Consider the following 48,951-nt stretch of genomic DNA (forward strand, 5'->3'; position numbering starts at 1 on the left):
CAAGATTTCGGGTGCTCAGTGGAATCAGCAAAATGTTGCTCAAGTTTTGAAACATCGGTGCGCTTATCTCAATGGCTATTTCTATTCCCCTAAGTATTTTTGCTCAGTGCCTAATTGAGATGCTCCCCGCAACTCTCTATTCGGTTTGATTTACTGACTTAAGTGAATATAGCTATAGGAAATGACGTAGCCATTTCTTAACTTGGTATAAGCGGGAAAGCACTAGGACAGAACTCACTAAAAACCATAAAAAACACCACTATGACCTTCACATCGACCCACTCAACTTACGACCCCACCCTATTCGCAGGGGTAGCAAAATATTACAGCCAATATCGTCCGCGCTATAACAATGAACTCTATCAATTACTGATTGAAGAATTTCAATTGGATGGCACTGGACGTTTGCTCGATCTTGCGACTGGCACTGGCTTAATTGCGATCGCCCTCAGCAATCAATTTACAGAAGTAATTGGACTCGATCCCGATCCTGAAATGCTGCGAGAAGCGCAACAGGAAGTCGAACTCGCCAATATTCACAATATCCAATGGATTAATTCGCAAGCAGAAAATCTCTCCGCGCAATTGGGAGAATTTCGCCTGATCACCATTGGTCGCGCCTATCATTGGTTTGACAAGCCCAAAGTATTACAACTCGCCAGCGATCGCCTAATTCAAGGTGGTGGTATTGCTATTACCTATAGCCATCAAGATATTTGGCATAGTACGGAATCTTGGAAGATCGCAGTTTTAGAAGTGGTCAAAAAATATCTCGGTGCAAAGCGTCGTGTTGGCAATGGCACAATTGAGAACCTTGATGCCACCTATGCAGAACTGCCAAGATTACTGGAACAATCAGGTTTCACGACACCATTACTCAAGACGATCATTATCGATAAGACTTGGACAATCGATAGCTGGGTGGGATACCTCTACTCCACTGCATTCTGTCGTCCTGACTACTTTGGCGATCGCCTAAATGCCTTCGAGCAAGAGATGCGCGAGACATTAGCCACTCTCTTCCCATCAGGTGAATTTACCGAGCAAATTCCCTTTGATGTTTACATTGCCCATAAAAATTACAGCGCTTCGCGCTCAAACCCAGACAAAGGAAATCCTTGAAAGACTTGTTTTACAAGTCTTTCAAGGATTTCCTTGTAGTTCGTTTGATCGGTAATTGCTGAAAGCACCAAAATGGGCGGTGATTTGCGTCATCTATCCTATCTCTCTATCTCTAAAGTTAAACGAAAGCAAAATTACTATGTTGAAATCCTTTACGCGCTCTTTCCCGAAATTGAACTTTTTCAAAAGTACTCTCAAAGGTACTTTCAAAAGTACTTTCAAAAATACTATGCGCTTTGCTAGCGGCTTAACCTTAAGCTTCGCTGTTGTATCTTGCGCTCCCACATCAACTGTCACTTCCCCTAGCCCTAATGTTAGCAATTCAGCCACAGTAGCTACTACACCGTCCCAAACCATAGTTTTAAGAATAGGACATCAGAAATTCGATCCTTTAACTTTAGTTAAAAACAAGGGGGGTTTAGAGAAACGACTCAAGCCTCTGGGCGTAACCGAAATTAAATGGATAGAATTTCCATCTGGTCCCCCAATGCTCGAAGCTTTGAACGCCAAGAGCATTGATATTGCGAGAACTGGTGATGCCCCGCCTGTCATTTCCCAAGCCGCAGGTTCATCGCTGGTCTATATCGGCGGAAGTGCCCCTAAAGATAGTAGTTCCGCACTATTAGTAAAAGAAGATTCGCCAATTCAAGCGATCGCCGATCTCAAGGGCAAAAAAGTTGCTTTTGCTAAGGGTTCCAGCGCTAATTATCTGATTGTCAAAATCTTAGAATCAGGTGGTGTGAATTGGGATGACATTACCCCAGTCTACCTCGCGCCTGCCGATGCCAGAGCCGCCTTTGAGCAAGGCAATGTCGATGCTTGGGTGATTTGGGATCCTTTCTATGCCCTGACTCAAGATAAGAGCAAAGTACGAGTGATTCGCGATAGTAAAGGTTTAGTCGCCAATCGTGATTTCTATCTATCCTCAAAAAACTTTGCCGATAAAAACCCAAAAATCATTGAGGCAATTCGCGAAGAGACTCAAGAAGTAGCGGCTTGGGCAAAGAAAAATCCTGAGGATGTGGCTGATTTCTTAGCTCCATTACTAAAGATCGATAAGTCAGTCCTAGTCACCGTCAGCAAGCGCCGCGACTATGGCTTTGAGACGATTACCCCTGAGATGGTTGCCGAACAACAGGCGATCGCCGATTCCTTCTTTAAGCTGAAATTAATCCCTAAAGAAATTAAGGTCTCCGAAGTAATTTGGCAAGCCCCTAAATAAGCCAGACAAATAATGAATTGCCGCGCAAAGCGCGGCAATTCATTATTTACAGCAATTTTCGATCAAAAGAACCACAAGAAACTTTTTGAAAGTGTTGCAAAGCAACACTTTCAAAAAGTTTCTTGGTTTGGATTTGGGCGCAAAGCGCTGTAGGATTAATTTTTGCTCACGATCACTGAATCACCTTGGATTTTTGCCTTATAGGTTCCCAATGGGCTACTCGCTGGTCCCTTAAGTACCTTTCCATTGGCACTGAACTTTGCACCATGACAAGGACATTTGAATTGCTTCTTATCGCCATCCCAATCGACCGTACAGCCTTGGTGAGTACAGGTAGGATCGACAGCTAACAGCTTTTGAGGATTATCGGGTGAACGAATTACAGCAATAGAGCCAATGGATGTATTGTCCTGATAAAGTTGACCTGCATTGTCCAGATCGGCGATCGTACCCGCGACCACAGCCCCATCAGACTGCCCAAAAGCTTCATCAACCTTGAACAGAGAAGAACAAGCAGCGATCGCAACAGGTAAATAACTAGCTAAAGTCCCAACTCCAAAAAGCATCAAAAATTTACGACGCTCCATAACCTATCCTCTAAAGTTTTACCTACGGACGATACTAACGAGTATAAACGATGTCTAAGTTACTGGACATAAGTAGCTAGGCATAACTAAAAACCAGAACCAGAGAGCGTACCGCCCGCTGCGCGGGCGGTACGCTCTTTTGTGTTTTAAGTTTACTTATGCCTAGCTACTTATATCTACTTATATATAGCTACAGTCACTTGACTTAGGACAAATCAAACCCCAAGAATTGACTGGCGGCGCTTCGCGCCGCCAGTCAATTCTTGGGGTTTATGTCCTAATACACTTGGCAACAGCTATAGCATCGCGATAAGACGAAGGGCAAAATCCTATATTGATAAATTGCTCTAAAATTGGATTGATATAGAGCAATATTAAGATAACTCAGTGAAACTTCACATCCTGTATTTTTGCTACAAAGTCATCAATTTCATTCTAACAAATCGTCTTTTTATCTCTTTTATAATCATTTCGGCTTTCGTTTTTGGAACAGATTTCTTATTTACAACTCAATGGAATCGGCTCCAAGAATTTTCCCCAACAACGATCGGTATTGACTTTGCTCCAGAAGTCTGGTTATCACTTCTGAGCTTGGTTTTGGGAACTCTGATTATCGTCATCTCCATCGCCTCCCAAAATCTTCCTAAACTGGTTGATTTGTACATGCAAGATTGGCAAAGCCTATTTTATGTGTGGTTTTTGGTGTTAGCAGGAACCCATGCAGTTTTAGCCAAAGTCCGCGTCGAAGAAGATCGCTCCTTTCTTGCCAGTGCAGTTTTGAATGACTGCCTATTTCTCCCCTTAGCGATCGTTTTAGTATTTCCCTATATCTATTACATTCTCCGTTGCACCAAGCCCGTCACCGTCATCGAACGTATTTTCTCTAGTCATCTACAACAGATTAACCTACTTCCCAATCCCTATGTTTCCATCCTTCTCAACAATCCCCAGTTTAAAAGTGCTTACCAGTCTCGGCTATTTGCATCTCTCAATCAGTTAGACAATCTATTAAGCTATGTGACTCTCAAGGAAGCGCAGGCTCAGATCATCGAACAGATTACGGAACTTGTCGATCGCTATATTATTTTAAAACCGCACATCAATCCCCAATTCTTTCTAATGGGGCAAGAAGTACGCACCGATATTTCCTTTCGTACCACTATTGAGTTTGAAGAACTAGAGCGATCGCGCATATTTTACGAGCAAAAGTGCTTTCGACTGCTCAACAATGCCTATACGCAATTCATCGAAAAGCATGAATTTGATTTAGCTTCCCTATGCGTCTCCGAAATTTATCGAGTGGGAATTACCGCCATATCCATAGGGGACGATCATTTGATCGATACCACGATCGTCCGTTTTAATACCATATTGCGAATTGCATTAAAGCATGGAACTCGCAATAATGAAGCCCGTAACCTCTATAATTTTGCTTTTCATTATGGGAACTTTATCTCAAATCTAGTCCATTCTCAGAAAATCGAACAGGCAAAGCTAAGTTTCCATTACCTGCGACTTTATGGGACGGAAATTTTTAAGTATGGCAAAACTAGCCCCGTCATGTACTTCATTGTCGATGTATTTGCGGCCGAAATGAAAAAGATCCTCATGCTCGCCCATGAGTTAAATTTGGATACAGCCCTGCAAAGCGAGTTGCTCTTTGAGATGCTACAGGTTGATAGCCTTCCCAATTTCATGAAAGATGACCTCGACAAAGGACAATTTGTGGATAATGGTGTCCGAACCCTACAAATTGGGCTAGCCCTTTTTTATCTGAAAAACGATCGCCCTGAATTTGTCGAACGAATTATTAACGATATTATTGACGATTTAGAATATTGGGGTAAAGAGTCATTTTGTCGCTTGATCGAGATGACTTGCAAGCATTTGCAGCTATTTAATCATCACTTCTGGGAGGATACCGATCGGGGCAACCTGAATATCTACTACACGCCATACAAAGATTATATCGATCAATTTCAAGCCCTCCTCATATCACGAATTCGTCTTTATGCTGATAACAGCCTCGAACTAGATCACCAAAGAGAAGAGCTATCAGCAAAAGAGCTAGAAAGAATTTTAGGACGTTTTCACGAACAAATGCTCCGCTATTTACATCGTTTTTCACCTGAGAAATAGGTATAGCAACGTAAAGTTTGCTTAGCCCCAAAGATGATTTGCAGCGCTTCGCGCTGCAAATCATCTTTGGGGTTTACGTTGCTATAGTCCTGAGAAGGAAAGAATTTATGCCAATTCCCAAAATGGCGTTGCCATTTTGGGAATTGGTAAGTAGCTAAGAGTAAACTTAAAAACTAGAAGAGCGTACCGCCCGCGTAGCGGGCAGTACGCTCTTCTAGTTTTGGGTTTTAATTATGCTTAAAGGTAGTGAGGCATTTTTATCCGCCTTAGCACCTAAAATATGAGAAAACCATTTAATGCTCCAAATCGCGAAAAGTAAGGTAATTTAAGCAAATAGAATAATCGCGCAGACTTGCTAAAAATTTCATGATATTGCCCTTTTGTCTTAATTTCACTGAGCGTTTAGATTAAATGCAATACCACTAAATGTCTAAAGGTAGTTTGAAAGAAACTGATCGCAGACTCTTTAGACTCTGCGGATAGCGACCATTTGCAGACTTTGTTTACAACGTTTGAGATAAAAATCATGGCTAAATCTATATCCGAAACATCTTCTACTCCTTCGAGCCAATGGTGGCGTGGATTGATCATGGTACTTCTAGCGACCTTGTTTTTATCAATCCAAAATGTCTTAGTTAGAATCGTCCAATATAACGGGAAGTATCCATTAAAAATTCTCGGTGGACTAATTCCTTCTAATGTATATGTCGATGCCGATCCCGCCAATCCCCTACAAGTACCGTTACTAGTACTATTGGTGCGAATCGCCTTTGTTGTTCCCCTGCTGTGGACTGTGCTGCCAGTACTTAGACCAGGCTCAGAAGAACAAGCCCTATCCGTCCTGAGGGGTTACAATCCCAAATTACTCATGAAGGTAATCGCGGCTGGGTTGTTGCTATTTTTATCTCAAACAGGGACATATTTAGCGGTCTCAATTGTTGGTCCCGCAACCGCTTTAACAGTATTTTTTATCTATCCCGTAGTCACTACTTTGTTAGCATGGCGATTATTTGGCGATCGCCCATCATGGAAACAATGGCTAGCCATTGGTTTAATTATTAGCGGTTGCACATGGGTTCTATTTAGCACGGTTCCGGGGGCTGCATTTAAAAGCGATATTGTGGGGCTGATCTCCGCTGCCTTTGCGGGGATCGTTTTTGCATTGGAGGGAGTCATCGCCCAATCTTGTTTTAATAAAATCAACCCTGCGACCTTTACAGGGCTAATTTTTACCGTCGAATTTGTAATTTTGCTGATTGTATGTGTTGCTTTTATTCACATCAATCTGAGCCAAGGGCTAATTATTATGGGCTTATTGCTCTGTTTCTCAACCCTATTTGGATATTTGTTTAATAATTTTGGAATTAAAGCTATAGGTGCGGCTTCAACGGCAATTATTGGCTCTAGTGGACCTGCCGTTACAGCGATTCTATCAGTATTAATTCTTAATGACAAAATACCATCTTGGATTGCAATCTTTTTAGTTACTATTGGTGTTGTCTTAATGAATTTAGAAAAAATCAACAAGAAACCAATTGCCAATGTAGTCTCTGCCGCCCAAGAACAAGATTAATAGGCTATCTAAATTCCAGAAATAACTAGAAATAACCAGAAATAATTTGACATAAGAAATAATTTGACATAAGACCAGACATACATAGCCAGCTTAAATGGCACAGAATTGCTATAGCAATCTAAATAGTTTGCGGAAGCGCACCCCAAAGGGGTGCGCTTCCGCAAACAAATCTACAAATGATTTAGGTTAGCTAACAAGGAGTGTTGCGGCGCTTTGCGCCACAACACTCTTGTGGTTTTTTGTTTTTGTCATAACATAACTGGCTACTGCTATATTTAGCAATGTCAAAATGTCATATTGTTTGCTTGTAAATTGCGATCTATCCTAATAATACCAAAACTAAAAATGGCTAAGCCATTTTTGGTTTTGATATTATTAGATTTGTTTTTTAATGCAAGCAAATCTGACAACACTTGCTTGCATTCACATAACAAGTTCAGAAATGGCTACGCCATTTCTGAACTTGAAAATCCTGACGAAGTTTAGTTTTTAATACACAAAAATGTTGTCATACTTGCTTGCATTGGTATAAGCGTATATGTATAAAAGTTTTAGCAACCTAATTTCGATTGTATTAACCTGCCTGTCTGTATCACCTTTATTTGTTACCGAAGCGAGCCCCGAAAGGGGAACTAATGCGATGGATTTACCGCAATTAGAACGAGCTTCACGATTAGTAAAAGAAGCCATCACCCTCGATGATAATCAACCAGAAAAAGCGATCGCATTACTCAAACAAGCCTTACAAATATATTCTCAAGTCAATAAAAGTGTGGATGAATTTGTTCTTGAGGAATTAGGAGGTTTATACCTTCAGATCGGACAATACCAAAGAGCGATCGATGCCTACGAAAAAATTGTAAATTTAAGTAGACAAAACAAGTATCGCTTCCTAGAACAAAAAGCATTAAACGAATTGGGCTATGCCTACATGCTTAGTGATAATTGTCTAAAAGCAATAGAAATTTATCAGCAGGCTTTAGCCATCGATAATCCCGAATTGAGTCCCATTGAGAATAATTTCAAATCTCTTAGTGATATAGGAACTTGCTACGAGCATCTGGGACAATATCAAAAAGCACTGGAATTCCATCAGCAAGCCTTAGCGATCGCTAAAATCAATAATGGAAGCAATAATGGAAGTATTAATGAAAGTATTAATGGAAATCTTGATATCAAAAATTCCCTAATCGGTATGGCTGAAGCCTATACGGGTTTAGGAGAATATCCAAAAGCCAAGGAATTCTTTAACTTAGCACTTGCTAGCAAAGATCGCTTTACCGATGGCAATGATCGAGCAAAGATTGGACTAGGAAATGTTTACAAAAAATTAGGAAAGGTCGAATCAGCCATTGATTTGTATCAACAAGCATTCGATATTGCCAGACAAAACAATATCAAGGAAGGAGAAATAAATGCTCTCAATCTCTTAGGAAAGACCTACCTCGAACTAGGGCAGTATCAAAAAGCGGTTGAATCATTCCTTAAAACAGTGGAAATCGTGAAGCGAACTCACCATTACAGAGGCTTCTTAACCGCATTGAATGGGCTCGGTAAAGCCTACGAAAAGTTAGGTCAATATAACCTCTCAAGAGCATATTTTCAAGCATCCTTAGCCTTTAAAATGCAAAGTAGCGATCGCGATTAATGTTGATTACCTTTTTCTTAATTTTTTAGCCAACCCAAACCCACACCAATTAAGAGAAACAATCCCATCGCTAGGCGATACCAGACAAAAAGCCAAGTACTATGCTTTTCTAAGTATTTCAACAATAAAAAGATTGCTAAAAATGCGGAAATACTAGCGGAAGTCAGTCCTAATAGGAGAATAGCCCAACCATGCAAATCTAATCCAGCTTTAGCGAGCGTCGCCATTTCCACAGCCCCAGCCAGAATAATCGTGGGTAATCCTAATAAGAAAGAGAACTTTGCCGCCGTTTCTCGTTCCATTTTTAAAAAGAGTGCGGCTGTAATAGTCGAGCCCGATCGCGATACCCCTGGAATCAGGGCAAAAACCTGTGCAATTCCGACAAAAACACCATCGATTAGGGTTAACTGCTCAAAATTACGCTTGCGGCTTCCCCACTTTTCGGCAGCTGCAAGTAATAGAGACATCACGATTGAGGCAATCCCAATGGTGACTAACGTCCGCAAAGGCGAGTTGCAAGTATCGAGAGTTTTCTTTAACAAAAGTCCGACGATCGCGATCGGAATTGTCCCTGCAATCAGTCCTAATAGCAACCGAAAAGATTTAGACATGTAGTCTTTACGAAGGAGCGCCCGATAGGAACTCCCCAACAAGCGTGTAATATCTTGCCAAAAATAGGTGAGGACTGCTGTTAAACTTGCTAACTGCATCGCCGCCGAAAAAGCAGATCCAGGATCGGGTAAACCTAAAAAACTCGGAACTATGCGTAAATGGGCAGTACTACTAATTGGTAATAGTTCGGTAATACCTTGCACGATCCCAAGAATCACAATACCCAACCAATTGATATTCACAAAGTCGAGATTAACTGCACTACCATCGTTACAAACCGCAGCAGACAGCAAAAATGAATGCATCATAAAAAATAATTACTCCTCAAATTATACCAATTCACGAAAGTGTGACAACACTTTTGTGAATTAAACACCAAACCCAGTAAGGTTTTGAGATTCCCAAAATGGCGTTGCCATTTTGGGAATTGGAATTAGTCCTCACGGTGGAGGCTAACAATTAACTAAGTAGCTAAGCATGAAACTTAAAACTTAGAAGAGAGTACCACCTGCGTAGCAGGCGGCACTCTCTTTGGTTTTGTTTTTTAATTATGCTGAACTACTTAATGTTTTATCTATGCTATGGCAACGTAAGGTTTGCTTTTACCAAAGCTCAAAATGGCGTAGCCAGATATTTTGAGCTTTAAAAACCATTACTGGGTTTGTTTTTTAACGTCAGTTCAGGTTAAGCTGGCAAACCTTAAAATCCCAAAAGTAAAAGCCTTGCTACGCAAGGCTTTTACTTTTGGGATTTGAGAAAGGGTTGTCACACTTTCGTGAATCGATGTTAAAACTTACTTTGATTAGCGATCGCCCTTAATTAATAACAACTGCACAAGCTGAAGAGCAGCATAAATCGCTGTCGCCACATAGGTCCAAGCGGCAGCATTAAGAACACTACGAGCGCCCCGATTTTCATTGCCTTGGAGGATGCCTAGTTCGTCAATAAGTTTTAAGGCACGACTGGAAGCATCAAACTCAACGGGCAAAGTAACGATGTGAAATAGAATCGCTCCAGCAAATAGCGCGATCCCCACATTGATAAATATCACACTGAGACTACCTAAGGAGGTGAGGAATAGCCCTGCCATTACCATCAAGGGACCAAAGTTTGCGCCAATATTGGCGACTGGAACAAGTGACGCGCGGATGTTCATAAACTGATAACCACGGACATCCTGCAAAACGTGACCGCATTCATGGGCAGCGATCGCCGCCGCCGCAAGCGACGATGATGCGTACACAGACTCGGATAATCGAACCGCCTTGGCGGAAGGATCGTAATGATCGGTTAGTTCTCCATCTATTCGCTCGACGGTCACATTATGAATATCCATACGTTGCAAGATGGTTTTAGCAACCTGTGCACCTGTCATTCCTAAGCTTGATTGGATATCGGCATACTTCTCATAGGTTGATTTGACCCGTTGTTGAGCCCAAAACATCAAGATCATCCCTGGAATGAGGATCAAATAAGATGGGTGAAAGAACATTTACTTTTCTCCTTCAGAAATTTCTATATCTCTATATTCAATTATGCCTCTTATAAACTTGGTGATGACTCGGCAATTAATGCTTAGGCGGTAGTGAAAACACTACCAACCCCATCGGCTATGCACGCCCCTGAAAAAACGACCATGACAAAAAGAAATTGCTGATAAATATAGCCAGTAAGGCTGTAACCACAGCCGTAGTTGTAGATTCGCCTACTCCCTTTGCCCCACCCGTGGTGGTTAAGCCCCATGTTGTGCCGATCGCCGCGATGATAACGCCGAAAATACTTGATTTGATTAAAGCGGCGATCAAATCCCAAGGTTTGAGGAGATTCTGAACGGAATTGAGAAACATATTGTAGGGAATTGCATACATCGATTGAGATAGCAATAAGCCCCCTGCCATTCCCATCAAAAATCCTAAAATTGTGAGGATCGGCAGCATGAGCAAGCAGGCGATCGCACGAGGAGTTGCCAGATAGTCAATGGGATTTGTCCGCAGTAAATGTAATGCGTCAATTTGCTCGGTTACTTGCATCGTGCCAATTTCTGCGGCAAAAGCCGAACCCACACGTCCAGCAATGATGACGGCTGTCAATACAGGAATTAGCTCGCGGGCTAAGGCGATCGCCAAAATGCCACCGATCGCCTGTTGTGCGCCAAAGTTAATAAACTCTCTCGCGACTTGAATCGTAAATACGGCTCCTACAAAGGCTGCTGTAATCAAGGTTATGAGTAGCGACTCTGTACCCACCATCGACATCTGCTCGATCGTATTGCGCCAATGGAAACGTCGATAGATCAAAATATGGGTGACAATTTGTCCAATCAGTAAACAACTTTGTCCGAGTTTAGTTAGCCAACTGCCAAAATTTCCCATTTTTAAAATTTCCCATGCCACGGCTGACAGGTGGTAAACAATTTTTGTTGTGTTTATCCTAACCCCCAGCGCAATTATCAGCAAAGAAAAAGCGGATAAAAAATGTTCCTCGAAAGTTATCTAGCTTCGACTTCGCTCAGCTATAGCTACAGTCACTTGAATTAGGACAAATCAAACCGCAAGAATTGACTGGCGGCGCGAAGCGCCGCCAGTCAATTCTTGCGGTTTATGTCCTAGTCCATTTGGCGATAGCTATAACACCAATTCACTGAAGTGTTGTCTCACTTCAGTGAATTAAAACCAAACCCAGTAAGGGTTTTCAAAGCACAAAATGGCTAAGCCATTTTGTGTTTTGGTATTACTTAGGAAATAGATGGAGCGTCCAGTTACAGGGTTGTTGCAAATCACCGAAGCGACCATTTGCCCAGTACCAAAGGGCGAGGCGAGTCCGAAAAAATCCGATTACCAAAAAATGACCTTGGGGAATGGCAACACCATATTTACGCCCATCGGTGGGCGTAATCTGCCAAGGGGTATCGTTGCCCTTAACCAGCAATTGCGAGCGATGGTAGATCTTCTGATATTGCAGCGGTAAGGCAAATATGGCGTAAACATGATGCTCACCACGCCAAGGTTCAGCCAAAATCTTAATGGGATGAAATTGCAAACTATCGGATTTACTGAGGCTATCTGTCATAGCTGAACATTGCTGGGACTGGGCTGATGGGTCTATCTGAGAAGAGGTTGTCTGGGGAGACAAGGCGATGACTGTAATTGCCGAGATACTGACTAGGGCTAAGGCTATAACCGCTATGCATAGGAATTTATTTTGAGCCGACCAGTTTTTCATTCACAGGTGTCAAGGCGAGTTAATAGTAGGGCGATCGCGTCAATGTATTGCTTCAATTCCTTTGACGGAAGATTGCTGTTATTAATGATGATACTGAAAATAACTTCGCGATAGTGCGGCGGACTAGCATAGCCAGATAGGGCAACAGATCCTGTCAATCCGCCAGTCTTGGCTTGAATTATGCCCTGTGCATCAGTATTTTTAAATCGATTAGTTAGACTACCATCAACACCCGCGATCGCTAAGGATTTACGAAAATGACGATCGCTAGCCATACTTTGTAAAAGCTGCACGATCGTTTTGGGGGTGGTCAAATTCTGACGCGATAGCCCCGAACCATCGACTAATAGGGCATTATCAGAGGGGACATTGATCGATTGTAAATACTTGTTAACGGCGAGCAAACCGCCCAATACACTGTCATCGGGAAGGACTTCATGGAAGCGATCGCCCAAAGCACGGAGCAAGAGTTCAGCGTAAAGATTGTTACTATTTTTGTTGGTGATACTGATTAATTCCGAAAGCGGCGGCGACAAAGCGATCGCCAAATCTTGGATCGGGGGAAGCTTTTGAGCTTTGTTACTATTTTTGTTACTACTGTCTGAAGAGATGGTAATGCCCTGCGCGAGCAGTTCTTGGCGTAAAAGCGCTAATAGATTGGCTTCAGGATCGGGAATTGCCACACCACCAAGCTCAGGTTCAGATTTTTCGGGTACTTGTCCTGTGATGATCACCACTTTTTGATCATAGGGGCGAATCACTTGTAAGGTAGATGGCTCATCGGCTCCGACAGTGATTGATTGATTATCTACCCGCCAGTCGGTTGCGAAGTTGGGCTCTTCCCATGCAAATATTGCAGGCTTGCCGATTGAAGAAGGACTAACTATCCAATTGAGCGCATTTTCATTAATGGTAAATGGTGAAGCCTTCGCTCCATAATATTCCTGTAAATCTCCCCATTCCCAACTATCGCCAATCTCTGCCCCCTTGCGGGCTGTCAAAGTCCAGATTCCGCCATTGATCTGCTTTACCCCTTTATTCTTGAGTTGTGTGACTAGGGATTTGAGTCCTGTCGCCGATTGCAAACTCGGATCACCTGAAGCAACTAACCACAGTCCATGATCGATTTCACCCCTATCATTAGGCAGATTGCGAGACATTAATCGAGTCGCAAAGCGGTAGTCAGCCCCCAAAGTTTTGATAGCAGTCGCCGTCACAAATAATTTGGTATTGGAAGCAGGCATAAAATAGCGATCGCTATCTAGACTTGCCAATGTTTGCGATTTAGTCCCATTAGTTTGGATAAAAACACCAACGCGTGAGTGATTTAATTTAGGGGATTGGGCAATTTTTTCCACCTCTTTTTGCATCTGTGCAGGACATAGGCGATCGCTTTGAGCTTGAACGGGAATTACTACAATTAAGGAGGATAAAATCAGTGCAATCTCGGCAAATAGACTGTTTTTCATTAAGAAATAGAATGAAATTGAGAGAGCTAACAGACTAGCACAAAAGATAAATAGAGCCTCTATCCTGATATTGATAGCAGCTATCAATATCAGGATAGAAAACCCAAAATATTGTTGCCGCGCTCCGCGCGGCAACAATATTTTGGGTTTTAATTTTGTCCTAACAAGACTGGCGGCAGCTATAACTTGAAAACCCTTATATCAAACCTCCAAAGATGAGTGGCGGCGCAAAGCGCCGCCACTCATCTTTGGAGGTTTGATTAGCTTAAAACCCATAGATAAATAGTCTGTTCTTGATCGCCTATTTTGATTTTTTCCATTTGACTAGCAGGTAAATCTCCCAAATCATATTCATAGGAAATCACCTTTGTCCCTGCTTTTAGTTTGGATAAAATTTCATTACGGACGCGGAGATTTGCCTCTGGCAAAAGGTATAGCGTAACCACCGTGACATCCCGCAAATCCGCCTTAAAAAAATCTTGTTGAATAAATTTAATCCGATCGCGAATTGTCGGTGTTTTGGCGATCGCTGATTTTAATTCCCGATCAGATTCGCGGATTAGTTCGGGATCAATCTCAATACCGATCGCTTTAGCCCCAAACATCTGCGCCGCAGCGATCGCAATTCTGCCATCGCCACTGCCCAGATCGTACACAACATCGGTTTCTTTGACATTTGCCATCTGGAGCATTTTCTGCACTGCTGCCATCGGTGTTTGTAGATAGGGAGCATCGGGAAGGCGCTCAGGCTCGGATTCCTTAGTGACAGTACTAGCAACAGTTAGAGGTGCAACGGTCTCTAGTTGGCTAGGAGAAGATGGAGGACTATTCACCAAAAAAGTATTGCAAGCCAATAAGGTCGAGCAGGTAATCACAGCCATGAGAATAAACCGCATCAAGGTAGCCATAGCTGCTTTATTCAAACCCTAATTGTTGCAAGACTGCCATCTGCGCCTCTGGCTGTTGACTATAGGCAAAGCCCCAAGGCATCTGCATCGGTAATAGGGGCAAAATCTCATCTAGGGTATAGGGGCTGCCATAGAGCACCACGGCCTGTAATTTATTGTCTAGGAGCATTAACTTGACTAGATTTTGAATTTTTTGAAGCAGATTTGTATTCCCTCGGAATGGATTGCCGCGACTAAAGATTTGGATAAATATTTGTGAAAATTGATCGTATTTCAAATTTTCTAACATCAATCCATCCGCAATAATGCGCTGATAGCCGTTGTGGTTGGGCAATCGTACCGCAGGCGATCGCCTATGCAGGAATTCTTCACAGGTCAGGGGATCGTCAACAACAATCAGATTGAGATAGTTTGCATCTAGCCGCTCTTGAGCGCTACTTGATGCCAAGGTGGAGATAGAGGAATAAACATTAATGGACTTGGTGGCAATTTGAGCGGCAATATCGAGATGCTCAGGATTGCCGAGTTTTTGCAGATTTTGCGGAGTCCCAGCAATCTTTTGTTTTGCTTGCCAAATCCTTTGGACTGAAGCGCGAATTTGCGCTTGCGAGATTTCTTGGTTTTCTACCGCCGCACAAATGGCATGGATTGTGGCGATCGGATCGACGGGCATTAGTAATATATCTACACCCGCTTTGACGGCTTTAACGGCAATCTCCTCAGGGCTACCTAAATTAGAGACTCCTGACATAATCAGAGCATCCGTAGTAATAATTCCCTCAAAGCCAAGTTCATTGCGTAAAATCCCCGTGATAATCCGATGGGAAAGGGTCGCAATATTTTGAGGATCCAATTCTGGGACAAAAATATGGGCGCTCATAATCGCATCAACTCCCGCCGCGATCGCATTGATAAAGGGCGGAAATTCGACATTATCAAATCTCTGGCGATCGTGAGGAACTACGGGGGTCTGTAAATGGGAATCTACCGAAGTGTCCCCATGTCCTGGAAAGTGCTTGGCCGTGATCAAGACAGGATATTGCTTTGCTCCAGAAATAAATCCTCGCGTCGCCCCCATGACCTCACCCACGGTAATCCCAAAAGCCCGTACGTTAATCACAGGATTTTCGGGATTATTGTTAACATCGACAATCGGCGCGAGCATCCAGTTAATCCCGATCGCCAAAGCCTCCTCTGCCGTAATTTTCCCCATATCCTCGGCATATTTCATCGACACCGCTTGCAAAGCCATCGGGGGTGGGAACCATGTTGCACCGCTAAAGCGCTGTCCTACTCCCTCTTCAATATCTGCGGCGATTAGCAAAGGTATCTTTGCCATAGACTGCAATTGGCGGGTTCTCAGGGCAACTTCGGGGGCGCTGCCACCTAACAAAATAACTCCCCCCACCCCATATTGTCCGATCAGAGTTTGAAGTTTGGCATTGGATAATTCCCATTCTGGGTACTGGATCTGGTGGTCGTATAGCATTCCACAGGTACGCACCACCACCATTTGAGAAACTTGCTCAATGAGGCTCAGGCTATCAATATCGGGCAAGTCGATCAATGACATAATTTACTAGATTTACTAACTAGATTTACTAACTAGATTTACTAAAGAGTAGTATTTCGCAGGAGAAAGCCAGAAGATCACTCTTCACAAGGAAGATTTTAACAAGGTAGGGCTTAAAACTCTAGCGCAAAATCTTTCCTTGTCATTGGTTGAGGTACTTCTAATCCTTCGCCACCAATATATTTTAAAGGTTTGCCCTCAACGGACAAATAGACCTTAGCATCAGGCTCTAGACTAGTCGCAGTGTATAAAACCTGAATGATCCTTCCTTGCATTGATGCCGAACCGCCACCTTTCGTAAAGTCTTTGGAAAAATTAATCCGAATTTCCTTATTTTTGGTAACGGCACTCAATACTTGGGTATTGGCAGGAATAGCACTGTATAGATTGGATTCGGGTGGATTCTCGGAAATCAAGGTTTTAATTACAGAGGCGATCGCTTCGTCATTACTTTTGGCTTTAACAGCGATCGGTACGGCAACCAGCTTATTCTTGCTTGATTCAATCCAATAAACTGCCAATTGTCCATCAACGGCTCGAGTCGCTGTCGGGGACTGGCTGACTTGATTGATGGAGCTGGGCGCAGATGATTGGGGATTTGGTTGATTGTTCAGAGTAGAGTTAACCAAAATTGCCGCACCAGAGCCCCCCACAACAGCCGCCGCTACTAAACCTAACCAAGTATTTTTACTTAAAGTTGGAATTTTCATGATTTCGCTCCTCGACTTTGACTATTTGCATCATACTCTTGACGCAAACAAACGGGAATTAGCTCCTTAATATCTCCATAATACCAATTCACTGAAGTGAGCCAACACTCCAGTGAATTAAAAAACAAACCCAGTAATACCAATTCACGAAAGTGTAGCCACACTTTTGGGGATTGGTATAAGGTTTTCAATTTAAGAAATGGCTACGCCATTTCTTAAATTTGTATAAGGGTTTGAGATTCCCAAAATGGCGTTGCCATTTTGGGAATTGGTATAGCTTTGGGAAGCTTCACGCGCCCAAACCTCTGCTGCTTTGGGACTTACGCCAAAAAATGTGATGTAACGACAATTCATAAATTACCTTGAAGAGCATTGCGCTTTATTAAGTAAATGAACTAAATAAAACATAAACTCCAAGAATTGACTGGCGGCGCTTCGCGCCGCCAGTCAATTCTTTTTGTCTTACAGCGCTTCGCGCCCAAACCCAAACCAAGGAAATTTTTGAAAGCGTTGCTTCGCAACGCTTTCAAAAATTTCCCTGTGGTTCGTTGGAGCGATAATTGCTGTAAGTCAAGGGACTATAGCTATAAAACTCAGAGGCTAAACCTGTAGCTCCTGCGCTACAGGTTTTAGGATTTTATAGCTGTCGCCACCTGATTCTTTATTTGTAATCGGTTAAGGGTTCTGGCAATTTCCTCAACGCGAATAGGCTTGCTAATGTGATCGTTCATACCAACAGCCAAACAATTTTGAATATCTTCTGGCATGACATTGGCAGTCATGGCAACGATCTGTGGTTGGAGAGAAATATTGCCATCCTGTCGAATTAACCTAGTTGCCGTTAATCCATCCATCTCAGGCATCTGCATATCCATAAATAGAAGATCGTAGTTTTGTTGATATACCATTTCTAAGGCTTCCACTCCATTATTGGCGATATCGGCAATATATCCAAATCTTTTTAAATAGAGAGAAGCGATTTTTTGGTTTACTTCGTTATCTTCCACAATGAGAATTTTGAGAGGAAATAGCTCAGCCATGCAACTCAGATTTTGGTTGGCGGCATCCAAAGCAATATTTGCCGTAGCGATCGCCTCAGAGTTCATATTCGGCAAATCAATCGTAAAGTAGAAAATTGCCCCTGATGTCTCTGGAGTAGTTGCGCATTGCCAGCCGATCGGTGGTTCCCCTGCGATCGAGCCCTTACTATCAACCCAAATTTTCCCTCCCATAAACTTGACCAGATATTTGCAAATAGCTAGCCCCAAACCAGTACCGCCATATTTGCGACTAATTGAAGCATCAGCTTGGGAAAATGGCTGAAATAATCGACTCAGGCGATCGCTAGATATACCAATACCAGTGTCTCTGATCGAAAATAGTATTTGGTTTGAGGATTGCGGGGATCTGAGCCCTTTGACCAATAGCTCAACTTCACCTTTTTGTGTAAATTTGATTGCATTACCAATTAAGTTAATCAAAATTTGATGCACTCGCGCTTGGTCACCGACGATCATAGCGGGAACATCAGTAGCGATCGCATACTTTAATATATTCGCTTGGTTAGCAGCTTCCGTACTCAATATATTAAAAGCTGATTTCACAGCATCCTTAAGTAAAAAAGGACGCTCCTCCAATTCTAGTTTTCCCGCTTCAATTTTAGAGAAATCAAGAATGTCGTTGATTACAGCAAGCAGAATATTGCCGCTATCTTGAATGGTTTGGACGTAATCGAGCTGATCCTCAGTGAGTGGGGTAGAAGCAAGCAATTCCGCCATGCCAATCACCCCATTCATGGGAGTACGGATTTCATGGCTCATATTGGCAAGGAAGTCACTTTTGGCTTTCGTCAAGGCTTCCGCAGCTTCCTTCGCCTCCGCCAGCGCGATTTCTGCCTGTTTCCGTTCCGTAATATCTCTTGCAACCTGAATCACCTTATCCTCAGCGATGGGAGAAATGATCGCAGAGAACCAGACATCTCTTCCATTTATTGCTAAGGGATAATCAAAACTAATAATCTGCTGGGTGGATAGGGAATGATCAATAGCCTCAACAATAGTTTTAGCGACCGAGGGAGGCAGTTCTTCATAGATTGATTGCCTGAGTATTGCTTCGGGATTTCCCAGTAAATTATTACCATTAGTTGGCACAATTTTCAGACATTTACCTTCGGAATTGCGGATTAGCACCACATCTTTCATGGCAGCAAATAGAGCATTCTGCTCTGAATAGGCTTCCTGTAACTTTGTCTGTTCCTCTTTCAAGACAATCTCAGCCTGTTTGCGTTGCGTAATTTCCTTAATATAGCCATGCCAGAGAATGCTGCCATCGGGTTCCCTTTGCGGTGTAGCATTTCCCGCTACCCAGATTGTCCGACCATCGTCGAAGCGCACTCGATATTCACATCCCCACACGGTGAGATTTTGCGCAGAGTTGATGACGCTTTGTCTAACATAATCTAAATCTTCAGGGTGAATGCGATCAAAAACCTTAGCAGCATCTTGACTCACCTCTTGGGGTGAGAGATCGTAGATATCGCGAATCCCATGACTTGCATAGGGAAAATGGGAACTACCATCGGTTCTCAAATGATATTGATAGATAAATCCTGGGACATTATAGGAAATTTGTTCTAATCGTTGTTCTGAATCTACTTCCGATGTAATATCTCTAACAATCACTAAGGCTTCGCGATCATTAATTGCCGAGATGCGGACTTCTTCGGAGGCAAGTTTGCCAAACTTAATCAACTGCTGTCTGTAGACTTGCAGTTGATTGGTGGCGATCGCTCTTTCGATCGCTTGCAACTGCCGTTCTAGGCATTCGGGCGATAATAATTCCGATAGGTGCTGCCCGATTACTACAAACTGATTTGCATCAATGGAAGGGGAAATCATACTGTCCAGACAGGAACCATCACGACCGACCCGCAGCAACAAATCTGGTATTGCCTCAAGAATAGCCCGTTGTCTCGCCTCGCTCTCTTGCAAAGCCGATTCGATTTGATTGCGCGTCGAGATATCTGCATTGCGGATTGCCATTCCTAATTGAGTGGCAATATTTTTGACGAGGCTAATTTCTTGGGTTTGCCAATGCCTTGGGCGATCGCATTGATGCAAGATTAACAATCCAAATAAATTTGGGGATGATGGCGATCTAGTCGTGATGGGCATGACCAAGTTAGCCCTCACCTGCATCTCCGATAACCAGTCGGCATACTCAGGCTCTAGGGTCAGAGCCTGAGTATCTTCAGTATCTTCAATGGTGCTAAAGGCTCCCATGAGATGGGCTTCTACATGTTTGCGCCAGATAAGGCGATCGCTAGTTACACTTCCCCCCTTGCCAAAATTTTCAAGAATTGATGACCAAGCTAAGTCCACAGACTCAGCAATGACTGCGCCATCCTCCTGCGGTAAGAATTGATAGATTAATACGCGATCGCATCCCAAGATATCCCTAGTTTTCCGAACAGCAATGTTTGACATTTCCACTAAATTAATGGATTCATGTAATTGCCAAGAAAGTTCAGTAAGGCTATCTAGAGCTTCTCCGAAGCAAATGTCCACATTATTACCTAGAGACATACAAAAGTCTTTAAAAGTTATGTCATTTTTAAGATTTAGATCGGCATAAATCCATATAAATGTAGTTGTCCAATACCAGATATTCCTTACATCTTAGACATTTTACAGTGCTTTACTTAGTAATAGGTATTACTAAGGTATACATTTATAAAAACGCAAAGGAAAGATGAGTGGCGGCGCTTCGCGCCGCCACTCATCTTTCCTTTGGGCTATATGTGCTAGCTAAAACTTATACCAAAACATGAAATGGCTACGCCATTTTGTGTTTTGGTATTACTGGGTTTGGTTTTCAATTTCCGAAAGTGTAGCCACACTTTCGGAAATTGGTATTATTAAGAATATTCCTTAACGCTTGTGATGAATCGCTTAACCCTATCTAGATCCTTGTCCCCTGCGGAAAGTTCTACCCCACTCGATACATCTAAGCCTTGGGGAGATGTAAGCGCGATCGCTTCAGCCACATTTTCAGGTGAAAGCCCACCCGCTAACCACCAATCACAAGGCGGACAAAAATCGCGGAGCATTTGCCAATCGATCGCTTTGCCCGTCCCTCCTGCTATTTGCGGATCATAGGCATCTAGTAACACCACATCCACGATATCGCTATAGAGCTTTGCCCTTTCTAAACCTACTCGATCTTTGACGCGCAGGGCTTTAATCAGCTTTGTTTTGGGATTTATGCGATCTAGCTGCGATCGTAAGCGATCGCAAAATTCTGGCGATTCATCACCATGAAGCTGTACAGCATTTAGCCCCGATGACTCCATCGCGTGACAAATTTCCGCTGCACTTGTGTTGAGGAATACTCCAATCAAATCGAGATCGACGAACTGCTCCGATTGAGATTTGGTTAGACTAGAGATGATTTGTCCAATTGTGCTGGTACTAATATATCGTGGTGAAGAGGGTACACAAATAAAACCAAGGGCCTCGGCTCCCATTTGGGCGATCGCTCGGGCTTGATCTAGTTTCGTAATTCCACAAATTTTGATATACATACAACCAACGACGCATTTCATGACAGAGTATTTATCCTATCCAACAATTGCCATAACAACCATGCCAGCCTCACCGAAATCAACCCCAAACTTAACCTCTAAATTAGTCCAAATGCTCGCAAATAAGCTTTCCCTAGGCTCGGCTGTTGTTATGGCGATCGCGATCGCTTGCAGCACCCCCGCACTTCCTGCGCGAGCTTCCCTCTTTGATGGTCCCGTCGATCGCTTGCCCTCAGTCCAGCGCGACTCACTCCGCAATGGGCAAACAGTGGTCACAGGCGAAAAGGGGAAATACGTGGCAAGAGTCCTTGTCAATGCATCTCCCGACGCAGTTTGGCAGGTATTAACCGACTATGCCAACCTTTACAAATTTATCCCCAACATGAGTTCTAGCAAGATTCTCGAAAATCGGGGCAATCGGAAGGTGATTGAGCAGGTCGATACCCGTCAGGTTTTTCTGATTTCTATCGTTTCCCGCACCAAATTGGCAATCCAAGAAACCGATCGCCAACAGATCGATTTTCGTCTCCTCGATGGCGATCTTTCGCAAATGGAAGGCTATTGGAAAATGGAACCAGTCTCCACCGTTCCCCGTCGTCCTCCCAGTCAGGTTTTGATTACCTACACGGTTAACGCACAGCCAAATTCCTCTACTCCCACCGATGCCTTTTATAGTATCTTCAAGGATGCTTTAGGGGATACATTGCAAGCAATTAAGCAAGAAGTAGGTAGAAGAGGCTAGTATAAACGCGCAAGCAAAGGGAGGGCAAGCCCTCCCTTTGTTGAATATAGCTGTCGCCAAGTGTATTAGGACATAAACCCCAAGAATTGACTGGCGGCGCTTCGCGCCGCCAGTCAATTCTTGGGGTTTGATTTGTCCTCATTCAAGTGAATGTAGCTATATAATAATATCAATTCCTAAAAGTGTGGCTACACTTTTGGGAATTGAAAACCAAACCCAGTAAGGTTTTTAAAATTACAAAATGGCGTAGCCATTTTGTAATTTGGTATAAATTGTATTAGATTGATTTTTTGTCATGACTGAACTTCCTTTATTTGATGAGTCAAGAGCGCTTGAACTTCGCAAAATCCTGCAACGCACCAGTTACGAATACTATGTGCTTGATGCTCCAACGATAGAGGATTCGGTCTATGATGCACTCTATCGCGAATTGCAAAATCTGGAAGCAGCCTATCCGCAACTGATTACCCCCGATAGTCCCACTCAGCGTGTCGGCGAAAAGCCCACAGTTCAGTTTGTCTCGGTTCGGCATCACATTCCACTCTATAGTCTAGATAATGCTTTTACGAATGGAGATGTCAAGAATTGGCAAGACCGATGCCAAAAGGGATTGGATCGTTCGGACTTGTTGGACTTTTTGGATAGCGTTTGTGAACTAAAAATTGATGGCTCGGCGATCGCCTTAACCTACGAGCAAGGTTTACTAGTAAGGGGCGCAACTAGAGGTGACGGCACATCAGGGGAAGATATTACTCCAAACATTAAAACGATTCGCTCGATCCCTCTCCGCCTTAATTTAGACAATCCTCCTGATCGCTTGGAAATTCGCGGTGAAGCATTTTTGCCGATCGCCGTTTTTGATGAGATTAACCAAGAGCGATCGCAGCAGGGAGAAGCTCTATTTGCCAATCCCCGCAATGCGGCCGCAGGGACATTACGCCAACTAGACTCGCGAATCGTCGCCAAACGTCGCCTTGATTTCTTCGCCTATACCATCCACATCGATCGCGAAGATTTTGCCAAAAAAAATCTACCCCAAATTTCTTCCCAATGGGAAGCTCTCGAATTTTTACAAACGATTGGGTTTCGGGTCAATCCCAATAAGCAACTCTGCACATCTCTTCAGGAATTACAAGACTATTACGATCATTGGTCAACGGAACGACTGAAATTGCCCTATATGACCGATGGAATGGTAATTAAGCTCGATGCCTTTTCCGTACAGGAGCAATTGGGATTCACGCAAAAAACTCCTCGCTGGGCGATCGCTTGGAAATATCCTGCCGAGGAGATGCCCACAGTCATCGAAGCTGTCACCGTGCAGGTGGGACGCACTGGCACTCTCACCCCCGTTGCGGAACTACGTTCCGTTTTACTAGCAGGGACAACCGTCTCGCGAGCGACTTTACACAATAGCGATCGGCTAGCCGAGCTAGATTTACATATTGGCGATACGGCGATCGTCAGGAAAGCTGGAGAGATTATTCCTGAAGTGGTGCGGATATTACCAGAATTGCGCCCCGATCAGGCTGTCCGTTTTGTGATGCCGACCCATTGCCCTGAATGCGGTCAACCCGTAATTAAGCCCGAAAATGAAGCAGCTACCCGTTGCGTAAATGGAAGATGTCCTGCGATCGTGCGAGGAGCGATCGAACATTGGGTCAGTCGCGATGCGCTGGATATTAACGGCATCGGGGAGAAGTTGGTCAGGCAATTAGTAGGGGAAAATCACGTTACTTCCATTGCCGATCTCTATGATTTGACCAGTGAGAAATTGCAGACGCTCGATCGCATGGGTCAAAAATCTGCTGACAAAATTATTGCGGCGATCGCTCAATCTAAAACCAAACCTTGGGCGCGTGTGCTGTATGGCTTAGGCATTAGGCATGTGGGTAGTGTTAACGCTCAAAATATTACGGATAATTTTCCTAATGTAGAGTTATTAGCTCAAGCTAGTCCCGAAGCGATCACTTCGATCTTTGGCATCGGTGAAGAAATTGCTCAATCCATTTATGAATGGTTTCGTAAAGAAGAGCATCAAGTTTTGGTGCAACGTCTACAATCGTCAGGATTGCAGTTTGTGGGTGAGCAGAAGGAAAATCGCGCGATCGCTATTAATCCTAATATTGCGGGTAAAACCTTTGTGGTGACGGGAACATTACCAACCCTCAAACGCGATGAAGCCAAGGATCTGATTAAGTCGGCTGGGGGAAAGGTTACCGATTCGGTCAGTAAAAAAACTAATTATCTCGTCGTCGGTGAAGATGCAGGCTCCAAGCTAGACAAAGCCCAATCTTTGGGGGTGACATGCCTCTCCGAGGCGGAATTGCTAGCATTAATCAATCGTTAATACCAATTCCCAAAATGGCAACGCCACTTTGGGAATCTCAAAACCTTACTGGGTTTGGTATTATACTAATTCACAAAAGTGTTGTCACACTTTCGTGAATTAGTATAAGAAACCATTTAAGAATTGGATAGATCCCCCCCAGCCCCCCTTAAAAAGGGGGGAGAGTTAAATTCTTCCCCCTTTTTAAGGGGGATTGAGGGGGATCTCTTAGAGTTTTTGACCGCGGAAAGTAATTCTTAAATGGTTTCTAATACCAAGTTAAGAAATGGGGGAGCCATTTCTTAACTCAAAAAACCTTACTGGGTTTGTTTTTAATTCACTGAAGTGTTGGCTCACTTCAGTAAATTGGTATAAAAAGCTGCTGTCAACTGGATCAGGACATAAAAAAGAGGGTTGCCGTGCTATATCAATCTCTCTATACAGAGACTCGATCAGCGTGATTTTGCCAGTAGAAGGCGATCGCTAAATTAATCCATTTAAAAACGTAGTACAGGCTAGTGAAGACAAGGAAAAACAAAATCGTACCGAAAAAGAAATTGGGATTTTCCAGATTTTGGAATACATGTTGCATAACATACTGGGGTTGGGTAAATACATCCCAACTATTCAAGCGATTGACCCTTCCCAAATATACGCCGATCGCACAGATGAAATTCATGCCAACTTCCATGAAAGTTATGCGCTCGATCAGTTTCAGCCAACCTAAATATTGAATGAGCCTCATTAACGATATTACGTAGCATTGAAACCCACACAATATGAAGATCGTATATTGGGGAATCAAGACAAAAATTATGCCATTATCCGAAATTTCAGGAGTCCTTACATCATCCACAAAGTGAATAATATCGGTAATTATGTAAGGGGCATTCGGCAGGAAGAGAATAAAAACTATTAGCCCTAGCCACCACGTAATATTTTTAGGTAAGCGCTTAGGCGATCGCTTTATGAATAAAATAAAGCTCAATAGGCAAGGAACAATTGCTAAGAAAAGATTCCAACTCATCCATTGAAAATTATCTAAAAACTGAGAGAAGGCTTCCGACATTATGTTTACTCCAGATATATGTTCAGTACTTATAAGTAGGTGGGCTTAATTAAATATAAAACCCTAAAACCTGCGGCGCACACTGCGCGTACGCCACAGGTTTTAGCTCTGGATTTTAATTATGCTGAGGTACTTATGTTCAGTGCTTATATGTTCAGTACTATGTTGATATCTAGCATTTGTGCTTGTTATCAATATCCTTCACCAAAGATCCTTTACCAAAGATTAAGTTCTAAGATTAAGTTCTATGATAAATAGTTTCCCAATTAATTTCCTAATTAATTTCCCAATTAATGGAATATGGTTAATTGCGATCGCCCTCAATACCATCCTAGGTGCGATCGCTCTCATGTTGCCGCGTAAAGTCTTAACTACCGCAGGTATTTGCCACGCTTGGGGCTTGGGAATTATAATCTGGGGCTGTTTAGGATGGCAGGGTTATACCGTCATTTTAAGCTATCTGATCGTAGGTTCGGGGGTAACGCGCATTGGTAAGGAAATCAAAGAAGCTAAGGGCATCGCCGAAAAACGTGATGGAGCAAGAGGACCTGAAAATCTCTGGGGATCGGCAGCGACGGGAGCAGTATGCGCGATCGCCCAAGCCATTGCCCCCAATCCAATCTGGCTATTAGCCTATGTAGCCAGCCTCAGTACCAAACTCGCCGACACAACCGCTAGCGAAATTGGCAAAGCCTATGGCAAAAGCACCTTTTTAATTACTACCCTCAAACCAGTTGCCGCAGGTACAGAGGGAGCGGTGAGCTTAGAAGGAACGATCGCGGGAGTGATGGGATCTTTGTTAATTGCGATGATTGGCTGGGCGGTAGGTTTACTTACTAGCCCTTGGAGTCTGCTTTGGTGCATGATCGCCGCCTTTATAGCCACCAATATCGAGAGTTTAATCGGAGCAACTCTCCAAAACAAATACGATTGGCTTACTAATGAATTAGTCAATGGAATTAATACAACTATTGGTGCAGCGATCGCTATTTTAATCGCGCAATCATTACATGCATTTAACCTTTTATTAATCTAAACTTAACCATATAAATTACATTTTTTCAACTTATTAAAAACCCTAAACCATTGTTAGGTAATAGTTATGGGGATTAATTTTTGTGATTTAAGTCGATGCCTAAAATGTCAATTGGCAATACAATAAAAGTCATATTTCTATTCACGTATGTATACAGCGGAGTTTGATTTTGACTACGATCGATTTGTTTAAAAATGCCACAGACTACATCACTTTTCCAGCAGGCGATGTGGTCTTCCATAAAGGTGGAGTTGCCGATCGCATGTATGTGATCGTAGAAGGTGAAGTAGAAATTTCCATAGATGGCAAAATCTTGGATACTACTGGAGCGGGAGGAATCGTGGGAGAAATGGCTCTAATTGATGCCAGCCCAAGAAGTGCTACAGCGATCGCTAAAACCGAATGCAAGCTAGTACCTGTCGATCAAAAACGTTTTTCTTTTTTGGTACAACAAACTCCTAACTTTGCGATTAACGTGATGAAAATCATGGTGGAAAGAATTAGAAGACTTGATGCCCTAGTTTTATCGATCAAATAACCAATCAGTACTACCAATTCACGAAAGTGTGGTCACACTTTCGTGAATTAAAAACCAAACCCAGTAAGGGCTTTCCCAGCTCAAAATGACTATGCCATTTTGAGCTGTGGTATATAGCTGTCGCCAACTGTATCAGGACATAAACCCCAAAGAGAGTTGCCGCGCTCCGCGCGGCAACTCTCTTTGGGGTTTTGATTTTGTCCTAACAAAACTGGCGGCAGCTATAAGTCATTTTGGATTGGTAAGTAGCTAGGCATAAGTAAACTTAAAAACCAGAGAGCATACCGCCCGCTGCGCGGGCGGTATGCTCTCTGGTTTTGGTTTTTAATTATGCCTAGCTACCTATATTAAAGAATCCATTTTGTCAATTTTTTTAATAAAAACCTAACATTTCAGAAATGAAGCATCGCAAAACTGTAAGATTGTTGCGAATAGCTTCACTTAATCATTAAAGGAATAGCTCAAAGTGACTAAAGGAACAGAAATCATTGCGATCGCTGCACGGGAAATTCTCGATTCGCGCGGCAAACCAACCGTTGAAGCGGAAGTCAAATTGGCAAACGGCGCAATCGGTCTCGCTCAGGTTCCCAGTGGTGCATCTACAGGAAGTTTTGAAGCCCACGAACTACGAGACGGCGATAAGCAACGCTATGGTGGCAAGGGAGTTTTAATCGCAGCCCGTAATATTACTGAAAAAATTCTACCCGAATTAAAGGGTATAGATGCGCTCAATCAAGAACTCGTCGATCGCATCATGATCAAACGTGATGGTACACCCAACAAATCCGATTTGGGAGCCAACGCAATCTTAGCGGTTTCTCTGGCAACAGCTAAAGCTGCTTCGGCGGCAATCGGTCAGCCCCTATATCGTTATCTAGGAACCCCGCTATCCAATGTATTGCCCGTTCCTCTGATGAATGTCCTCAATGGTGGGGCTCACGCCGACAATAACGTCGATATTCAGGAGTTTATGATCGTGCCCGTGGGTGCACCCACTTTTAAGGAAGCATTGCGCTATGGTGCGGAAGTATTTGCCGCCCTTAGCTCGGTACTCCATGACAAGGGCTTGTCTACAGCGGTGGGCGACGAGGGTGGGTTTGCCCCCAACCTTGAGTCCAACCAAGCCGCCTTAGAACTACTCATTGATGCAATTATCAAGGCTGGTTACAAACCAGGAGAACAGGTTGCTCTAGCCCTCGATGTTGCCTCCAATGAACTATTCAAAGACGGCAACTATGCGATCGATGGTAAATCCCTTACCCCTCAAGAGTTTGTTAACTACTACGAAGGCTTGATCTCGAAGTATCCCATCGTCTCCATCGAAGATGGCTTACAGGAAGATGAATGGGCTAGCTGGAAAGCGATGACCGATCAACTTACCCAAACCCAGTTAGTTGGTGATGATTTGTTTGTGACCAATAAGACTCGTCTAGAGCGCGGTATTCGCGAGGGTTGTGCCAGTGCAATTTTGATTAAGCTCAATCAAATTGGTAGTTTGACTGAAACGCTAGAAGCGATCGCTACTGCTGATAAGAGTGGTTACCGCTCAGTCATTAGCCATCGTTCGGGCGAAACCGAAGACACCACCATTGCCGATCTTGCCGTCGCCACTCGCGCAGGTCAGATCAAAACAGGCTCTCTCTGTAGAAGTGAGCGCGTTGCTAAGTACAACCGTTTACTGCGAATTGAAGCCGAACTTGGCAGTCAAGCTGTTTATGCTGGTGCGGTTGGGCTAGGACCTTCTCGCTAGATTTAGCTCCAGCTTGCGAGACAAAGAAAAGAAGGTTGGCGCAAAGCGCCAACCTTCTTTTCTTTGTCTCGTGCTGCGAAAGATCATTTTTTACAAACTGGCAAAAAATTTGCCAAAGCTCTTGTGTAAATGCACAAACTAGTATTATTATTAGTAACGGTTCAATGGCGAGTGTAGCCAAGTGGTTAAGGCAGTGGTTTGTGGTACCACCATTCGTGGGTTCAATTCCCATCATTCGCCCTTTAAGATTCAAACCACAAAAATATAAGGAAGGTCACAAGATGACCTTCCTTATATTTTTTGGTGTTTTGACTTTAGCTTGCGGTATTAATACCAAAGCTCAAAATGGCTACGCCATTTTGAGCTTTGGTATTAGTAAAAAATCATAATCATAAAGAGAGATGTGGCGATTTGCGCCATATCTCTCTTTGCGGTTTTATGTCCTGATACACTTGGCGATAGATAGGTGGTAGATATAAGTGGTACTTTGTATCTCTAGTAAATAATAGGCAATTTCTAAAGAGGACGGCTGTAATTTCATGCGTAAAACAGTTGTGAGGTTTTGGGCGATCGCCTTAACTGCACTTTTGGTGGTGATGTCACTCAATGGTCTGTTTGCCCAAGGCTTGAGAGCCGAAGGCGGTGCGATCTCGATTGCGGTAGCTGCACCCCTAAGTGGAGATGGGGCTAGTGGGGGACAGGAAATAGTTGACAGTATCAAGCTGTATATTGATGCCACTAATCGTGATGGCGGGATCAATGGTCGTCAACTTAAGTTAAATATTTTTGATGACAAGGGGAATGCTGATGGTGCAACTCAAGTTGCTAACGATATTGCTAAAAGCGATGCATTGGTGGTCTTAGGGCATCGCTCTTCTGATGCCTCGATCGCCGCTGGCAGTATTTACCAAGAACGCAAATTACCAGCGATTACTGGGACTGCAAATAATCCTAAAGTTACAAGCGATCGCCCCTATTATTTTCGGATTATTTATACTAATCCCGACCTTGCCAAAACCTTGTCAATTTATGCTCAGCAAGTACTTCAGTTTAAAACTGCGAGCGTAATCTATGACAAGGCTAGTAAAAACGAGCAGACTCAATCGGAAGTCATCAAATCTGCTTTTGAAGCCAATGGTAATGGCAAAATTCAGAAAATATGGGCGATCGATTCCGATCCCAATAACCGCAAAGCCTCAGTCCAGCAAATCGTCAATGAAATCGCCGCCGAGCCTGAAGCGGGAATTTTATTTCTAACCACATCCAAGGAAGATGTTGCGGAAGATTTTCTAGTTGCCCTCAAACAAAAGGGTTTAAAAAATTCTCTTCTCGGTGAACAAGCTCTAGGTCGAGAATCCTTTGCCAAACGGTTTGACAAATATGATGAGGAAAAGAAAAATCCAGGATTCTTTACCGAAGGTATGTATGTCCCCTTGCCAATTCTGTTTGATAGTGCGGGAGCTGATGCCCAAGATTTCCTAGCTGCTTACCAAAAAACCTATAACAAAACTCCTTCCTATTTAGGAGCAAAATTCTATGAGGCGGCGATCGCCGCGGTAGATGCGATTCGTAAAGCTAATCCTGCTTTAACAACGGCGAGCCTAAACAGCGATCGCGATCTGGTGCGCGATGCCTTGGCAAAACTCAACAACCGCAAAGTTGGCATAAGGGGCTTAACAGGACTGTTGTACTTCAATAGCGATCGCAATAGCGATCAGCCCGTGCGCCTTGCCCAATTCCAAAATCAAAAGTTGATTTCTGCCAACCAACAATTTACGCCGATCGCGAATCCCGAAAGGCTTAATTTACCGAAAGAAATCCAAGCGGGTAGCATTGTGCAATCGGGCGATCAGTATTTTTGGCGGCAGCGTGTAGTTTATGCAGGCATGGATATCAATAAACTGAATCGAATTGATAAAACGACGTTTACCGCCGATTTTTATGTCTGGTTCCGCTATAGCGGCAATGATGAACCGACGGAGATTCAGTTTCCCGATGCCGTGAGCAATAGTGTTAATCCCACTGCGCCCGTATTTGACGGTAAGGCTCCCATCAAGGCTCAGGTCGTCAATGGCTTAAACTATCGGCTCTATCGAGTACGCGGAGAGTTTCGCAATGCCTTTGATTTTCGCGATTATCCCTTTGATTCGCAGAAGTTAAACTTGCGTTTTGATAATCCCAATCTCTCGACCGAACGCTTGATTTATGCGATCGATACCGTGGGTTTGAAACTGCCAAGACCTAAAGATGTCGAGCGCAAACCCTTTCAAGGACTACAACTTTGGAATTTTAAAGATATTACCTATTTCCAAGACTCATCCCGTAGTACCTCCACCCAAGGCGATCCCGATTTATTTCAGTCCAACGTTCAGGTTGAGTATCCTGGATTGAGCATTCGGATGACCTTTCAACGCAAGACCCTTGTTTTTCTCTCGAAGAATGTCTTGCCGTTGATTTTGCTATCTCTCTTAACCTACTGTTGCTTGTTTTTCCCCTACACGATGTTTGTGCCCCGTACAATGGCTCCTGCATCGGCGTTGCTATCGGGAATTGTGTTGCTGTTATCCTTTAACAACCAACTACCCGAAGTCGGCTATACCGTAGCGATGGAGTATGTATTTTATGTCTACTTCTGTCTCTGTCTACTACCAATTTTGGTTACGGTCGTCGGTACGAAATTGGACAAAGAGGGACATAAGAAGGCTTTTAACTACTTAAATTTGGCTTCTTGGATCATCTACCCCTTAATTTTGATCGTCACGATCGCCTCTTTTGCAATTACCTATAGCGATCGCTTGGTTTAAAAATCACCAGCAAGTTAGCAGTACCTAATGCTGCCACCTTGCTGCTATTTTAGACCTGTAAAAAATTAACAACTAAAAATTTCATCAGCCTCCTGCTGGATGGCTGTCAAGAGTTTATGAATATCAAGTGGAAATCCCAACTATTGTTGTTTATGGTAGCCATAACCACATCAGTTGTATCGGCATATTCGGGCTTTGGGGCGAGCAATGCCATGATCGAAAGTGCCAAAAAACGCGAATTGAATACCACAGCTACCCTAATCCAAAGCAACATCAACGAGCAAATTAACAAAGCCTCCGCCCGCGCCTCATTGGTATCATCTTTGCCCTCTATCAAACAGGCTTTCCGCGCCAAAGACCGCGATGCGATCGCCACACGTTTGTTACCAGCGATGATTGTCCAACGCGATCAGTTTGGGGTAAGGGAAGGACAGTTTATCCTGCCGCCCGCATCCTCTTTTCTCCGTATCTATGCCCTCAAAGACGGACATGGCGAAGACTTGAGTGGATTCCGTCAGATGGTTCTCGTTGCCAATCGGACTGGCGAACCCCAACGAGGCATGGAGATCGGTCGTCGCGGACTGAGCATTCGCGCAGTCTATCCCGTCAAAGATGATGACGGACTAATCGGTAGCTTTGAAATCGGCTTGAGTTTCTCATCGGTACTGACGCAAACCAAGACGAATACTGGCTTTGACGTAGGTGTATTCATCGATGATAAATTGATGACCGAGGTCGCCCAATTGATCCCGCGTCCCGATAACGAACGGATTGTGGGTGGTTACCAAGCCGTTGAAGTCACTGACTGGACAGCGCTCAAACCCTTGTTATCTCCTGCAATATTCGCCAAGGTTCGCGATGTTTCCACCGAACTCATCACCTTAAATGGCAATGATTATGGACTGGTGTTAGTACCAGTGCTGGACTACAAAGGCGAACGCATTGGCGCGGTGGTTGCCGTTCGAGACTTTAGTGAATTTCAGATCCAGCAGCGATGGGCGCTCACGGGCAATATCGCCATGGCGGCATTGCAGATAGTGTTACTTACAGGGGCATTGCTAATTGTGGTCAATGCCATGTTGCTCAAACCCTTTGAGGCGATCGCTAATGCAAGTAAGGATCTCGCCGAGGGTAAGCCATCTTCTGACCTAGAGGATTTGGCAGTCCGTAAGGATGAAATTGGCGACATGGCGCGATCGCTCCAGACCCTTCAAGCTAGCGATAACGATCGGAATGGGTACAAGGAGTCGCAAAATGCGTAAACCTCGAAAATTTTCGCTATTTCCTATACTGATCGTTTTTTTACTATGCTTTTCCTTTGGCTTGGCTACTTACTTTGATTCGGTGACAAACCCATCGGCGATCGCCGTTTTTGCTCAATCTAATCCCGAAACAGCAAATAATGATGCTGCAAAAACGTCAGTAAACAATGCATCTGTAACTAATCAAACCAGTAATAATCAAACTAGTAATAATCAAACTAGTAATAATGATGTAGCCAAGTCCCCAGTAGTCAAAGACAGCGCCAAAAAGCCTGCCACCTCGACGGCAAACCCTCTAGGGATGAATAATCTTGTGCCTTTCCCTTCCAACGTTGCCTTGCCAATGCGAGTGGGAGTGTCTTTGTTCGTAAATAGCATCAACAAAATTAACGAAGCCACCAATACCTTTGAGAGTCAATTCGATCTTAGATATGTGTGGAACGATCCGCGTCTAGCCTTCGATACTGGCGAGATGGGAACAAATCGGTTGGAGTTTGGGCAAGAAGCCGCTGTCGCAAAGTTAGCGACGATCTGGAATCCTCAGATTAAAATCACCAACATCGTCGAAAAAGATGCCCAGATTTCCCCAGGGCTATTCATCCATTATGATGGCGAAGTGGAACTGATCCAGCGAGTCAAGGCGACCTTCGAGAGCAAATTAAATTTAGATGCTTTCCCCTTTGACACCCAGTCACTGTTAGTAGCTATGCTATCGTCTAAGTACAACAGCAATCAGATTTCGCTATCTCAGGATCAAGAAGATATCAACGAATCAGGGCTTGATCCCGAACTCAAGATTAATGGGTGGAATCCGCAGGGCATCAGTTTTAACATTTCCCAAACCCGTGCTTGGAATGGAGCATTTTTGCGCCAGATTGAGGCGCGTGTAACAATTAAGCGCATCCCTAACGCAATTCTAGGCTCCATTTTCACACCCTTCCTCTTGACCTTGATCGTGCCCACGATCTTCACTTTCTGTGCAAATGTGGATTTATCACCCCGTCTGGTTGCTTGGAGTGGCTCGATTTTGGCGCTAGTAGCGCTTACCTTTACCTTTTCCGTGCGATATCCTTGGCTTGGCAGCAATAGCCTCGTGTCTCAGGTATTCACTACAGGTCATGCTTATCAACTTGTGTCGGTGCTTTTGTCGATCACGCTATTTAATCCTGATGTAGCCAAGAGGATGGACAGATTCATCGTTGCCGAACTCGTCAGATATCTACGGTGGTTCGTTCCTGTTGGTTTCCTAGGAGTTTTGATCACCAAGTCTTTGCTGACAGCTTTTGACTGGTAATACCAAATCCCAAAAAAGATGAGTGGCGGTACTTCGCGCCGCCACTCATCTTTTTTGGGTATACCAATTCACGAAAATATAAAACCCTAAAACCTGCGGCGCACGCTGCGCGTGCGCCGCAGGTTTTAGCTCTCGATTTTAATTGTGGTGAGGTACTTAATCATTTTAATAATTAACTAACGAAACAATTGGAACCTCTGGCAAAGCCTTTCTGCCATTAAGAAAATCCAACTCAATTAAAAATCCATAACCTACTAATTTCGCTCCAGTTTGCTCGACCAATTTGGCAGTAGCCGCCGCTGTTCCCCCTGTGGCGATCACATCATCAATGATGATTACTCGTTTTCCTGCCCCGATCGCATCTTGATGAATCTCTAGCGTATCGGTTCCATATTCCAACGCATATTCAACGCGAAATACGGCTGATGGTAATTTTTTAGGCTTGCGAACTGGGATAAAGCTTGCCCCTAATTGCATCGCTAGTGGTGCGCCGAGGATAAATCCCCTCGACTCAATCCCAATCACCGCATCGATGTCAATATTTAATTCGGCAAATTTAGTTTGAAATCCTTGAACAATTGCTGTTAAACCTTGAGGATGGGCTAGTAAAGGCGTGATATCTCTAAAAATGATACCTTCTTGCGGAAAATCGGGAATATCGCGAATAATGCTTTTAAAATCCATACAATACTCGATCACTATCGATCGCTGAAGAACTTCACAATCTTATCTGCATCTGCGATCGCATGGAACACAACAATATAGGGGTTTCACAACCTATAGCTGGGTATAGCCACCCGACTCTATAAGAGCGTACCGCCCGCGTAGCGGGCGGTACGCTCTTATAGGGTTTAAGTTTACTTGCCTAGCTACTTATAGCTGTCGCCAAGTGTATTAGGACATAAACCCCAAGAATTGAGTGGCGGCGCGAAGCGCCGCCACTCAATTCTTGGGGTTTGATTTGTCCTCATTCAAGTGACTGCTATACAAGATGTGTGCAAAGGCAGAAACGCAATTCTAAGCACAGTTATCCAGCCGATATTTATTTAAGATGGGGGAACGCATTAAAAACGTTCGTGTATACTGTATGCAAAATGTGGGTTTATTGCAATGTACGGCTTAAAGGCAATAGTAATTGGTGCGGGTATTGGCGGACTCACGGCAGGAATTGCCCTGCGGCAGGCGGGTTATGAAGTGGAAATCTACGATCGCGTTCGTGATCTCCGTCCCATTGGGGCGGGAATTTCTCTTTGGTCAAATGGAGTCAAGGTCTTAAATAGATTGGGACTAGGGGAAAAAATAGCGGAGATCGGCGGTCAGATGAACCGCATGGAATATCGCCATCTATCGGGAAATTTGCTGAACGAGATCTCCCTTGCCCCCCTCATTGCATCGGTTGGACAACGCCCCTATCCAGTTGCGCGGCGCGATTTACAAAATATGTTACTGGAGTCCTTTGAATACCTAGGGAACAAAGTCACCCTTGGGGCAAAATGTATCGAGGTCATGGAAAGCGATCGCGATGTGACGGCAAAGTTTGAGGATGGCAGTACGGCTACAGGCGATGTCCTAGTAGCTGCTGATGGCGTGCATTCTATTCTCAGAGAATATATTCTCAAGGAAAGGGTTAGTCCCCAATATGGCGGCTATGTGAATTGGAATGGATTGGTTCCCATCAGCGAAGATCTTGCACCTGCGGATATGTGGGCGATTTACGTGGGAGAACATAAGAGGGCTTCCATGATGCCCGTAGCAGGCGATCGCTTCTATTTCTTTTTTGATGTGCCCCTACCTAAGGGCACGACGAGCGATCGCGCAAACTATCAAACTGAGTTGAAAGCATACTTTCAAGGATGGGCAGAACCCATACAGTTACTGATCGATCGCCTCGATCCCGCCACCGTGGCTCGTGTGGAAATTCATGATGTGGGTCCCATATCCAAAATGGTGCAAGGGCGCGTGGCTCTCCTTGGGGATGCCGCCCATGCCACCTGTCCCGATCTCGGTCAGGGTGGATGTCAAGCGATGGAAGATGGGTTAGTATTGACAAATTATCTCGTATCCACGAATTTGAGCGTAGTTGATGCCTTAAACCGATACGAAGCTGAACGCAAAACGCGCACTACCGAAATCGTGAACAAAGCCCGCAATCGAGCGGAAACGATCCATGGTAAAGATCCCGCAGCTACGCAAAAGTGGTACGAACAGCTTGCCCAAGAGAATCCCCTAGATGTCACCACAGCGATCGCCAAAATTATTAGCGGGGGACCTTTACATTGAGTTTGCCACTAATCTATACACTCGACAGGCTCAACCAAATGAGCCAAGAAGAATTCACCGAAACCCTCGGCAGTATTTTTGAACATACCCCAGCAATCGCCACTACCGCATGGCAGGCTCGTCCCTTTACAGATATCGAGAACCTGCATCAAACTATGGCAGCGATCGTGATGAAAATGACCGATAAAGAGCAGTTACAGCTAATATGCGCCCATCCCGATCTGGGGAGTAAGGTAAAAATGGCGGATGCTTCCGTACAAGAACAGTCCACGATTGGATTAGATCGTCTATCAGCGGAAGAATACGATCGCTTTCAACAACTCAATCAATCCTACAAAGAAAAATTTAATTTTCCCTATATTATTGCCGTCCGCAACCATACTAAAGACACGATTCTAATGAATTTTATGGAAAGGCTCCAAAATAATTTAGACACCGAGAAAAAACAAGCGATCGCCGAAATTATCGAGATTGCCAGATGGCGGTTGATTTTAGCGATTAGCGATTAGCAATTAGCGATTAGCGATTAGCCTTTAGCGATTCCCAATCACCAATTCCCCATCACCAATTCCCCATCACCAATTCCCCATCACCCATGAACTATCCAAGAGACATGATCGGCTACGGGAGGTTTGTTCCCGATCCAAAATGGAAAGATAATGCCCTCATTGCCGTCCAGTTTGTCATTAATTACGAAGAGGGAGGAGAAACCTGTATCCTTCATGGCGATAGTAGTTCGGAGACTTTTCTCTCTGAAATTGTCGGTGCGGTTCCGCTGCAAGGACTACGACATATGAATATGGAATCCTGCTATGAATATGGAAGTCGAGCGGGTTTTTGGCGCTTATATCGCATGTTTTGCGATCGCAATATTCCCGTCACGATCTATGGCATCGCAATGGCTCTTACCCGCAATCCTGAAGCCGTAGCAGCAATGCTTGAAGCCGATTGGGAAATCGCCAGCCATGGTTATCGATGGATTGATTACAAATATTTTTCAGCAGAGCAAGAACGCGAACATCTACAAAAGGCGATCGCCATCCATACGCAAGTTACGGGTGAGCGTCCTCGTGGTTGGTATACGGGGCGAACTAGTCCGCATACAAGAAAGTTGGTCGTGGAAGAAGGTGGGTTCCTCTATGATTCTGATAGCTATGCCGATGACCTTCCCTATTGGAATTATGAATATGGCAAGCCACATCTGGTCATTCCCTATACCCTTGACAATAATGATATGCGCTTCGCTACGCCCCAAGGATTTAATTCAGGAGACCAGTTTTTTACTTATTTGCGCGAGGCCTTTGATGTTCTTTATGCGGAAGGAGAAACATCACCTAAAATGATGAGCATCGGTTTGCATTGCCGATTAGTCGGACGACCTGGCCGAGCGGCGGCTTTGGCAAAATTTCTCGACTACGTGCAGAAACACGAACGAGTCTGGCTCTGCCGCCGTATCGATATTGCCAATCATTGGTATAAATACCACAAGCCAGAGTAAAAAAGACGAATATTTTCCTCCCTTAATACCAATTCACTGAAGTGAGTCAACACTTCAGTGAATTTATCAGTAAATTTATCAGTGAATTTATTAGTGAATTTTAAAACAAACCCAGTAATACCAATTCACGAAAGTGTGACAACACTTTTGTGAATTAAAAACCAAAACCAGTAAGGTTTTGAGATTCCCAAAATGGCGTTGCCATTTTGGGAATTGGTATAAGGTTTTGAGATTCCCAAAATGGCGTTGCCATTTTGGGAATTGGTATAAAACCAAGAAATAGCGGAGCTTTTTCCCGCTATTTCTTGGTTTTAAGAAAGAATTTTAGTAATAACTTGGAGGAGGTTTGTTATACCAATTCACGAAAGTGTGACAACATTTTTATGAATTAAAATTTATGAATTAAAAAGTAAATCCAGTAAGGGTTTTCAAAGCTGAAAAATGGCTACGCCATTTTCAGCTTTGGAATTAAAGTCTGAGCGAGAAATAATTAAGCCTCCAAAGCTCCAGACTTCATTGGATATCTAGATTGGATATCTAGGTTTCATAAATCAATAATATTTTTCTGGCATTATATTCTGCATTATATGTTAATAACAATGAAGGAATTAACTTGGCTAGCAAGTTTAACTTATAAACTAGAGCTGTTATTAAAAAATCTTAATTTACTAAAAAAATTTCTTTCTTAAAAAGCGCAGCTTAATTAAGTATAAAAACTCAAAGCCTTTAGATAGGTGTCAAGATAACACTCATAATTTAAATCTAGTTTCTAATTTTACATATTTATTTAGTAAAGACGAACTAAAAAAATAATTTTAAAAGCTGCTTCTTACTAATTACTTTGGCGAATTTTTATTATTCTCAAACAAATTTTGGAATTACATGAAGATACCAGAAATTCCACAAAATGAAAGCGAACGTTTAGTGGCGCTAGATCGTTACAAAATCCTCGACACCTTAACCGAGCAGGTCTATGATGACCTGACCCAACTTGCAGCAGACATTTGCGGAACGTCGATCGCCTTAATCTCCTTAGTCGATGAAGATCGTCAGTGGTTTAAATCTCATATTGGGCTCGATGTTAAGCAGACTCCTCGCGATATTTCCTTTTGCGGTCATGCGGTTTCCGAAAATGCCCTTTTGATAGTTCCAGATGCTTCCAAGGATCCGCGTTTTTCGGATAATCCCCTCGTAGCGCAAGAGCCCTATATTCGATTTTATGCTGGAGCCCCATTAACAACACCAGATAATTATACTTTGGGAACTTTATGCGTGATCGATCGCCAGCCGCACGAACTAACCCATACCCAAATCAAGCAATTAGAATCTCTCAGTCGATTGGTCATCAACCAATTTGAGTTAAGGCTAAAGGAAGAAACCTCTCGACTTTTGGCTTCCGTGGTGGAGTCAAGTAATGATGCAATTATTACGAAGACCTCAGAGGGAATTATTACTAGCTGGAATCAGTCCGCCGTGAATATATTTGGCTATTCGCAATCGGAAGCGATCGGCAAGCCCATTTCTATGCTTTTCCCGCCCGATCGTTTAGAAGAAGAGAATCGCATACTCGCCCGACTGAAAAAAGGAGAAAGGGTCGAACATTTTGAAACAGTCCGTATCTGTAAAGATGGTTCCCATAGTGACATTTCCGCGACAATTTCACCTTTATTCGACAGCAATGGAGAGATTATCGGCTTTTCCAAAATAGTCCGCGATATCACCGAACTTAAGCAAGCGCAACTAGAACTCGCGAAATCCAATGCCGAACTTGTCAAAGCTAACCAATTGAAGGATGAGTTTCTAGGGTTGATGAGTCACGAACTCCGTACTCCGCTCAATGCCATTCTGGGTATGACCGAGCTATTGCAGGATGAAATATTTGGGAGTCTCAATCCACAACAGATCATCGCTCTTACAACAATCGATCTCAGTAGCTCTCATTTGTTAAAGCTGATCGATGATATTCTCGATTTAACAAACATCGCAGCGGGAAGACTCAAACTGAATTTCGAGGTAACCGACATCAATCATCTCTGCCAAAACAGTTTAGATCTGATTGAGCGATCGGCTGCAAAAAAACATCTCAACTTAGAACTAAACATACAGCCAAACCTATCAGCGATCGTAATAGACAGCACCCGAATTCAACAGGTTTTACTCAATCTCCTCGACAATGCTATTAAATTCACGCCTGAAGGTGGTTCTATTCGTCTTGAGGTCAGTACCTATGTCAATCATCTCAATCTCAGTAATTGGCTGAGATTTACAATTATCGATACAGGGATTGGCTTTGAATTAGAGAAATTTTCCCAGCTATTTCAGCCCTTTATGCAAATAGATAGTACGCTCAGTCGGAGATATGAAGGGCTGGGATTGGGACTAGCAATTGTCAAACAAATCGTAGAACTGCATGATGGCAAGTTAGAGGCAAATAGCATTTTGGGAAAGGGTAGTTGTTTTACCTTCGAGCTTCCCTTTGAGAATAATTTTGGATCTTCTCGTGCAACCAAACAGACTATGGACATGGATATGAATATACAATCAGATATTCCCACCAGACCTCAAGTTCATCCACTAATCCTGTTGGCTGAAGATAATGAGTCCAATATTTTGACAACGGTTTCCTACCTTGAGGCAAAAGAATATCGGGTTTGCGTTGCTAAGAACGGTCGGGAAGCGATCGCCTTTGCTAAGGAATTTTGTCCCGATATGATTTTGATGGATATCCAAATGCCTGAAATGGATGGACTGAAGGCAATTGAGCTAATTCGTCTCGATCCAAGCTTGCAGAATATTCCCATTATTGCGATGACGGCTCTAGCTATGGCAAGCGATCGCCAAAAATGTCTGGAAGCAGGAGCAAATGATTATGTTGCGAAGCCTGTCAAATTTCGTCAGTTAGTGGCAACAATTCAAAAAATGTTATTAAATATAAAACCCTAAACCCTGTGACGCACGCGCAGCGTGCGCCACAGGTTGAGAAAACCCTAAACCCTGTGACGCACACGCAGCGTGCGCCACAGGTTGAGGTACTAAGCCGTAACTAAAGTTCTTTTATAGGCTGCCCAACCGCCAAGGTGAGAAATATCAATCCAATTGAACTTTTCAATTAATTCTTGAGGATAGAAAAAGGCGGTAAGAACCTCGCCATCCTCAAGATAAACGTCCGTAGGATACATATGGGGGGGTTCGTTCTGGGCAAGATATTCAAATTCATCGTCACGCATCTCATAAACTTCCCCAGGAATAGAAATTCCACCTGTCTCAACTTCATAAATTGCAGGATGCCATGCATCTCCTGCGGCATGAAGGCGATAACGTGACTGAGTATTTGCCGCACGTATAAATTTCGCGTTCTGCAAATTGCCATGATCTGGTTGTCCGCGCAGTGCCGAACCACAGATAAATACATGTCTTGTCCCGTTGGATACTGTCATAAAGATAGGCTGAAAATTATGGGTTTAGGAGGATAAATGAGTTTGGTTGATGCTTATCCTCAGCCTTAGTTTATTGTATACAGTATGCAAATGTGAAGTAGGATTTTTCATATTAAGTAAGTAGGCTTAATAAAATATAAAGCCCTAAAACCTGCGGCGCACGCTGCGCGTGCGCCGCAGGTTTTATACCAAGCTAAGAAATGGCGTAGCCATTTCTTAGCTTGGTATAACTTTAGCTGAGCGAAGTCGAAGCCACAGGTACTCTAATTAATCGCAAGTCCCTTAGTAATGTTTTGCAAAATCGTAACCGTAAACCTACTGCTTTTTCCAATGGCAAAGCATTCATTAATTGTTTATAATTCATGCGCCTATCATTCTTTAATTATTTATTAATATTAGGTATTAGTTAAATCATGTCTGGGAAAGTCTCAACTCACGTTCTTGATACAGTTCATGGATGCCCCGCTAATAATATGCAGATTGAACTGTGGGCGATCGCTAGCGACGAACAAAAAACGCTATTAAAAACCCTATACACCAATCAAGATGGTCGAACCGACGAGCTATTACTAAATGCATCAGAGATGCAGGTCGGGATTTACGAGGTTTGGTTTAATGTGAGTGACTATTTTGCCAGTTTCCAAACAAATCAAACCCAGCCAGCCTTTTTAAGTCGCGTACCGATCCGTTTTGGCATTGCCCACATTAGCGATCGCTATCATGTACCTTTACTAGTATCACCTTGGGCATACAGTACCTATCGTGGGAGTTGATAAGCTAAGGATTAGAGTTGCGGCGCTTCGCGCCGCAACTCTAATCCTTCACTAGGGAGTAAGCATGGCGGCTAGTTTGCGGCGCATCAACAAACCTGGGCGATCGGTCATCATATGCTGCTCAAATTTCGCATCGAGAGGCACATCATAATCCGTCGTTTCGAGGATCGCTTTGTCCTCTAGGGTCACTTGCCGATCAAAGGCGATCGCATCGGCAGCTTTAGTTTGCTCTTCAGTATCGTTACGTAGGCAAAATTGGACAATCTGAGAGGACTTGTCATCAATTGGAGTAGCGGTATTGACGATGATATGGACTAGTCCATTGGGATAGTTAATCCGCAACTTGCAGGTAAAAGGCATAAACCAATCCATCTGTAATTGCCGATGGGTGATGTCGCTATCCATCTTTAAATTCTTTTGTTGCGATTTAGGATTAACCACACCCAGAATCGCCGTAGCTCTGAGTCCATAGTCGGTTTCGGTAATCTCTAACTCTTCGGGAATGGGATGATCGGCACTGCCAAAGGTCGTAGTATGCACAAAAGTTGGATGGGCTAAATCCATTTCATTTTCCATAACCCTCAGTCCTGCACAGTTCCATACTTCATAGAACTCTGGTATTAAGCGGAATTGGGGATCGCTAGCTTCGGGAATTTCGGCAATCTGGTTTATGGGATCTCCCATACATACCCATACATAGCCATACCGTTCTTCGCAGGCAAAGGTATGAATGCGGTAATTTTTAGGGATAGGGGTATCAGTTGGTAGTTGCGGTACATGCAAACAACTACCAGAGCGATCGTATTGCCATCCGTGATAGGCGCAGGCGATCGCTCCCTGTTTAACGCTACCGAGAGAGAGATGGGCGGAGCGATGGCAACAGCGATCGAGCGCCGCCGCAGGCTTTCCCTCTGCGTCAATCCACAGAACAATTTTTTGTCCGAGCAGTTGAAAGCTTTTAGGCTGTTCCTCCGCCAACAAAGACATAGGTATTACAGGATACCAAAACCGTTTGAATAGAGAGTGACTGGTAACTAGCATTTGTATACTGTATACATAACTGCCTCTATTTAAGGTGAGTAGTTGCAGATATTCTGTGTTTGATAATACATAAAATTGCTAGGGAAATCTTAGTGTTCGCTGGAGTCCGACATAAATAATCGCATGGCCATAAAAGCAAACAAAGCCGCACCGATCGCTTTAAGCAATCTCGTAGGAGCAAGAATAGAAATACTATCGCCGAGCCATACTCCCAGAGAGCTTGCCACCAGCAAAGCGGCTGCGGAGCCGATAAATACATACTTAGGGGCTGCCGAACTGCCGCTCAAACTCAGGGTCGCGAGTTGGCTTTTGTCGCCCAATTCCGATAAAAAAATTGTGCCAAAACTCAAAAATAATAACTGCCAATCCATATTCAATTCCTATAAAAAATACTGTCATCCACGGTGATTCAGGTTTGTAGGCGATCGCCTTGCTTAGGCGATCGCTTCCCAGAGTAGGCTAATCGACAAAATCAGAAAACTTAAGCCAGCTAAGGTGTTTAACAGGCTAGGCGAGAAGGTTTTAGCTAACCATTTACCAGCGAGGACTCCTAATAGGCTTGTGGAAACTAAAGCGATCGCCGCACCCGCAAACACAATCCAAGGCTGATGGGACTGAGCCGAGATCACCAAAATGCTGAGCTGCGTTTTATCCCCTATTTCTGCTAAGAAGACGGTAATGAAAGTAGTCGTAACAATTTGCCAATGCTCGGTTTGGGTTGATGCTTGTGCCGATCCATCGACAGACGATGTAGTTGTTACTTGATCTTGAGATGACTCTTGAGTTTGTGATTCAGGCTTTACAGACATCATTTACGGAAAGTGGTTAAATCTTTCATAATCCTTTCATAGTCTGGACGGGATTGCAATAAAAAAAGGAGAGGGCTCTAGAGAACCTCTCCTTTTTTTATTGCAATTTTTATTGCAATCTAAACTACCAGCTCGATTTAACTACGCCTGGCAATAGACCTTGGTGAGCCATCTCACGCAAAACGTTGCGGCATAGACCGAAATCTTTGTAATAGCCACGGGGACGACCAGTCGCCCAGCAACGATTGCGATGACGGGTAGGGTTGGCGTTACGAGGAATTTGTTGAATTTCACGGTGTACGGCAACTTTTTGTTGTTGTGTCAGTTCGGGGCTGGCAAACTTTTCTTTAAGTGCTTCGAGCTTAGCTGCATACTTTTCAACTAACTTAGCGCGCTTTTTTTCGCGCTCGATCATGCTTTTCTTAGCCATTGCGGTTCTATCAGGTGATGTAGAGGTATAAGTCTAAAAATTTAATACAATTCGCGACAGTTACCGATCATAACCTAAATAGCCAGTTTGTAGATCATAAATTTTTATGCCGATTGCTCAAGCTTCCCCAAAAAGGCACTTGCAACTTTGCGACGGGACTATTTTACGATAAAATTTTGACTTAATGAAAAAGGTGTTTTGAGTGAGTGAATCAATCAAAGCGATCCGCGCTACTGTGGTGATCGGAGCGTTAACTGTTGATGCTTTTATGTTGCCTGATGGTAGTTATCGGATGTCTCAGATCCAAGCGTCTGAATCGGTCGGATTATCAGGTAGAAACGTATTCGATTTTTTGCGATCAAATGCCCTTAAAACATTACTAGGAGAAGGTTATACGGATTCGGTTTTTGAACCTGAACAGATTGAGATCGAATCTGAAGGTGATAAACGAGGTCAAAGCCGTTTTAACTCATTGCCTTTAGAAATTGTTGGGGCTTATTGGCTATGGCAATCTTACCGAGGCAATAAAAAAGCCTTATCTCTTTGCATGGCTCTTATCATAGAGAGCCTAGAACGTAGGTTTGATGATGCTTTTGGGGTTGTTATCACTGAGCAAGAGCGTAATAGGCGACTGTCTCAAAGAAATAGCCAATTAGAGCGAGATTTAGTAGTTTTGGGTGAGGGATTTGCTTTGGACGACGAGATCCGTCGTGAGCGTGATTATTTTGAGACATTACTTAAACAAAATGGGATCGAGCCCTATGAGTTGCCACCTAAAAGCGATAAAATCTAGTGCAAAATTAGGATATTTATATGAAGCGTAGATATTTTGCGATCGCGTTAGTGGCGGCGATCTTAGCTAGTTGTGGCGCAAAAATAAACTGATCGGAAAGTGGCAAGACCAGAAAAACCCGAACGTATCTTTAGAATTTCTCTCTGACGGTAAAGTTATCTATACGAAAATCGGAAAACTAGAATCTTGGGAAAGCTCTAGTGATGTAAAAAAATGGGAAATAATTGAAGGCAATCGCCTTTTAATCGAAGGAGGGCAAGCGTTAAAAATAACTTTTGAGGGCAACACCTTGACCTTATCCAGTGAAAAAATACAGCTTAAATATAACAGGATTAATTAAAACCCAAGAAGCGAAGCGCTAACCTTCGCTTCTTGGGTTTTACGTGCAAATATATTTGGCGAAAGCTAAGGAAAAATAAATACTCATTCCCAAAAACTAGCATTTAGGATCGTATCGATATCACGTTCAAATTGCCATGTATCGGGGAATTGGTAGTCAGGGTATTCAATTCTAATCCGCTTTAAAGAAGTTTCAAAACAATCATCAAACATTTTCACGAAGTGACGCTTAAGGCTAGGTGATTGTCTTAGAAGAGTTTTTAGCTCATCTCGTTGCTCGAAGATTGTTAACAGCCAGCCCCGATAACAATCTGGCATACCTACGTAGCAACGTTTCAGGATATGTTCGATTAACCTTTTGAGGCGAGTCTCGACCTCACGTTTGTTACTGCCAGACAAGCCTTCTAACTCCTCTATTAAATTTTCTATATCAAGATTGTAGAAATCACCCGCTTTTAATTGCGCGATCGTAGTCTCCAGCCATAGATCGAGATCGCTTTCGTATAGATTTAAAGGCGGCGCAATTGCTTGTGTCATTGATTTTGATTCTTAGATATATCGAGATTTTAGCGTAATAGATTCAAGGTGGGCTTAGAATGGGCTGCGATCGCGAACAGGATTGTGCCAAGAGGATTGGACATTACGATATATGGCAATATAGGAATTAACGACAGAATTAACAATGATCGCCCAAAAACTCTTACTTAAAATCTAGCTCGTGCCAATTGATATCAACCGTTTACAACAGGCCTTGAGTGTAGAGGCAGAAAGAGGCTTCTCAAATTTACAGGGAAAGCAATTTTTGTTTGCGGATTTTTTGAATGTAAACTTGCGGGAGGATTTGCCTGAAAGCTGGGAAATGAGCGATCGCTTGCAGGCGCAAACCTTAGCCAGTCAGTACGCGCAGTATAACGACTTATCCCTATCGCGTCGCCAACATCTTGTTGCTGAGACAAGACGCTTATTATACGAAGTTCGTCGCCGCGAGATTGCGGAAACTAGTGCCTTATCGGGTATAACTAAGCCCCAAAAGAAACCAAAAATCGAAGCAATTACTGCCACAGAGCCAAAATCTACGAAGAAAATAACCCCTGACACCGAAATAAAGGATCTTGAGGGCATCGGTTCGTCTTTAGCCATAAGATTTCAACTGCTCGACCTGCATAATGTCCGCGATGTCCTTAGCTACTATCCCCGCGATCATATTGACTATGCTCGACAAATACCGATTAGCGATCTGAAGAATGGCGATACGGTAACAGTTATTGGTACGGTTAAAAAATTTGGCTGTTTTACCAGTCCCAAAAATCCTAACCTCACAATTGTGGAAATTATTCTCCGCGATCGCACGGGGCAGATTAAACTCAGTCGCTTTTGGACGGGTAAACGGTATAGCAATCGTGGTTGGCAAGAAATTCAAAAGAGGCTTTATCCCCAAGGTTGTACGATCGCTGCATCTGGTGTAGTAAAACAGAGTAAATATGGTTTGACTTTAGAGAACTATGAAGTCGAGGTTCTCGAACATACTCAAGATACAATCCAATCGAAGACCGTAGGTCGGGTCGTTCCCGTATATCCCCTCACCGAAGGCGTTACCCCTGAAGCGATCCGCAGTCTAGTCGTGCAATGTTTGCCCGCAGTTTCGCAAATTATCGATCCGATGCCCGATCGCCTTTTGCGCGATTACCAAATGATCCGTCTGCCCGATGCGATCGCCCAAGTGCATTACCCCGATAGTAGTGCCACCCTCGAACAAGCTGTCATTCGCCTCACCTTTGACAAATATTTCTATCGTCGCCTTGTATCGCTCTATCGCCGCCAGCAGCAAAAGGCAATTCATTTTGTTCCCAAAAGTCAAGCGATCGACCAGCTCGAAAAAATTATCCCCTTTGAGCTAACCAATGCGCAAAAACGGGTTATTGCCGAAATCCGTGCTGACTTACAGGGACAAACTCCCATGAACCGATTGGTGCAGGGGGATGTGGGTTCGGGCAAAACGATTGTGGCAGTATATGCGCTACTAACGGCGATCGAGGCAGGTTACCAAACCGCACTCATGGCTCCTACGGAAGTACTAACCGAGCAGCATTATCGCAAGATCGTGGAATGGTTTATGCAGCTCAATTTACCCGTGGAAATCTTGACTGGCTCCACCAAAACAGCGAAACGTCGAGAAATTTTACGCCAGTTAGAAACAGGAGAACTGCCCCTCGTCATTGGAACCCATGCTTTAATCCAAGATGGAGTGAATTTTGCACGGTTGGGATTAGCCGTCATTGACGAGCAACACCGCTTTGGCAGAGATCAGCGATCGCGGCTGTTGCAAAAAGGTGAAGATCCCCACGTACTGATTATGACCGCAACGCCAATTCCTCGGACGCTCTATCTCACTAACTCAGAAATCGAAGTGAGCATTATTGACGAACTTCCTCCAGGACGCAAACCAATTCAAACCGTCATTCTCAAACCTTCCCAGCGTAAAGATGCCTATGATTTAATTCGTCGCGAAATCGCTCAGGGTCGCCAGATCTACATCGTCTTGCCTCTAGTGGAGGAATCGGAAAAGATGGAAGAGATTAAAGCCGCTATTCAAGAAAGGGAGCATCTGCAAAATGTGGTTTTCCCCAACTTCCAAATTGGATTATTGCATGGTCAAATGTCCTCCGCCGAAAAAGATGAAGCTATTAATATCTTCCGTCGTGGGGAAACCCAGATTCTCGTTGCCACGACGGTGATTGAAGTTGGTGTAGATATTCCTAACGCCTCGGTCATGCTAATCGAACATGCCGATCGCTTTGGTCTAGCCCAGCTTCACCAATTGCGTGGTCGGGTTGGGCGCGGCAGTTCCCAATCCTACTGTCTACTATTGAGCAGTGCCAAAACGCAAACAGCACAGGAGCGATTGCAAGTTCTCGAACAGTCACAGGATGGATTTTTTATTGCTGAGCGAGACTTCCAAATGCGGGGCAAAGGAAAAGATGAAGGAACGGAGCAATCAGGACATTCTAGTTTCTCCATTGAAGATCGCTTGCCCGATGAAGCCGCCCGTCAGGAGATCTTTCAAATTGCCCGCGAAGCCGCCGAAAGAATTATTAAAAAAGATGCAACCTTAGAAAATTTCCCCCTCCTCAAAGCAGAATTTGAGATGCATTATCAACGCTTACAAGGTGGCGCGATTTTTACATAAACATTAGACTTCATCGGAAATAAAGAGGAGATAAGCCGTAAGCCTATTTCCCAATTGAGATGCTCAAGTTAAGCAACCTTCCCATGTCTCATCGTAACCCTGAAATTGTGTAATCCACAAGAAGTTTCCATCACAATGTCCACATAATTCTCTTTTCGATTTCTAAAAGT

General features: G+C 43.6%; 40 protein-coding genes and 1 tRNA gene. 22 read left to right on the forward strand and 19 right to left on the reverse strand.

Features of this window, described 5'->3' with window-relative positions:
- Positions 1-261: 261 nt before the first annotated feature.
- Together PseudUWO310_RS14855 and PseudUWO310_RS14860 are read left to right on the forward strand one after the other, a co-directional pair.
- Positions 262-1,122 carry a class I SAM-dependent methyltransferase gene (locus PseudUWO310_RS14855; RefSeq protein WP_142602587.1) on the forward strand — a complete coding sequence of 287 codons (861 nt, stop codon included), beginning with the start codon at positions 262-264 and terminating at the stop codon, positions 1,120-1,122.
- Between the two features lie 229 nt (positions 1,123-1,351).
- A complete protein-coding gene (locus tag PseudUWO310_RS14860) occupies positions 1,352-2,344 on the forward strand; it encodes a sulfonate ABC transporter substrate-binding protein (protein ID WP_142602589.1) in 993 nt (330 codons plus the stop codon).
- 155 nt (positions 2,345-2,499) lie between these two features.
- Here the strand turns inward: PseudUWO310_RS14860 and PseudUWO310_RS14865 are convergent, their stop codons facing one another.
- A complete protein-coding gene (locus PseudUWO310_RS14865; protein ID WP_142602592.1) occupies positions 2,500-2,931 on the reverse strand; it encodes a ubiquinol-cytochrome c reductase iron-sulfur subunit in 432 nt (143 codons plus the stop codon).
- Positions 2,932-3,318: 387 nt separating this feature from the next.
- Between PseudUWO310_RS14865 and PseudUWO310_RS14870 the strand changes: the two genes are divergently transcribed.
- The 3 genes from PseudUWO310_RS14870 to PseudUWO310_RS14880 all read left to right on the forward strand — a co-directional run bounded on the left by PseudUWO310_RS14870 (position 3,319) and on the right by PseudUWO310_RS14880 (position 8,294).
- Positions 3,319-5,070 (forward strand): hypothetical protein, encoded by a 1,752-nt coding sequence (locus PseudUWO310_RS14870; RefSeq protein ID WP_142602594.1) that lies wholly within the window; start codon positions 3,319-3,321, stop codon positions 5,068-5,070.
- A 526-nt stretch (positions 5,071-5,596) separates the two neighbouring features.
- The gene (locus PseudUWO310_RS14875) at positions 5,597-6,643 is read left to right on the forward strand and encodes a DMT family transporter (RefSeq protein ID WP_142602596.1); all 1,047 of its coding nucleotides are present in this window, start codon (positions 5,597-5,599) and stop codon (positions 6,641-6,643) included.
- Between the two features lie 541 nt (positions 6,644-7,184).
- Positions 7,185-8,294, forward strand: coding sequence for a tetratricopeptide repeat protein (locus PseudUWO310_RS14880; protein ID WP_142602598.1), 1,110 nt, complete (start codon positions 7,185-7,187; stop codon positions 8,292-8,294).
- Positions 8,295-8,311: 17 nt separating this feature from the next.
- On the opposite strand, the gene PseudUWO310_RS14885 is transcribed toward PseudUWO310_RS14880, so the two are convergent.
- From PseudUWO310_RS14885 to PseudUWO310_RS14930, 10 genes are all read right to left on the reverse strand, one after another.
- Positions 8,312-9,214 carry an undecaprenyl-diphosphate phosphatase gene (locus PseudUWO310_RS14885; RefSeq protein ID WP_142602600.1) on the reverse strand — a complete coding sequence of 301 codons (903 nt, stop codon included), beginning with the start codon at positions 9,212-9,214 and terminating at the stop codon, positions 8,312-8,314.
- A 494-nt stretch (positions 9,215-9,708) separates the two neighbouring features.
- Positions 9,709-10,398, reverse strand: coding sequence for a zinc metallopeptidase (locus tag PseudUWO310_RS14890; RefSeq protein WP_142602602.1), 690 nt, complete (start codon positions 10,396-10,398; stop codon positions 9,709-9,711).
- Between the two features lie 118 nt (positions 10,399-10,516).
- Positions 10,517-11,278, reverse strand: a complete 762-nt coding sequence (locus tag PseudUWO310_RS14895) for an MlaE family lipid ABC transporter permease subunit (RefSeq protein ID WP_009627261.1) — start codon at positions 11,276-11,278, stop codon at positions 10,517-10,519.
- A gap of 358 nt (positions 11,279-11,636) precedes the next feature.
- The gene (locus tag PseudUWO310_RS14900; protein WP_142602604.1) at positions 11,637-12,128 is read right to left on the reverse strand and encodes a hypothetical protein; all 492 of its coding nucleotides are present in this window, start codon (positions 12,126-12,128) and stop codon (positions 11,637-11,639) included.
- Positions 12,125-13,597: a D-alanyl-D-alanine carboxypeptidase/D-alanyl-D-alanine-endopeptidase gene (gene dacB / locus PseudUWO310_RS14905; protein ID WP_142602606.1), complete on the reverse strand. Its 1,473-nt coding sequence runs from the start codon at positions 13,595-13,597 to the stop codon at positions 12,125-12,127. Before dacB ends, PseudUWO310_RS14900 begins: the two co-directional genes overlap by 4 nt.
- A gap of 260 nt (positions 13,598-13,857) precedes the next feature.
- Positions 13,858-14,505 carry a methyltransferase domain-containing protein gene (locus tag PseudUWO310_RS14910; RefSeq protein WP_142602608.1) on the reverse strand — a complete coding sequence of 216 codons (648 nt, stop codon included), beginning with the start codon at positions 14,503-14,505 and terminating at the stop codon, positions 13,858-13,860.
- A 7-nt stretch (positions 14,506-14,512) separates the two neighbouring features.
- On the reverse strand, positions 14,513-16,078 hold the full coding sequence (locus tag PseudUWO310_RS14915; protein WP_142602610.1) for a glycoside hydrolase family 3 N-terminal domain-containing protein: 1,566 nt from the start codon (positions 16,076-16,078) through the stop codon (positions 14,513-14,515).
- A 113-nt stretch (positions 16,079-16,191) separates the two neighbouring features.
- Positions 16,192-16,788 carry a GerMN domain-containing protein gene (locus PseudUWO310_RS14920; RefSeq protein WP_142602612.1) on the reverse strand — a complete coding sequence of 199 codons (597 nt, stop codon included), beginning with the start codon at positions 16,786-16,788 and terminating at the stop codon, positions 16,192-16,194.
- Positions 16,789-17,417: 629 nt separating this feature from the next.
- Positions 17,418-20,372 carry an ATP-binding protein gene (locus tag PseudUWO310_RS14925; protein WP_142602614.1) on the reverse strand — a complete coding sequence of 985 codons (2,955 nt, stop codon included), beginning with the start codon at positions 20,370-20,372 and terminating at the stop codon, positions 17,418-17,420.
- 332 nt (positions 20,373-20,704) lie between these two features.
- Positions 20,705-21,391 carry a phosphoribosylanthranilate isomerase gene (locus PseudUWO310_RS14930; protein WP_223805681.1) on the reverse strand — a complete coding sequence of 229 codons (687 nt, stop codon included), beginning with the start codon at positions 21,389-21,391 and terminating at the stop codon, positions 20,705-20,707.
- Between PseudUWO310_RS14930 and PseudUWO310_RS14935 the strand changes: the two genes are divergently transcribed.
- A complete protein-coding gene (locus tag PseudUWO310_RS14935) occupies positions 21,390-22,112 on the forward strand; it encodes an SRPBCC family protein (protein ID WP_142602616.1) in 723 nt (240 codons plus the stop codon). The genes PseudUWO310_RS14930 and PseudUWO310_RS14935 overlap by 2 nt on opposite strands.
- Positions 22,113-22,407: 295 nt before the next feature.
- Positions 22,408-24,462 carry an NAD-dependent DNA ligase LigA gene (gene ligA / locus PseudUWO310_RS14940; protein WP_142602618.1) on the forward strand — a complete coding sequence of 685 codons (2,055 nt, stop codon included), beginning with the start codon at positions 22,408-22,410 and terminating at the stop codon, positions 24,460-24,462.
- Positions 24,463-24,877: 415 nt separating this feature from the next.
- Here the strand turns inward: ligA and PseudUWO310_RS14945 are convergent, their stop codons facing one another.
- Positions 24,878-25,510, reverse strand: a complete 633-nt coding sequence (locus PseudUWO310_RS14945) for a DUF1361 domain-containing protein (RefSeq protein ID WP_142602620.1) — start codon at positions 25,508-25,510, stop codon at positions 24,878-24,880.
- A gap of 247 nt (positions 25,511-25,757) precedes the next feature.
- On the opposite strand from PseudUWO310_RS14945, the gene PseudUWO310_RS14950 reads away from it, so the two are divergent.
- The 7 genes from PseudUWO310_RS14950 (at position 25,758) to PseudUWO310_RS14980 (ending at position 34,194) form a co-directional block, all read left to right on the forward strand.
- Positions 25,758-26,546, forward strand: coding sequence for a TIGR00297 family protein (locus PseudUWO310_RS14950; protein ID WP_142602622.1), 789 nt, complete (start codon positions 25,758-25,760; stop codon positions 26,544-26,546).
- Between the two features lie 169 nt (positions 26,547-26,715).
- On the forward strand, positions 26,716-27,084 hold the full coding sequence (locus PseudUWO310_RS14955; RefSeq protein WP_142602624.1) for a cyclic nucleotide-binding domain-containing protein: 369 nt from the start codon (positions 26,716-26,718) through the stop codon (positions 27,082-27,084).
- Positions 27,085-27,550: 466 nt separating this feature from the next.
- Positions 27,551-28,834, forward strand: a complete 1,284-nt coding sequence (gene eno / locus PseudUWO310_RS14960) for a phosphopyruvate hydratase (protein WP_142602626.1) — start codon at positions 27,551-27,553, stop codon at positions 28,832-28,834.
- A 167-nt stretch (positions 28,835-29,001) separates the two neighbouring features.
- Positions 29,002-29,074 (forward strand) — tRNA-His (locus PseudUWO310_RS14965).
- A gap of 299 nt (positions 29,075-29,373) precedes the next feature.
- Positions 29,374-31,638, forward strand: coding sequence for an ABC transporter substrate-binding protein (locus tag PseudUWO310_RS14970; RefSeq protein WP_142602629.1), 2,265 nt, complete (start codon positions 29,374-29,376; stop codon positions 31,636-31,638).
- A 116-nt stretch (positions 31,639-31,754) separates the two neighbouring features.
- Positions 31,755-32,900, forward strand: a complete 1,146-nt coding sequence (locus PseudUWO310_RS14975; RefSeq protein WP_142602631.1) for a cache domain-containing protein — start codon at positions 31,755-31,757, stop codon at positions 32,898-32,900.
- On the forward strand, positions 32,893-34,194 hold the full coding sequence (locus PseudUWO310_RS14980) for a hypothetical protein (protein ID WP_190316043.1): 1,302 nt from the start codon (positions 32,893-32,895) through the stop codon (positions 34,192-34,194). Before PseudUWO310_RS14975 ends, PseudUWO310_RS14980 begins: the two co-directional genes overlap by 8 nt.
- 165 nt (positions 34,195-34,359) lie before the next feature.
- On the opposite strand, the gene PseudUWO310_RS14985 is transcribed toward PseudUWO310_RS14980, so the two are convergent.
- Complete coding sequence (locus tag PseudUWO310_RS14985; RefSeq protein ID WP_142602635.1) at positions 34,360-34,878, reverse strand: adenine phosphoribosyltransferase; 519 nt, start codon at positions 34,876-34,878, stop codon at positions 34,360-34,362.
- Between the two features lie 426 nt (positions 34,879-35,304).
- On the opposite strand from PseudUWO310_RS14985, the gene hpxO reads away from it, so the two are divergent.
- From hpxO to PseudUWO310_RS15005, 4 genes are all read left to right on the forward strand, one after another.
- Complete coding sequence (gene hpxO / locus PseudUWO310_RS14990; protein WP_142602637.1) at positions 35,305-36,474, forward strand: FAD-dependent urate hydroxylase HpxO; 1,170 nt, start codon at positions 35,305-35,307, stop codon at positions 36,472-36,474.
- Between the two features lie 38 nt (positions 36,475-36,512).
- Positions 36,513-36,983: a 2-oxo-4-hydroxy-4-carboxy-5-ureidoimidazoline decarboxylase gene (gene uraD / locus PseudUWO310_RS14995; RefSeq protein WP_142602639.1), complete on the forward strand. Its 471-nt coding sequence runs from the start codon at positions 36,513-36,515 to the stop codon at positions 36,981-36,983.
- A gap of 86 nt (positions 36,984-37,069) precedes the next feature.
- Positions 37,070-37,972, forward strand: a complete 903-nt coding sequence (puuE, locus tag PseudUWO310_RS15000) for an allantoinase PuuE (protein ID WP_142602642.1) — start codon at positions 37,070-37,072, stop codon at positions 37,970-37,972.
- 882 nt (positions 37,973-38,854) lie between these two features.
- Positions 38,855-40,915: a PAS domain S-box protein gene (locus tag PseudUWO310_RS15005; RefSeq protein WP_142602644.1), complete on the forward strand. Its 2,061-nt coding sequence runs from the start codon at positions 38,855-38,857 to the stop codon at positions 40,913-40,915.
- 89 nt (positions 40,916-41,004) lie between these two features.
- On the opposite strand, the gene PseudUWO310_RS15010 is transcribed toward PseudUWO310_RS15005, so the two are convergent.
- The gene (locus PseudUWO310_RS15010; protein WP_142602646.1) at positions 41,005-41,409 is read right to left on the reverse strand and encodes a gamma-glutamylcyclotransferase family protein; all 405 of its coding nucleotides are present in this window, start codon (positions 41,407-41,409) and stop codon (positions 41,005-41,007) included.
- Positions 41,410-41,822: 413 nt separating this feature from the next.
- Here PseudUWO310_RS15010 and uraH point away from each other — a divergent pair, with 413 nt between their 5' ends.
- Positions 41,823-42,182, forward strand: coding sequence for a hydroxyisourate hydrolase (uraH, locus tag PseudUWO310_RS15015; RefSeq protein WP_142602648.1), 360 nt, complete (start codon positions 41,823-41,825; stop codon positions 42,180-42,182).
- A gap of 51 nt (positions 42,183-42,233) precedes the next feature.
- On the opposite strand, the gene PseudUWO310_RS15020 is transcribed toward uraH, so the two are convergent.
- The 4 genes from PseudUWO310_RS15020 to rpsN form a co-directional block, all read right to left on the reverse strand.
- The gene (locus PseudUWO310_RS15020) at positions 42,234-43,223 is read right to left on the reverse strand and encodes an aromatic ring-hydroxylating oxygenase subunit alpha (RefSeq protein WP_142602650.1); all 990 of its coding nucleotides are present in this window, start codon (positions 43,221-43,223) and stop codon (positions 42,234-42,236) included.
- Between the two features lie 89 nt (positions 43,224-43,312).
- Positions 43,313-43,594: a TMEM165/GDT1 family protein gene (locus PseudUWO310_RS15025; protein WP_055074832.1), complete on the reverse strand. Its 282-nt coding sequence runs from the start codon at positions 43,592-43,594 to the stop codon at positions 43,313-43,315.
- A 63-nt stretch (positions 43,595-43,657) separates the two neighbouring features.
- The gene (locus PseudUWO310_RS15030; protein WP_142602652.1) at positions 43,658-44,035 is read right to left on the reverse strand and encodes a TMEM165/GDT1 family protein; all 378 of its coding nucleotides are present in this window, start codon (positions 44,033-44,035) and stop codon (positions 43,658-43,660) included.
- 121 nt (positions 44,036-44,156) lie between these two features.
- Positions 44,157-44,462: a 30S ribosomal protein S14 gene (gene rpsN, locus PseudUWO310_RS15035; protein ID WP_009629334.1), complete on the reverse strand. Its 306-nt coding sequence runs from the start codon at positions 44,460-44,462 to the stop codon at positions 44,157-44,159.
- 202 nt (positions 44,463-44,664) lie between these two features.
- Here rpsN and PseudUWO310_RS15040 point away from each other — a divergent pair, with 202 nt between their 5' ends.
- Positions 44,665-45,255: a hypothetical protein gene (locus PseudUWO310_RS15040; RefSeq protein WP_142602654.1), complete on the forward strand. Its 591-nt coding sequence runs from the start codon at positions 44,665-44,667 to the stop codon at positions 45,253-45,255.
- A gap of 70 nt (positions 45,256-45,325) precedes the next feature.
- A complete protein-coding gene (locus PseudUWO310_RS15045) occupies positions 45,326-45,595 on the forward strand; it encodes a hypothetical protein (RefSeq protein ID WP_142602656.1) in 270 nt (89 codons plus the stop codon).
- 83 nt (positions 45,596-45,678) lie between these two features.
- Here PseudUWO310_RS15045 and PseudUWO310_RS15050 read toward each other — a convergent pair whose 3' ends face one another.
- The gene (locus PseudUWO310_RS15050; RefSeq protein ID WP_142602658.1) at positions 45,679-46,131 is read right to left on the reverse strand and encodes a DUF29 domain-containing protein; all 453 of its coding nucleotides are present in this window, start codon (positions 46,129-46,131) and stop codon (positions 45,679-45,681) included.
- Between the two features lie 181 nt (positions 46,132-46,312).
- Here PseudUWO310_RS15050 and recG point away from each other — a divergent pair, with 181 nt between their 5' ends.
- Positions 46,313-48,781: an ATP-dependent DNA helicase RecG gene (gene recG / locus PseudUWO310_RS15055; protein ID WP_142602660.1), complete on the forward strand. Its 2,469-nt coding sequence runs from the start codon at positions 46,313-46,315 to the stop codon at positions 48,779-48,781.
- Positions 48,782-48,951: the final 170 nt, after the last annotated feature.

It is taken from the genome of Pseudanabaena sp. UWO310 (assembly GCF_006861605.1).
Taxonomy (GTDB): domain Bacteria; phylum Cyanobacteriota; class Cyanobacteriia; order Pseudanabaenales; family Pseudanabaenaceae; genus Pseudanabaena.

Bases quoted from the DNA above. Each gene is read 5' to 3' on its own strand.
- PseudUWO310_RS14855 (WP_142602587.1), top strand. From the start codon at position 262: ATGACCTTCACATCGACCCACTCAACTTACGACCCCACCCTATTCGCA.
- PseudUWO310_RS14860 (WP_142602589.1), top strand. From the start codon at position 1,352: ATGCGCTTTGCTAGCGGCTTAACCTTAAGCTTCGCTGTTGTATCTTGC.
- PseudUWO310_RS14865 (WP_142602592.1), bottom strand. From the start codon at position 2,931: ATGGAGCGTCGTAAATTTTTGATGCTTTTTGGAGTTGGGACTTTAGCT.
- PseudUWO310_RS14875 (WP_142602596.1), top strand. From the start codon at position 5,597: ATGGCTAAATCTATATCCGAAACATCTTCTACTCCTTCGAGCCAATGG.
- PseudUWO310_RS14880 (WP_142602598.1), top strand. From the start codon at position 7,185: ATGTATAAAAGTTTTAGCAACCTAATTTCGATTGTATTAACCTGCCTG.
- PseudUWO310_RS14885 (WP_142602600.1), bottom strand. From the start codon at position 9,214: ATGATGCATTCATTTTTGCTGTCTGCTGCGGTTTGTAACGATGGTAGT.
- PseudUWO310_RS14890 (WP_142602602.1), bottom strand. From the start codon at position 10,398: ATGTTCTTTCACCCATCTTATTTGATCCTCATTCCAGGGATGATCTTG.
- PseudUWO310_RS14895 (WP_009627261.1), bottom strand. From the start codon at position 11,278: ATGGGAAATTTTGGCAGTTGGCTAACTAAACTCGGACAAAGTTGTTTA.
- PseudUWO310_RS14900 (WP_142602604.1), bottom strand. From the start codon at position 12,128: ATGAAAAACTGGTCGGCTCAAAATAAATTCCTATGCATAGCGGTTATA.
- dacB (WP_142602606.1), bottom strand. From the start codon at position 13,597: ATGAAAAACAGTCTATTTGCCGAGATTGCACTGATTTTATCCTCCTTA.
- PseudUWO310_RS14910 (WP_142602608.1), bottom strand. From the start codon at position 14,505: ATGGCTACCTTGATGCGGTTTATTCTCATGGCTGTGATTACCTGCTCG.
- PseudUWO310_RS14915 (WP_142602610.1), bottom strand. From the start codon at position 16,078: ATGTCATTGATCGACTTGCCCGATATTGATAGCCTGAGCCTCATTGAG.
- PseudUWO310_RS14920 (WP_142602612.1), bottom strand. From the start codon at position 16,788: ATGAAAATTCCAACTTTAAGTAAAAATACTTGGTTAGGTTTAGTAGCG.
- PseudUWO310_RS14925 (WP_142602614.1), bottom strand. From the start codon at position 20,372: ATGTCTCTAGGTAATAATGTGGACATTTGCTTCGGAGAAGCTCTAGAT.
- PseudUWO310_RS14935 (WP_142602616.1), top strand. From the start codon at position 21,390: ATGACAGAGTATTTATCCTATCCAACAATTGCCATAACAACCATGCCA.
- PseudUWO310_RS14930 (WP_223805681.1), bottom strand. From the start codon at position 21,391: ATGAAATGCGTCGTTGGTTGTATGTATATCAAAATTTGTGGAATTACG.
- ligA (WP_142602618.1), top strand. From the start codon at position 22,408: ATGACTGAACTTCCTTTATTTGATGAGTCAAGAGCGCTTGAACTTCGC.
- PseudUWO310_RS14945 (WP_142602620.1), bottom strand. From the start codon at position 25,510: ATGTCGGAAGCCTTCTCTCAGTTTTTAGATAATTTTCAATGGATGAGT.
- PseudUWO310_RS14950 (WP_142602622.1), top strand. From the start codon at position 25,758: ATGATAAATAGTTTCCCAATTAATTTCCTAATTAATTTCCCAATTAAT.
- PseudUWO310_RS14970 (WP_142602629.1), top strand. From the start codon at position 29,374: ATGCGTAAAACAGTTGTGAGGTTTTGGGCGATCGCCTTAACTGCACTT.
- PseudUWO310_RS14975 (WP_142602631.1), top strand. From the start codon at position 31,755: ATGAATATCAAGTGGAAATCCCAACTATTGTTGTTTATGGTAGCCATA.
- PseudUWO310_RS14980 (WP_190316043.1), top strand. From the start codon at position 32,893: ATGCGTAAACCTCGAAAATTTTCGCTATTTCCTATACTGATCGTTTTT.
- PseudUWO310_RS14985 (WP_142602635.1), bottom strand. From the start codon at position 34,878: ATGGATTTTAAAAGCATTATTCGCGATATTCCCGATTTTCCGCAAGAA.
- hpxO (WP_142602637.1), top strand. From the start codon at position 35,305: ATGTACGGCTTAAAGGCAATAGTAATTGGTGCGGGTATTGGCGGACTC.
- uraD (WP_142602639.1), top strand. From the start codon at position 36,513: ATGAGCCAAGAAGAATTCACCGAAACCCTCGGCAGTATTTTTGAACAT.
- puuE (WP_142602642.1), top strand. From the start codon at position 37,070: ATGAACTATCCAAGAGACATGATCGGCTACGGGAGGTTTGTTCCCGAT.
- PseudUWO310_RS15005 (WP_142602644.1), top strand. From the start codon at position 38,855: ATGAAGATACCAGAAATTCCACAAAATGAAAGCGAACGTTTAGTGGCG.
- PseudUWO310_RS15010 (WP_142602646.1), bottom strand. From the start codon at position 41,409: ATGACAGTATCCAACGGGACAAGACATGTATTTATCTGTGGTTCGGCA.
- uraH (WP_142602648.1), top strand. From the start codon at position 41,823: ATGTCTGGGAAAGTCTCAACTCACGTTCTTGATACAGTTCATGGATGC.
- PseudUWO310_RS15020 (WP_142602650.1), bottom strand. From the start codon at position 43,223: ATGCTAGTTACCAGTCACTCTCTATTCAAACGGTTTTGGTATCCTGTA.
- PseudUWO310_RS15025 (WP_055074832.1), bottom strand. From the start codon at position 43,594: ATGGATTGGCAGTTATTATTTTTGAGTTTTGGCACAATTTTTTTATCG.
- PseudUWO310_RS15030 (WP_142602652.1), bottom strand. From the start codon at position 44,035: ATGATGTCTGTAAAGCCTGAATCACAAACTCAAGAGTCATCTCAAGAT.
- rpsN (WP_009629334.1), bottom strand. From the start codon at position 44,462: ATGGCTAAGAAAAGCATGATCGAGCGCGAAAAAAAGCGCGCTAAGTTA.
- PseudUWO310_RS15050 (WP_142602658.1), bottom strand. From the start codon at position 46,131: ATGACACAAGCAATTGCGCCGCCTTTAAATCTATACGAAAGCGATCTC.